Source organism: Candidatus Magasanikbacteria bacterium (assembly GCA_021648085.1).
GTDB lineage: Bacteria > Patescibacteriota > Patescibacteriia > Magasanikbacterales > UBA922 > JAKITS01.
This window is the reverse complement of the sequence record JAKITS010000001.1, coordinates 57672-115342: the sequence shown is the minus strand read 5'-3', so window position 1 is coordinate 115342 and position 57671 is coordinate 57672. Positions and strand designations below refer to the sequence as shown.

At 33.8% G+C, this 57671-nt stretch carries 46 protein-coding genes, 3 tRNA genes, 1 other RNA gene and 2 pseudogenes (2 of these 52 cut by a window edge); 12 read left to right on the top strand and 40 right to left on the bottom strand.

Annotated elements, in window-relative coordinates; genetic code table 11:
- The 10 genes from L3J07_00525 to L3J07_00480 form a co-directional block, all read right to left on the bottom strand.
- Positions 1 to 1183 carry the 5' portion of an O-antigen ligase family protein gene (locus L3J07_00525; GenBank protein MCF6276311.1) on the bottom strand. It extends 251 nt beyond the left edge of the window, so only the first 1183 of its 1434 coding nucleotides appear in the window; the start codon lies at positions 1181 to 1183; its stop codon lies beyond the left edge, outside the window.
- 434 nt (positions 1184 to 1617) lie between these two features.
- Entirely contained in the window at positions 1618 to 2799 is a 1182-nt protein-coding gene (locus L3J07_00520; GenBank protein ID MCF6276310.1) for an MSCRAMM family adhesin SdrC, read from the bottom strand.
- 472 nt (positions 2800 to 3271) lie between these two features.
- Positions 3272 to 4633 (bottom strand): thrombospondin type 3 repeat-containing protein, encoded by a 1362-nt coding sequence (locus L3J07_00515; GenBank protein ID MCF6276309.1) that lies wholly within the window; start codon positions 4631 to 4633, stop codon positions 3272 to 3274.
- Positions 4634 to 4783: 150 nt separating this feature from the next.
- Positions 4784 to 5731, bottom strand: a complete 948-nt coding sequence (locus L3J07_00510; protein MCF6276308.1) for a hypothetical protein — start codon at positions 5729 to 5731, stop codon at positions 4784 to 4786.
- 439 nt (positions 5732 to 6170) lie between these two features.
- Positions 6171 to 6686: a hypothetical protein gene (locus tag L3J07_00505; protein MCF6276307.1), complete on the bottom strand. Its 516-nt coding sequence runs from the start codon at positions 6684 to 6686 to the stop codon at positions 6171 to 6173.
- 719 nt (positions 6687 to 7405) lie between these two features.
- Complete coding sequence (locus L3J07_00500; GenBank protein MCF6276306.1) at positions 7406 to 8926, bottom strand: hypothetical protein; 1521 nt, start codon at positions 8924 to 8926, stop codon at positions 7406 to 7408.
- Between the two features lie 623 nt (positions 8927 to 9549).
- Complete coding sequence (locus L3J07_00495) at positions 9550 to 10158, bottom strand: hypothetical protein (protein ID MCF6276305.1); 609 nt, start codon at positions 10156 to 10158, stop codon at positions 9550 to 9552.
- 61 nt (positions 10159 to 10219) lie between these two features.
- Positions 10220 to 11281, bottom strand: a complete 1062-nt coding sequence (locus tag L3J07_00490; protein MCF6276304.1) for a hypothetical protein — start codon at positions 11279 to 11281, stop codon at positions 10220 to 10222.
- A gap of 28 nt (positions 11282 to 11309) precedes the next feature.
- A complete protein-coding gene (locus tag L3J07_00485) occupies positions 11310 to 12071 on the bottom strand; it encodes a hypothetical protein (GenBank protein MCF6276303.1) in 762 nt (253 codons plus the stop codon).
- Positions 12068 to 12505: a hypothetical protein gene (locus L3J07_00480; protein ID MCF6276302.1), complete on the bottom strand. Its 438-nt coding sequence runs from the start codon at positions 12503 to 12505 to the stop codon at positions 12068 to 12070. Before L3J07_00480 ends, L3J07_00485 begins: the two co-directional genes overlap by 4 nt.
- A gap of 102 nt (positions 12506 to 12607) precedes the next feature.
- Here L3J07_00480 and smpB point away from each other — a divergent pair, with 102 nt between their 5' ends.
- The 6 genes from smpB to L3J07_00450 all read left to right on the top strand — a co-directional run bounded on the left by smpB (position 12608) and on the right by L3J07_00450 (position 15137).
- Complete coding sequence (smpB, locus tag L3J07_00475; protein ID MCF6276301.1) at positions 12608 to 13057, top strand: SsrA-binding protein SmpB; 450 nt, start codon at positions 12608 to 12610, stop codon at positions 13055 to 13057.
- 5 nt (positions 13058 to 13062) lie between these two features.
- Positions 13063 to 13461, top strand: a transfer-messenger RNA (tmRNA) gene (gene ssrA / locus L3J07_00470).
- 107 nt (positions 13462 to 13568) lie between these two features.
- Positions 13569 to 14117, top strand: coding sequence for a translation initiation factor IF-3 (gene infC / locus L3J07_00465; protein MCF6276300.1), 549 nt, complete (start codon positions 13569 to 13571; stop codon positions 14115 to 14117).
- A gap of 46 nt (positions 14118 to 14163) precedes the next feature.
- On the top strand, positions 14164 to 14376 hold the full coding sequence (locus L3J07_00460) for a hypothetical protein (protein MCF6276299.1): 213 nt from the start codon (positions 14164 to 14166) through the stop codon (positions 14374 to 14376).
- 6 nt (positions 14377 to 14382) lie between these two features.
- The gene (rplT, locus tag L3J07_00455; protein MCF6276298.1) at positions 14383 to 14727 is read left to right on the top strand and encodes a 50S ribosomal protein L20; all 345 of its coding nucleotides are present in this window, start codon (positions 14383 to 14385) and stop codon (positions 14725 to 14727) included.
- 336 nt (positions 14728 to 15063) lie between these two features.
- Positions 15064 to 15137, top strand: a tRNA-Asp gene (locus L3J07_00450).
- 221 nt (positions 15138 to 15358) lie between these two features.
- On the opposite strand, the gene L3J07_00445 is transcribed toward L3J07_00450, so the two are convergent.
- From L3J07_00445 to L3J07_00425, 5 genes are all read right to left on the bottom strand, one after another.
- The gene (locus L3J07_00445) at positions 15359 to 15676 is read right to left on the bottom strand and encodes a hypothetical protein (protein MCF6276297.1); all 318 of its coding nucleotides are present in this window, start codon (positions 15674 to 15676) and stop codon (positions 15359 to 15361) included.
- Positions 15677 to 15767: 91 nt separating this feature from the next.
- Entirely contained in the window at positions 15768 to 16949 is a 1182-nt protein-coding gene (locus L3J07_00440; GenBank protein ID MCF6276296.1) for an MFS transporter, read from the bottom strand.
- A 401-nt stretch (positions 16950 to 17350) separates the two neighbouring features.
- A complete protein-coding gene (locus L3J07_00435; GenBank protein MCF6276295.1) occupies positions 17351 to 17956 on the bottom strand; it encodes a hypothetical protein in 606 nt (201 codons plus the stop codon).
- 77 nt (positions 17957 to 18033) lie between these two features.
- The gene (locus L3J07_00430) at positions 18034 to 18762 is read right to left on the bottom strand and encodes a hypothetical protein (protein ID MCF6276294.1); all 729 of its coding nucleotides are present in this window, start codon (positions 18760 to 18762) and stop codon (positions 18034 to 18036) included.
- The gene (locus L3J07_00425) at positions 18743 to 19315 is read right to left on the bottom strand and encodes an RNA polymerase sigma factor (GenBank protein MCF6276293.1); all 573 of its coding nucleotides are present in this window, start codon (positions 19313 to 19315) and stop codon (positions 18743 to 18745) included. Before L3J07_00425 ends, L3J07_00430 begins: the two co-directional genes overlap by 20 nt.
- 182 nt (positions 19316 to 19497) lie before the next feature.
- On the opposite strand from L3J07_00425, the gene L3J07_00420 reads away from it, so the two are divergent.
- On the top strand, positions 19498 to 20424 hold the full coding sequence (locus tag L3J07_00420; protein ID MCF6276292.1) for a hypothetical protein: 927 nt from the start codon (positions 19498 to 19500) through the stop codon (positions 20422 to 20424).
- A 749-nt stretch (positions 20425 to 21173) separates the two neighbouring features.
- Here the strand turns inward: L3J07_00420 and ppsA are convergent.
- The 24 genes and pseudogenes from ppsA to L3J07_00300 all read right to left on the bottom strand — a co-directional run bounded on the left by ppsA (position 21174) and on the right by L3J07_00300 (position 52923).
- Positions 21174 to 23567, bottom strand: a pseudogene (gene ppsA / locus L3J07_00415) (phosphoenolpyruvate synthase).
- Positions 23568 to 23573: 6 nt separating this feature from the next.
- Positions 23574 to 25016: a pyruvate kinase gene (gene pyk, locus L3J07_00410; protein ID MCF6276291.1), complete on the bottom strand. Its 1443-nt coding sequence runs from the start codon at positions 25014 to 25016 to the stop codon at positions 23574 to 23576.
- A 5-nt stretch (positions 25017 to 25021) separates the two neighbouring features.
- A complete protein-coding gene (locus L3J07_00405; GenBank protein MCF6276290.1) occupies positions 25022 to 25324 on the bottom strand; it encodes a hypothetical protein in 303 nt (100 codons plus the stop codon).
- Positions 25325 to 25333: 9 nt separating this feature from the next.
- Positions 25334 to 25801, bottom strand: a complete 468-nt coding sequence (gene nrdR, locus L3J07_00400) for a transcriptional regulator NrdR (GenBank protein MCF6276289.1) — start codon at positions 25799 to 25801, stop codon at positions 25334 to 25336.
- 366 nt (positions 25802 to 26167) lie between these two features.
- Positions 26168 to 27118 (bottom strand): annotated as a pseudogene (gene ftsZ, locus L3J07_00395) (cell division protein FtsZ).
- A gap of 159 nt (positions 27119 to 27277) precedes the next feature.
- Positions 27278 to 28537 carry a cell division protein FtsA gene (gene ftsA, locus L3J07_00390; GenBank protein ID MCF6276288.1) on the bottom strand — a complete coding sequence of 420 codons (1260 nt, stop codon included), beginning with the start codon at positions 28535 to 28537 and terminating at the stop codon, positions 27278 to 27280.
- 32 nt (positions 28538 to 28569) lie between these two features.
- Positions 28570 to 28938 (bottom strand): diacylglycerol kinase, encoded by a 369-nt coding sequence (locus tag L3J07_00385; protein MCF6276287.1) that lies wholly within the window; start codon positions 28936 to 28938, stop codon positions 28570 to 28572.
- Positions 28935 to 29363 carry an rRNA maturation RNase YbeY gene (ybeY, locus tag L3J07_00380; GenBank protein ID MCF6276286.1) on the bottom strand — a complete coding sequence of 143 codons (429 nt, stop codon included), beginning with the start codon at positions 29361 to 29363 and terminating at the stop codon, positions 28935 to 28937. Before ybeY ends, L3J07_00385 begins: the two co-directional genes overlap by 4 nt.
- Entirely contained in the window at positions 29360 to 30550 is a 1191-nt protein-coding gene (locus L3J07_00375) for a hypothetical protein (protein ID MCF6276285.1), read from the bottom strand. Before L3J07_00375 ends, ybeY begins: the two co-directional genes overlap by 4 nt.
- Before the next feature lie 15 nt (positions 30551 to 30565).
- Positions 30566 to 31429 (bottom strand): thrombospondin type 3 repeat-containing protein, encoded by an 864-nt coding sequence (locus tag L3J07_00370; GenBank protein MCF6276284.1) that lies wholly within the window; start codon positions 31427 to 31429, stop codon positions 30566 to 30568.
- Between the two features lie 77 nt (positions 31430 to 31506).
- Positions 31507 to 31881, bottom strand: a complete 375-nt coding sequence (locus tag L3J07_00365) for a thrombospondin type 3 repeat-containing protein (GenBank protein MCF6276283.1) — start codon at positions 31879 to 31881, stop codon at positions 31507 to 31509.
- A gap of 47 nt (positions 31882 to 31928) precedes the next feature.
- Complete coding sequence (locus L3J07_00360) at positions 31929 to 42116, bottom strand: hypothetical protein (GenBank protein MCF6276282.1); 10188 nt, start codon at positions 42114 to 42116, stop codon at positions 31929 to 31931.
- Positions 42117 to 42118: 2 nt separating this feature from the next.
- On the bottom strand, positions 42119 to 44110 hold the full coding sequence (locus tag L3J07_00355; protein MCF6276281.1) for a hypothetical protein: 1992 nt from the start codon (positions 44108 to 44110) through the stop codon (positions 42119 to 42121).
- 98 nt (positions 44111 to 44208) lie between these two features.
- Positions 44209 to 44655: a GatB/YqeY domain-containing protein gene (locus L3J07_00350; GenBank protein MCF6276280.1), complete on the bottom strand. Its 447-nt coding sequence runs from the start codon at positions 44653 to 44655 to the stop codon at positions 44209 to 44211.
- A 7-nt stretch (positions 44656 to 44662) separates the two neighbouring features.
- Positions 44663 to 44863, bottom strand: coding sequence for a hypothetical protein (locus tag L3J07_00345; GenBank protein MCF6276279.1), 201 nt, complete (start codon positions 44861 to 44863; stop codon positions 44663 to 44665).
- Between the two features lie 260 nt (positions 44864 to 45123).
- The gene (gene hisS / locus L3J07_00340; GenBank protein MCF6276278.1) at positions 45124 to 46518 is read right to left on the bottom strand and encodes a histidine--tRNA ligase; all 1395 of its coding nucleotides are present in this window, start codon (positions 46516 to 46518) and stop codon (positions 45124 to 45126) included.
- A 22-nt stretch (positions 46519 to 46540) separates the two neighbouring features.
- Complete coding sequence (gene lepB / locus L3J07_00335; GenBank protein MCF6276277.1) at positions 46541 to 47200, bottom strand: signal peptidase I; 660 nt, start codon at positions 47198 to 47200, stop codon at positions 46541 to 46543.
- Between the two features lie 143 nt (positions 47201 to 47343).
- Positions 47344 to 47913 (bottom strand): hypothetical protein, encoded by a 570-nt coding sequence (locus L3J07_00330; protein MCF6276276.1) that lies wholly within the window; start codon positions 47911 to 47913, stop codon positions 47344 to 47346.
- A gap of 114 nt (positions 47914 to 48027) precedes the next feature.
- Complete coding sequence (locus L3J07_00325) at positions 48028 to 48432, bottom strand: hypothetical protein (GenBank protein MCF6276275.1); 405 nt, start codon at positions 48430 to 48432, stop codon at positions 48028 to 48030.
- 79 nt (positions 48433 to 48511) lie between these two features.
- Positions 48512 to 48585, bottom strand: a tRNA-Ile gene (locus L3J07_00320).
- Between the two features lie 27 nt (positions 48586 to 48612).
- Positions 48613 to 48686, bottom strand: a tRNA-Val gene (locus L3J07_00315).
- 98 nt (positions 48687 to 48784) lie between these two features.
- Positions 48785 to 49159, bottom strand: a complete 375-nt coding sequence (locus L3J07_00310) for a KH domain-containing protein (protein MCF6276274.1) — start codon at positions 49157 to 49159, stop codon at positions 48785 to 48787.
- 97 nt (positions 49160 to 49256) lie between these two features.
- Positions 49257 to 49877, bottom strand: a complete 621-nt coding sequence (rpsP, locus tag L3J07_00305) for a 30S ribosomal protein S16 (protein MCF6276273.1) — start codon at positions 49875 to 49877, stop codon at positions 49257 to 49259.
- A gap of 67 nt (positions 49878 to 49944) precedes the next feature.
- A complete protein-coding gene (locus L3J07_00300; GenBank protein ID MCF6276272.1) occupies positions 49945 to 52923 on the bottom strand; it encodes a chromosome segregation protein SMC in 2979 nt (992 codons plus the stop codon).
- Between the two features lie 114 nt (positions 52924 to 53037).
- Here L3J07_00300 and L3J07_00295 point away from each other — a divergent pair, with 114 nt between their 5' ends.
- The 5 genes from L3J07_00295 to L3J07_00275 all read left to right on the top strand — a co-directional run bounded on the left by L3J07_00295 (position 53038) and on the right by L3J07_00275 (position 57402).
- Positions 53038 to 53997, top strand: coding sequence for a bifunctional oligoribonuclease/PAP phosphatase NrnA (locus L3J07_00295; GenBank protein MCF6276271.1), 960 nt, complete (start codon positions 53038 to 53040; stop codon positions 53995 to 53997).
- A 405-nt stretch (positions 53998 to 54402) separates the two neighbouring features.
- Positions 54403 to 54972, top strand: coding sequence for an ATP-dependent Clp endopeptidase proteolytic subunit ClpP (gene clpP / locus L3J07_00290; GenBank protein MCF6276270.1), 570 nt, complete (start codon positions 54403 to 54405; stop codon positions 54970 to 54972).
- Between the two features lie 310 nt (positions 54973 to 55282).
- Entirely contained in the window at positions 55283 to 55972 is a 690-nt protein-coding gene (locus tag L3J07_00285) for a hypothetical protein (GenBank protein ID MCF6276269.1), read from the top strand.
- A gap of 119 nt (positions 55973 to 56091) precedes the next feature.
- The gene (locus L3J07_00280; GenBank protein ID MCF6276268.1) at positions 56092 to 56715 is read left to right on the top strand and encodes a hypothetical protein; all 624 of its coding nucleotides are present in this window, start codon (positions 56092 to 56094) and stop codon (positions 56713 to 56715) included.
- 90 nt (positions 56716 to 56805) lie between these two features.
- Positions 56806 to 57402 (top strand): hypothetical protein, encoded by a 597-nt coding sequence (locus L3J07_00275; GenBank protein MCF6276267.1) that lies wholly within the window; start codon positions 56806 to 56808, stop codon positions 57400 to 57402.
- Between the two features lie 40 nt (positions 57403 to 57442).
- Here L3J07_00275 and L3J07_00270 read toward each other — a convergent pair whose 3' ends face one another.
- Positions 57443 to 57671, bottom strand: partial view of a VanW family protein gene (locus L3J07_00270; protein MCF6276266.1) — the 3' portion only. 1706 nt of this gene lie beyond the right edge of the window; the window shows 229 of its 1935 coding nt (coding positions 1707-1935); the start codon falls outside the window, past its right edge — the gene reads right to left on this strand; the stop codon is at positions 57443 to 57445.

The window sequence follows — 57671 nt, the reverse complement described above, 5'->3', positions numbered from 1 at the left end:
AAATCTTTTGTAAAAATCCATGAGAGTCCAGTGGACTACCATACTCAAAAACCAAAATTTTAGTATCCGCTAAAACATACTGAAACATCCCTGGGCCATAACCAACCCAAGGGCTACGAAATGTGTAAAATATTGCAACATTTGTTGCTTCGGCGCGAGCTGTGGTAGAACTCTCAACAATAGAAGACTTAAACAAAAATACTCCCATATAAGCCACAGTAATTCCTAGTACTAAAATAGTTAATGTTTTTAATAATAATGCTTTCTTACTTACAAGTCTATCTTTTGTAAACCAAGCCAATACAAGCAACTCAACTCCCAAAGAAATCCATGCTGCGCGAGAAAGTGTAAGCATTATTGTGATAAGCATTAAAAATGAAACAATACCCAACAAAAACTTCTTTGATTTTGACTTATCTACAAGATAGAAAAATACCGCAATAGGAAAAATAACAACCAAAGGTTCTGCCAAAAGATTATGATTGAAGCCAAGCGGAGCAAACCCACCAAAAGCATAAGGAACAACACGAATCCATTCTGCAGTATCAACCATAAATAAAGAAGATAGACCAAACAAAGAGATTAAAAAGCCAACAAACACCCAGATATTTAAAATTTTATAAATAAGCTTTCGGCTGTGGATAAGCTGATATGGTAAAAATACAAAAGCCAAATATACAAACACCATAGGTCGAACAAGATATTTTATACCTATACTAAAAAAATTATTATAAATAAAAAATATAGAAATCAAACTTGTAAGAATAAAACCTCCGTACCACAAAATCCCTGGAAATTTATCTTTAATTTTTCTTCCTTTTAGTTTTATAATTTTGAAAGACCATGCCACAAGAAAACTAAACAATAAAAATAAAGCTAAAAAATCTACAACAGGTGCATTTAACTGGTTTAAAAATGGAAAAGAATCTACCCAATGATATTGTGAAAAATTGATACTCCAGCCTTGAAAAAACGCAAAAAAAGCCAACAAATAAATACCAATATCTAAACGAACCACAAAAAGTCCTATTAACACACTAGCCACAATTGCAACAACCACAATAGGAGAGAAAACCAAAAGTAGAGTAAAAGGTATAAATAGTAAAATAAAAACAAGAAAAACAGCAAAGAAATTTACCTTGCCTTTTTTATATAAAAAATCTAAGAAATTTGGCGATTTCATTGTAATTTTTTAGTATGTTTATTATACCATAAATAATCATAATAAGCGTTATATTGATCATAGTAAAACGGAGTTAAAAATAAAAGTTCAGGTCATATTGAGCGGAGTGAAGCGGAGTCAAAATATCTCGTGATTGTATCATTAGAACTTTGAATATTTGCGTTCTAGTTGTTTTTATCTCGAGATCCTTCGGCTGTCGCTCAGGATGATGTGATAGAAAGGTGATATATTCCCGAGATCCTTCGGCTTCGCTCAGGATGACGTGTGGGATTTTTATCATCCCCAACTTGATTGGGGATCCAGATTTTGTATCACTGTTCTATTTTGAAGACTCTGGATTCCCGATTAGCGCGGGAATAACAAAACAGAATCTTTAAAAATATTGAATAGTAAAACAAAAAAACCGCCTTAGTTAAGCTAAAGCGGTTATAAAATTAACCATAAATATCGCAAGCATCTCCAATTCCATTCCCATTTGAATCAAACTGAAACGGATTGTCCGTAAATGGGCAGTTGTCACAAATATCACCAAATTCATCACCATCTGAATTTTTTTGTGATTGATTGTGCAACCAAGTACAATTATCAAATTCATTCAAAAAGCCATCGTTGTCTGCGTCTGGATCACAGGCATTTCCTAGCCCATCCAAATCTGCATCGTATTGACTCACATTTACAATGTTCAAGCAATTATCACAAATATCACCGACGCCATCCCCATCATAATCAGATTGATCTATATTCATATCCCAAATACAGTTGTCTTCTGTATTCAAAAAACCATCATTGTCAAAGTCTATATCACAAGCATCTCCAAAACCATCATAATCAAAATCTTCTTGTTCTGGATTTTGTATTCTTGGGCAATTATCATAAAAATCAAACAAACCGTCATCATCTATATCAGAACAATGGTCTCCAATATTATCATTGTTAAAATCTTCTTGATTTTCATTTTCAACTCGTGGACAATTATCTTGTTCGTTTTTTATTTCATCACCATCAATATCTTTATCACACTCGTCCACAATTCCATCTTCATCTGTGTCATAATCCTGAATCAAATTGTAAACTTCTCTGCAGCTATCATTTCTGTCTAACCAACCGTCACCATCAGAATCTTGACAAGCGTCACCGATACCGTCATCATTCCAATCGGCTTGGCTAAAATTTGCAACAAACGGACAATTATCATTAGCTCCTAAAAGCCAATCTTGGTCTACATCCATACCACAAACAAAGCTCACAGAAATTCCTTGCTCTTCACAAGTCAAAAAACACATATCTGGATTAAATTCACTTATACTTCTTGTACATTCTGTGGAAATTCCATCTATTCCAGGCTGACCCATTGGTCCTTCATCACCTTTTTCGCCTTTTATGTTATAAGTTTCATCCCCACAAACTAATACAACTTCTCCAGCAGAATCAAGATCGAAAATACAAACAACTTCACCCTCATCTTCAAACGGAATTACAAAAGTTTCATCTCCACATACAACTTCTGGTTCTTTTGTTTCTTTGTTTTGAGTTATCTGGCACTGTGCCTCCAGATCAAAACTACCACAACCAACTATCAAAAAAATAAGACCGAGCAAGCCAATGATTTTCCGCATTTTCACCTCTTAAAATGCTTCTTTGTAAAGAACATAAACTGTGATTATATTCGCATATTTTAGATAAAAAGTCAAGTCTTAAAGAAGTGAAAAGTTTTTATTCCCGTCGTATTGAGCGGAGTGAAACGGAGTTAAAAATAAAAGTTCACGTCGTATTGAGCGGAGTGAAACGGAGTCGAAATATCTCGGGAATGTATCATTAGAACTTTGAATATTTTATGTTCTAGTGTTTTTATTTCGAGATCCTTCGGCTTCGCTCAGGATGACGTGTGGGATTTTTGTCATCCCCAAATCTAGGGTTTAAATAATAGTGTAATTTATTATAGTTTATATATTTTTATATAAAATAATTCTGGTTTGTAAACTCTGGATTCCCGATCTGGGTCGGGAATGACAGAATAGAAAATTTTTGTATTTTGTATAAAAAAAGGGCGTAGAATTAAATCTACGCCCTAGGCACACCTTAAGAAACTTACTGACCAGGTGTACAAAGCCAGTTTAGATAACCATCCGGAGAGCACTCAACGGTGCACCCAAAGTCCTCTGGCAAACTGCCAAGGAACATTGAGGTGTCAACCGTGGGGTTGGCACACCATGTGCCGTCCCACTCTCCACCAACTCCCCAAGCGGGATTGGCAGCTGGAATTGTCTGAACATTGAAAGCAAACGCTTCCGAGTTCAGATCCCAACTTACGGTAGTGCCAAGGTTTCCCCAAACACCTACCGGCCAACCTGCGCGAGCAGAATTGGTGTCCGGAGCACCAACGATTCCACTAAACTCCCATTCAGCGGAAACGGTCAAAGTGACCATGTTGGTGGTGGTAGGAGGAACAACAGTATTCGCTGTGCATTCTCCGGTAGAGGTTTCACAATACTCACCGTCTTCACAGTCAGTATCACTATAACACTCTTCCGCGTCGCAAGCGTCGCCAATACCGTCGGTGTCGGTGTCGAGTTGGTCGGCGTTTGCATTCCGTTGACAGTTGTCAACATCGTCCATAACGCCATCATTGTCGGAGTCGTCGCAGACATCACCTTGTCCGTCGCCATTCCAATCAGCTTGATTGGTGTTGGCGACTTTCCAGCAATTGTCTACACTGTCGAGAATCGTGTCACCGTCAAAATCATTTTGACTGGGAGTGACCGAAGTCTCGCAAGCATCGCCAATACCGTCGTTGTCGGTATCGAGCTGGTTGGCATTGGCGATGTAAGGACAGTTGTCCAAAGCATCGCTCACACCGTCACCATCTGCGTCGGACGCCATGTCCGGGCAATACAACAAAGTCGTACCACCATCACAGTTTGAGTACAAACAATTGTCTGCACCCATCTCGGCGACACAACCAGCTGGTGTGCAGATCTCTCCACCTTCCATTGGTTCGACATAGTCGGCGCCGTCGGAACACAGAATCACTACACAGTCGGGATTCACATCGGAACCCTCGACCCAACAGGTCATCGGCGGGGCATCCTGGCCATCATTACCATCGTACAACGGAACTGAAGTCCCATCGTCACAGACGATCATGACGCCCGATTTGGAGCCGGGTGCGGTAGTGTCCTCGACGTGGCATCCTGTCCCATCGAGACCATCTTTTCCGTTTACACCAACAGTACCGTCGGTACCATTGGTGATCTCTACCGTGCTAATTTCACCTGCGCCATCGACGCAAGTGAGGACAGCACCAGATCCACTATTTTCGGACGACGTGACGGAACATCCGCCCGCTTGTCCCATTGAGCCCGGTCCGGACTCGAATCCGCATCCAACCATGGATGCGGAACAAAGTGTGGAAGCCAAGAACGTGATTAAAATACTCTTTGCGAGTTTCATCTGTTTTCCTCCTTAGGAAACGTTTTTTTGAATGAACTTTTAGGGAGAATTCCCTTTCACTGTTTACTTTTGTAAGTACTCAGTGAAAGGGGGCGGACACAGATGCAAAAGCAACTGTGTCCGCCAAAAATATTCGGTTTTTTCAAACTTTTAGAATGGAGTAATCTCCATTCTAAGGAGAGCACCGCCAGTAAAGGCGATATCTCCCCCAGAAACTGTCCTTACACCACCAGCCCCAATAAAAGGAGATACGGAAATGTGAGCCCAGTTGCCATATGACAACCTGGCTTCTACACCACCTCCTGCGGTGAAGGACTCAAAACCTACAGCACCAGTCCCAGCATTGAATCCGGCCAACAATTTTGGCCCGATCCTCATTTGCCAATTCCCATCCTCTTGGACAAGAGTTAGTAAGGACATGTAAATGCCATAAGTGAAACCACCTTTCTTTTCGGAGCCAGCGAAACCTCCAATGGAAGCTAGCCAGTCCCCGTCGAATCCGAGCGGGAAGTCGATTCTTGCGCTTGCACCAAAATAAATACCATCTAAACTTGCAAGAACCAAACCGCCAAATGCGACTTGAATTGAACGCTTATCAAAAGCTTTTTCAAGCTTCTTGATGTCCTCCTCATTCTCGGTTATTCTACGCTCGAGCCCATCAATCATCATCGTCAACAGGTCAAACTGATTGCGAAGATTCGCTTCCAATTCTTCCATCGAGAGCATAATACCCTCGTTGATGATGGCGATGATCTCCTCGCGGTTCGGAAGATCCTCCTCCTCGCGAAGCTCTTTGATGAACTTTTCAAGAGCGGAGACCCGCTCTGAAAGATCTGCCCCAGACTCTTTCAGACGGCGGAGCTCATTGAAAACTTTCTTCTCAAGCTTTCGATGAGCTCTTTTTAGTGCTTTTGAATTACATTGAGAGGTCAATTTGACCTCCTTCTGCAAACAAGTTTTTTTGACGGAGCTATTAGAACTCTGACAACTCACCTTTTCAGCGGAGAAGCAGTATTTCCAGGCTTCATCCGCTGACGCCGTTGACGTCAGGAAAAATGTTATGGTCAAGAACACGAATAGAATAGACAAATTTTTCATTGCTTCCTCCTATGAAAGCTTTTGAAAGTTTCTATGTTAGTAAACTGAATTTAAATGAACTTTCCTCACCAGAATTAGTGAAGATTATTCAAAAATCCTTTACTAGAATTCCTAAATAATTCTCACTCTTTTAATGTTTATACTCTGTGATACTTTCTCGAGATCCTTCGGCTTCGCTCAGGATGACGTGTTGCAAAATATTTCTTTAAGATAATTTCTATTTTTTTGGATGATGCAACTATTTTACGTCATATTGAGCGGAGTGAAACGGAGTCGAAATATCTCGCAACCAATTCACTTTAACTCAAAATTTTAATAATAATTTTCACTTTTTAAATAATATAAGATAATAGCATACTTTCTAACTTTTGTCAAGTGTAAAAAGTATTTTACAGCCAGATTTGTGAGAAATCACAAATCTGGCTGTTTTCATTCCTCCTTATCTATAAAAAACACTAGAGACTCGAATCTGACAATCGACGACATCGTCGTCGATTTTAATCTGCAAATTCCTACAGCAAAGCATGCCGTAGAATTCTGCATCTTCGCCAGAACAAAGTCTCTTTGCCTCCTGTGCGACTTTCACGCACCAGTCCTCATCTCCGGGATTTGTATAATCCGGAAGATATGAGCATACCCCGTTCACCACAATAGGTGTTGGAGGTAATAAAATTGGAGTTGGGATTGAAGTTGTTGCCACTACCACTGGTGGCGGCGGTGACGACTCTTTCTCTACGAACTCATCGTCCGAGGAGAAAATACTCGCCAATCCCCAAATCACGAGAACACTTGCCCAAATGGCAAGCGCTCCCCAAATCCAATTTATTGTCTTTTTCTCCTTGAGAGGTGTCTCCACCTCCCTCTCTTCTTCTTGTTCTTCTTGTTCTTCTTGTTCTTTTTGTTCTTGTTCTTCTTGTTCTTCTTGTTCTTTTTTTTCTTTTTTTTCTTCGGACATTGTTTTCTCCTTCACGCTTTAAAAACGTGAAAAAAAGAAGGAAAGGAAAGGAATGAAATAATATGGAATGAACTTCTTCACCAGAATTAGTGAAGATTGTTTAAAAAATATTTTTATATTTTCTAAACAATTCTCACTTTTTTCTTTTATACTCTGTGATTCTGTTTCGAGATCCTTCGACTTCGCTCAGGATGACGTGTGTGGTTTTTAATGTTTGTACTTTGTGATTCTGTTTCGAGATCCTTCGACTTCGCTCAGGATGACGTGTGTGGTTTTTAATGTTTGTACTCTGTGATTCTGTTTCGAGATCCTTCGACTTCGCTCAGGATGACGTGTGTGGTTTTTAATGTTTGTACTCTGTGATTCTGTTTCGAGATCCTTCGACTTCGCTCAGGATGACGTGTGTGATTTTTAATGTTTATACTCTGTGATTCTGTTTCGAGATCCTTCGGCTTCGCTCAGGATGACGTGTGAAAAAGTGATATTGTCTCGAGATCCATTCGACTTTACTTTGTTCCGCTCAGGATGACATGACTATTTTACGTCATATTGAGCGCAGTGAAACGGAGTCGAAATATCTCGCAAATGTTTCACTTTTCTATTTAAAAATCAATATATAACTATACCACATTTTTATACTTTTGTCAAGTCTAAAATGTAGTTTACGACCGATTGTGGATATATTTCTATATTCACAATCGGTCGATTTTACTCACCTCCTAAAAGTTTTCCACTCTAATTTGACAATCTGTCACATCTTTTCCAGAAAGAATCTGGAGATTTCTGCAACAGAGCATACCTTCGAACTCACCAACTTCGTCCGATCCAGCTCTACTCATAATAGCCACACAATCATCCTCACCGCGAGGATTTGTGTAGTCTAGTGCGAGAATTTCGTCTGTGGACATATCAAAATATCCACCACCCGAAGGTTCATCAGAGACTTCGAACTCAATGTCCAAATCATCATCTGAATCTGTTTCCTCGGTTTCGGCGACGGAACCCTCTTTAGCAAGTTGAGTGCGTACAGTAAGCCAAGTAGTTTCAGAAATCGCACCGAGAACATCGACTGCGAACAGTTCAACATCTTCGGCGAGTCCACCAACTTCTCCTTGTATATTTTCATATGCTTCGGAATAGTCAACTTCTTCTTTGACTTCAACAACGACTTCCTCTTTCGAAGAATCATCACCGATTGTTGTTGTCACCACATCAAGAGCTCCTGTAGTACTTCCCAATCCAATAGGAGAGGTAGTTGGAGATGCGCTCGTAGCGGAAGAAACTAACTCTTCTGCTAGATCTTCTGCCTTTTCGCGATTCTCCTCAGCAAGTGACAAAGCCTTTTCCGACTCCAAGTTTCTCTTTTCCTCCTCTGTCCATTTCTCCTCTTCCGAAGAAGAATCTGAAGTGGGAGGAAAGAGTTTTTCGGAACTTATCGACTTTTCGGCGGTCTGCTCCTCTGTCGAGAGGTTTGGAGCTTTGGCTATGTCCAAAGTCAAAAACACCAGTGAAAGAATTACCGCCACAATAGCGATAATCCCAAACCCCAAAATGCTTGAGCTGTTTCGGTCGAACCACGATGGATCTTCATCGACCCATGTATCTCCAAGACGATTTTCACCATCTTTTTGAACAGCTTTGAAGCCTTTTGGTGGAGTGTCACCACCTTTGAAAAACTCTTCCTCTTGTGCAGACTCCGACAACTCCGTGACAGGAGCTGTTAAAGTATTCCCATCCATAGGAACAGCCTTGAGTTTGGATGTTCCATCCTCCCTCAAGATCTCCTGCACCCCACCCAAATCCTTTCGGATTCTGGGAGTATTCCCATGAGGAAGTCCAATTGGAGTTCCTATCGGGATTTTTTTGGAGGAAAAAACCTCTACTTTTTGGTGAGCTCCAGCTGCCTGTTTTTTGGTGGTAGACTTCTCAGCCTCCACCACTACTGCAGGTTTCCACTCCTCGTCATCCCCACTTTTGGAGAAAGCTTGAAGTGAGTCTTCTGGAGACTCCTCACCTGTTTTCCCTAGAGCTCCGAGGAGGTTTTGAATCTCCTCTTCTTGGTCTCGGCTGGGAATGACTGTGAAAGAAACATCTTCTTCCACAACTGCATTTACAAGTGTCGTCTCCGCCAAAGCGTCGACAACATCTTCTGCCTCCCCTTCATTGAAAAGGAGGTCAGCCCCACCAACTTCAAGTTCCAAAATTTCCGAACCGTGATTATTGTCATTGTCCTTGCTCATTTTTTCCTCCTCAGGAATTGTGAGTATTATTATGGTTTGTAAAAAACACGAACACTATTTTGAGCTTTCACCCAAAGCAGTTCTTCATCAGAATTGATGAAGATGATTTAAAAAATATTTTTATATTTTCTAAATTATTCTCACCTTATTTTTAATAAAACATTACAAGTCATATTGAACATAACCGAAATATCTTGAGATTATATTACCAGAATTATGAATATTTAAAGTATTGTGATTTTATTACGAGATCCATTCGACTTCATTCCGCCCTGCTTCATTCCGCTCAGGATGACGTGAAGGAAAGGTGATACTTTCTCGAGATCCTTCGGCTTCGCTCAGGATGACGTGAATATTTTCTGTTATTTTTAGTTTGACCAAAAATCCACACCTTTCTTTCGTTGTTCATTTAATAAAGACTCCTAGATTCCTAGTCAAGCCAGAAATGACAAAAAAGAACTTTTAACTTTTTACTTCACAAACTTATAAGTTTTAAAGACGATAGATAAAAATACCATAAAAATATAGTTTTGTCAAGTTTATTTAGCTAATTTTAGCTAAAAATAAAAAATAAGCCAATTTTTTGGCTTATTTTAGCACAGAATTTTTATTAAATTTATTTTTTATCTAAACTTTCTAACAAGAATTAACCCCATAAATATAGTTCCGAATACAAAACCTGCAAAAGCATTCAATGGTAAATTTGGCCTAACGGGAAATTTTGTAGCCACTGGATTGTTGATAACCTTTATAACCACATCTCCACCAACATATTCCCAACCTTTAAAAACTAAAGTATCTACAACTGCTTTTGATAATTTTTCTGCTATTTCTGAATTTTGATGGAACGCAGAAACATTCAAAACACCAGTGCCATAAACTACAGAAGCTGAAGTGGATTTATTCCATAACTTTCTTTTTTCCCTTGTGTCCAATTCCTGAAGGTTCAACTCATTGAAAACTTCAATATCTTGCTCTATAACCTTGTTCAAAAAATCTTCTGTCTTCATGATTTGAATTAAATTCTCCCCTATTCGCTCTGCAGACTTTACCACAGTATAAGGATCCACACCAAGTCTGGACTGAGAAATAATAAGAACTTGAGCGTCTGCGCGATATTCTAACGGAGAAACAAGCAGACTAATAGTAAGAACAATTGCAGTACCAATAATACCCGCTGTTAAAAGCAGTTTATATCTTTTTATTAAAATTTTGACAGGTCTTGAATACATAAAAATATTATACCATAAAAGAATTCCGATTCCCATTCTGTCATCTCGAACAATTTGTCTTCTATTTTAATAGCACTTCAATTTCACCTCCATTTCTCAAAATAGTAAAAGAGCTTCCAACACTAGTCTGTAAAACTTGTCTTGCTAAATTAAACTTATCCACAGGTTGACCAGAAACTTTTGTAATTAAGTCCCCAACTTTAAAATTTTGATTAGATACGATTCCAATATCTGAAACATAAAAACTATCTATTTTTTTCCATTTTGTCTTATCAAAAACCTCTTCCACAATAAATCCAGAGATATCTAAATTATTTTCCCTAAGACTTCCTTTGGAAAGTAAGCTCAACAACTGAACTTCAACCTGCCAACCTTCTACCAATCCGGCTAAACCTACAAACCCTAAAAACTCACCACCATCTGTAAACAAAACAGAATTAACAGAAAAATCTGAATCTTTTAAGAATCTATACTGCAACTCCAAAATAGAAAAGTTTTTATTTTCTATTATTTTATACTTATCTCCTAAAAGTATTTTTTTTGAACCATCTCTTTTGTACAAAACAGCAGATTTTATGTGATCCAAATCTGCCAAATTCATAAAAGAAACAACTCTAAAACCATTTCCTTCGTAATTTAAATAGAGAATTCCTGTATTTTTATCAAAAACTGAATTTTCTATTTTATGACTTTCTCCTTGGTAATCTATAGCATCCCAAAAAATCTCCTCTCCAGAGACATAATCTGGCTTATATATAGCACTCCAGCCATCTGAGCTAATTATAATACTGTCTGCAATAAAAGCATCTTCTTTGTAAAATTCCATTCCGATCATTTGTCTAGAGTCATAAATAGATACAGTTCTCTGTTTGGTTTGTTGCAACATATTCGGGTTGATGTTTTGCATATCTTTGCCCAAACTATCCACAAACAAAACCTTATCTAAAATAATAGGAGGAGAAAGCCACGCAATAACAGAAAGAGATGTCGCAACAGCGCTAAGACCTGACAACAATAAAATCACGAAAAGCATTAGGAAGAAACCTACTCTATTGTGAGTTTTCATAGGTATTTGAAGGTCTTGCGGTAGGTGAGGTGGTTTATATTTTGAATTATTATTCATTTTATTTTAAATTTAAAAATATTTTTTTCTAAACCCAGCGGGTTATAAATAGTAGAATTAAAAATAACACTCCATTTACAGAAAGAAATACTACTTGTTTATTCCAAAGCACTCCCTGTGCCGAAAGATGAAAACGAACAAGAAGCTGGATAATATACCAAATCCAAGATACAAAAAAAGCTGATACAAAAAAACCAAAAGGTAGAAGATGAAAAACCCAAACTAGTTCGATAATTAACAAAACAATAATTAAAGCCCAAAGTATCAAGTGTTTTGGGTGAATTGGATAATAAAGATACCAAACTATCGTAGAAATACCACCAAAAACCAAACCAATAAAAATAGTAATTGCCCAAAATGGCAAACCTGGGAAAAACATACTTAAAGCAAAAGATAATGCTAAAAATGAATAAGCATTGAAAACCCAAATCATAACCATAACTCTGCGGAGTGATTTTTGAGAGACAGTTGAAAAAACTTTTTTGGATGTAAAAGCATGTGTAAGAATAAACATTACAAAACCTATAAAAAAGACAAGGAACAATCTAATAGAATCTACCTCCATAAGACTTATAAAACTAAACGATGCGAAAAAAGTAGTAATAGATAAAAAAGAATAATGAAATGAATTTTCTATATTTTTTCTTATCTGTTTATACACAAAAATCAAAATCGTATTCCAAACAATAAAAACAAATAAAACAAACCAAACATTTGGATAGACTTGGATTGCATACATACTCAAACTACTCCAAATTCCCATAAAAAATGGCAATATTTTTCTTATCATAACTCCATATTTAAAATTTCTTTCAATCTTATTCGTAATTCATTTACCTCAACCTTCTCTTCTTCCAAAGCTTTAAATTCTAAAAACCTCTTTAAGTGTAAATCTCTTAGCTCGTTTGGTACCGAAACACTCAGAAATATATACTCTGCATCTACCATTAATTCTTCTTTATTTTTACTTAGCTCTTGAATTCTTACTTTTAGATTATTAATTTCTTTTATATAATTATCCTTAATCTCTCTTTCACTAAGCATATTTACGACTTTCTCTGGAATTGTAGTGATTGTATTTTCTATATTATTTTCTCTTTCTGTAGAGGTATAAATCCAAAAAAATACAAGGGAAGCCACAGCACAAACTATAGCTAGAATAAATACAGCCAAAACTAACACAGACCATTTAATTGTTTCTTTTTCCTTGTCTCTCCAAAACATAAAATAAGTTGAAAAAAATTATAAAGTAAACTATTCTATTATAGACTATAATTTAACTATGGTAAAATAGAATCAAACAGACTATACTGTAAATAAAGAAATATGCCAACATACGCAACAAACAAAAAAGCAAGGTTTAATTTTGAAATCCTAGAAGAAATCGAGGCTGGTTTAGTATTGTCTGGACAAGAAGTAAAATCTATCAGAAATGGTGGCGCAAAACTTCAAGGTTCTCACTTATCTTTTATCAAAACTGATGCTTTTGTTTCTAGTATGCGTATTTCTCCATACAAATTTGCTGGCAAATTAGATGAGTATGACCCAAACCAACAAAGAAAGCTATTGCTATCAAAAAAAGAAATTGAATACTTAAGAGGAAAATCACAGGAAAAAGGCTTGACAATAGTGCCCATTTCATTGTATAATAAGGGTCGTTTCATTAAAATTAAACTAGGCTTAGCCAAAGGAAAGAAAAATTATGATAAACGAGAGACTATTAAAAAAAGAGATGCTGATCGAGAGATGGGTAGGATAATAAAAAATAGTCTTTAATTTAAGGGGGTGACAGGCTTCGATAGACGGCCAAGTTGTATATACGGGCATGTTGAGGGTGTTTTATACCTCATAAATCCATAAAACAATCTACAAACGCAAAAGTAGTATCAAGAGTGAAGAATGTATTTGCTAACGCATTTACTACTCCTTCATTCGCATCTGTTTTGGCTTAATTGCCGAAACCATCGCAACTGTGATTCTCGATAGCAATCATGCGGTGTAAACTTAATCGAGTGTAGAAACATATTTTACTTGTAGATATGTTTTGAAATTGCATACAAGCACGCTATAATTGCTTTTGTTATTCTATTAAATTATAGTTCAAAACAAAAATAACTAAACATGTAGAACGCTTATGCAACCCGCTCTAGACCTGGGTTCGACTCCCAGCATCTCCACAAAAGAAAGCAAACTAGACAAAGTAAGTAATGCCGATTAAGTAAAAAAGGAAACATAGGCTACCTACTAAATACTTTTAAAAAATTAAGAAACGTATTATAAAAACAGGATGAGAATTTCTAGAAAAAAAAGACCGGATAAACCAGTCTTACCACATTTTAAAATAAATAGTTTTATCACCGCACCAGAAGTGCGTCTTCTTGATGAAGACAAAAAATATATTGGCATTTTAAAATTAAGTGAAGCTTTGGAAAAAGCAAGAGAAGCAGATGTAGATTTGGTAGAGGTAAATCCAAAATCAGATCCGCCTGTTGCACAGTTGATGGACTTTAAACATTTTAAATATCAAAAAGAAAAAGAAGCACGAAAACAAAAAATAAGATCTCGTGCTGGTGAACTAAAAGGGATACGCCTATCTATTAGAATTGGTAAACACGATATGGAAATTCGCAAGAAACAGGCACAAAAATTTCTAGATCGTGGTGATAAGGTAAAAGTTGATGTGATACTAAAAGGTGCTGAAAAAGGGAAGGCCCATTTAGCCTTTGAAATATTGAAAAAGTTTTTTGCAGAACTATCTGAGACTGTTGATATAAAGTTTGAACAGCAACCACAAAAACAAAGACATGTTGTAAGTGCAATAATCAATAAAAAATAAAGCCTAAACTTGACTTAATAAGAATAATCTGATATAACTTGTGCATATGGGAAAATTAAAAACACACAAAGCAACAGCAAAACGCTTTGTAATCAAAAAATCTAAAAAAGGAACAAAGATCATAAGCCGTACTGGCGGACAAGATCATTTTAACGCTCGCGAGCGTGGAAATACAAAAAGAAATAAGAGAAAAGATAATTCTATCTCTAGTGGTACAGTGCATAAAACAATTTTGAATGCAGTACCATATAAGAAATAAACTAATATGTCAAGAGTAAAAAGAGGAACACAACATGTAAAAAGAAGAAAAAGCATTCTAAAAAGAGTGAAAGGTTTTAAATACGGAAGAAAAAAGTTACTGAAACTTGCAAAAACAGCTGATACAAAAGCTGGAGCTTATGCTTACCGCGACAGAAGAAACAAAAAAAGAGAAATGCGTAGATTGTGGACAATTCGTATAAACGCAGCTTTAAAAGAGTTTGATATGAGTTATAGCAAATTCATTGGAGCAATGAAGACTAAAAATATCTTGATAGATAGAAAAGTGCTTTCTGAAATAGCAGACAAAAAACCAGAAGTGTTCAAAAGCATTGTGGAAGCTACAAAGTAATCTCTATTAAAAGTTTATTTAGCATCTTGAAAAAGACCTTTGCAGTGTTCGGTAATGGCAGGGATACCCCCTCCTTCATTCCCTTGTTTGTTGTCGAACACTTCGAAGGTCTTTTTTATTGAGATATGTTGACAATAGATTGTTAATTTGATAAAATTATCTTGTTAATAGTAATAGGTACAGTTCACAATTGCTTTTAGTTAGAATTCAATAAAATTTAAGCGAAAACAATTTTTTATTAATAAACTTTATATTTATAAGGTGTTTAAGAAAAAATAGTTTGCAGCTAAATTTTATAAATTATGGGCTAAAATGAATTATGAACTGTACCCATATGGATCGGTAGTTCAATTGGTTAGAGCACCGCCCTGTCACGGCGGAAGTTGCGGGTTCGAGTCCCGTCCGGTCCGCGAAATAAAAAATAGTCTAAATGACTATTTTTTGTTTTGTGGGACGGAAGCGAGCAAAAGTCTTTGCTCGTGTTGGGACGAGAAGGGATATTTTACGATAGTAAAATATCACAGGGAGAGCCTGAGCGTCCGGTCCGCGAAATAAAAAATAGTCTAAATTTTAGACTTCTTTATTAAATAAATTTAAAAAGAGATGTATAAAATTACACCTCTTAAAAAAACTATCCACCTTCTTTGGGTTTTTTACTCTTTTCATGTAAATCATCCCACCATTCCTGTCCTCTTCGTTCAATTATAAATTCTTTGAACCAACTTGGGTTTTTGTGAGCTGATTTACAATTTTTAGAATGATGGTCACGACAAAGAGGAACTCCGTTTGGTATATATCGTTTAACAAGATAATTTCGTCTTGTTATAACATGATGAATTTCTATATTCTTTAAAGAACCACAGACTACACATCTTTTACCATACTTTTCCTTAACCTCACCTTTCCAAGATGTACTGACTTTTACAATTCCCTTTCTTAATCTACTCATTTTTCACCACTTTGCAAAGTTAGGTAGAACTTATTTTAATATATCATTACAAGAGAATAACACCAAATATAAAACAAAAAAAACACCATAATTAAACGGTGTTTTTATTTTTATCCCAAAGGTAATAAAAGAACAATAAAATGAACGCACTTAATCCTGCAATAACCCAAACTGTGCGAATAGAGAAAAATACTGTCAGATAACCAAATACAAACAAACCAACAGCACCACCCAAACTTCTTATCATATTAAACAATGATACTACAGTTGCACGCTGTTTAGATTCTGCATTTTCATGAATTAGAGCAAACTTAATAGGCACAAACAAACCCCTACACAATTCATGTGCTAAAAAAACAATTATCATAATATAAAGATCTTGAAAAAGAGCAGTAAAAATAACAAGTAAAGAGCCATATAATATAACCATTTTGAGTAATCTAATCTTTCCGCCAAGTTTTTTACTTAAACCAACCAATGTTGACCCAATAAGTGCGCTAACCATAAGTGCTATAAATAGTAAACTTAAACTAAACATACTATCACCGAGTAAAGGAGAAAATAGCGGTTGCCATTGCATATTTGGAGCTTGAATTATAAAAACTAAAATTAAATCTAAAATAATTACAGCTTTCAATAATTTACTTGCTTTTATTTGTTTGTAACCTTTTTTTGTTATTTGCAAGCAAGTATTCTTTGTTTCACTTTTATACATTACAGTTTCTTTCATTAGAAAGTAAGATAAAAGTAATGTAATAAGATTGAACAAAGCAGACAAAAACCAAAGTATATTTAACCCCAAAATATCCGCTAGCAAACCTCCAAATAGTACACCAGAAATAATTGCAATATGTATTGTTGATGCAGATTTAGACATTAACGATTTTAAATCATTACCATATCCAAGTTTTTCTAACTCATCCACAACCCAAGCCTCAAAAGACCCACTCGCACAAGTAGATCCAATTGCCAACAATATCTCTGCAATTATAAATCCAGTCATCGAATCAAAAAGCCCATAGAGTAAACACCCAAGAAACATAAATACAGATGAAACAAGAAATGAATTTTTTCTACCATATAAATCTGCAACTGCTCCAGTTGGCACTTCGAATAAAAATACACTGATTGCGTATACAATATTTACTATATTTACCTCAAATAAACTTAAACCATGCCTTTGCAAAAAGATAACATAGGTACTGAAAACTATTGCAATTCCAAAATGTGAAATAAATAATAAAAATAGATAAACTCTTATAATTCGTTTCATTTTCCACTCCTTTTTGTTGGACTATTTCATAAAGAACCAAGACAAATCAAAAAGCGTTATGACTTGTCTTGTCATAACGCTTTTTCTTGAAGAATTGTGTAAATTAATTAATCTAGAAATTCCAAAGCATTATAACAAGGCAAGCCAAAAATAGCAGGCATAAACCTACATACAATTGCATACTGCATTGTCATATAATATCTTTTTTCTAAATTCATATAATTTTAATTATATTTTTACACTATCACACTTACTAAAAAGTGTCAAATATCTGTGCATATTTTTATTTAATGAACTTTGCAGAATTTTGTTTTTATGATTAGTTTTTTTCTTTTTAAAATAAAACAATTTAATACAAAAAAAAGACCTATAATTAGGTCTTTTTTTTGTATTAAATTGTTTTATTTTTGAACTTGTCTATGCATAGATTTGTGAAGATTTCTTATTCCTCTTTCCAAACCTAATTCATCTGCAATCTTTTTAGCTCCTTCTCTATCTCCAGAAATAGCAAGCTCTTTCATTTCTAGAAACTTATCAAATTTTTCTTCTGTGATTTTTTCTAGCATTTGAGTTCTGTCATTTTCTTCTAGATGAGTTTTTAAAGCGTCATAATCTCTTGATTCGATTATTTGTCTCATTTCTTCGTGTTGCAATCCAAATCTTTTTGCTTTATTGAAATTTTTTCTAAACTTTTTCAATTTCAACTCTTCTCTAATTTCTCTAGCGCCATCCTTATCACCAGATTCCGCAAGTTCTCTCATTTCCAAGAATTTATTGAATTTTTCTTCTGTGATTTTTTCTAGCATTTGAGTTCTGTCATTTTCTTCTAGATGAGTTTTAAAAGCGTCATAATCTTTTGATTCGATTATTTGCTTAATTTCCTCACGATTTTCTGGAAAAATATTTGATTGGTTGTTTCCGCCAAAATGAGCACTCGCAGTAGATACACCTAAAATTGTAATAATTCCAGCAACAACACCTCCCAAAACAATAGTTTTTCTATTCATATTTATTATTTAGTAAATTATACAGCCAATTTGTACGCACATTTTAGCCTTTCTACTTACTAATACGCAGAAAAAAACTATTTTCTTTCACTTTGTTGAATTAGTGTTGACCTTCTTAGACCTCTTATTCTCACAGAATCCGCCTTAAATAAACTTTTAGATAATTCTTTGCCAACAATCCCTACCACATTTCCAGTCTTCAACTCTTGAATACTGTAAATTTTAGCGTCTTTTGTATCTACAATCCATTTTTCCTTGTTAATATCCAAAAGTAAAAAACCATTTGGAAGTATTTTTTCTATACGACCACCAAGTAGCCCACGCTCTGGATACTGCCAGACTTTTTGCCTGTGTTGCACCATCACCTCATAAAAAGGAACTTTTTGACTAAATAAATTTTCCATTTTGCCACCAACTTTTGCAAAATAAAATACTCCACCCAAAACTAAAGTTGCTAAAAAATATACCAACACAACCATTCCAAAACTATGACGATAGCCAAACTTTGTATGTTTGTAATTTAAATATGTAATAAAAATAAACAAAGTAAAAATAACAAACCAAAAGTATGGAACTACCAAAAAGAAAAACTTAAAAAACCCGTCGCCAATTTGTTTGTAAATACTCCACTCCTGAGTTGTGAGTATGAAAATAATCACAGAAACAGCAACTGCTCCAAGAATCATCGTAAGTCCACCAAAAATCCACAAAATAGAATTTTTAAGCAGAAAACTAGACTTTGAAATAGGTTTTAAGTCTTCTTCTTTAATTTTATCTAAAACTTTTTTACTGAGATTTTCCTTCATATTTTAAAAATTCATTTTTAAATTTAGTTTTTGCCCTATTTATTAAAGTTCCAACAGTTCCTGTTGGTTTTTTCAAAATATCTGAAATTTCCTTATAATCTTTATCCTCTAAAAATTTAAGAACCAAAACTTCACTATACTTCTTATCCATTTTTTGTAAAACTTCTAAAACTTTTTCCTTCAAAAAACCATCGTCCACTTCTTTTGATAAATTAAATTTATCAATAAGTAAAATTAGATCATTTTCTTCAAAATAAAATAAAGGACGCACCTTGTTTTTTCTAAACTGACTAATAGTTTGATTGTGGGTAATTCTATAAATCCAAGATGAAAATTTTAGTTTTGTATCAAAATTATTCAAATTAAAATAAGCTTTTACAAAAACTTCTTGTAAAACATCTTCAGCATCCTCTCTGTTAAAACTAGAAATACGCATAACATAAGAAATCAACCTGCCCTCGTACTTTTCCATTAGACACAAAAAATAGTCCTGTTTTTGCAGGGATAATTTTACCAATTCTTCGTCTGTTTTATTTTTACAAAAATCCTGCATAAACAGTTATTTTTACACTTATTAATACGCATTAAACCATACTTTTCTTTCATTTTCAAGTTAAGATACATATTTTATTGTAATATGATCATTTTCTCTGCTATTATGAATAGGTAAGTTCTTTACAATAATACTACTTTTGAACCAAACTCAAAAATAGTATAAAAAAATAGGAGAAAAAAGTGAAGAATATAGAAAAAATGCTTAGTTTATTTTCAAAAGAATTGGCCAAAAAATATCCAAATCCCATATTACTATTATCTCACAAAAATTTATTTAGGACTTTTCATCATAGATTTGACCATAAAGTTTTAAATTTTTTCTTAAATTTTCTCCAAAAAAGAGGAATGACTAAAGAATCTATGCATTTGTGTGAAGTTTTAGGTTTCCACTATCCAAAAGAAATGACACAGTATTTGTTTTCTTATTTGTTTTTAGATGAAAAAATAATAGAAGACCTTGAAGAAATGATTAAAACAGGTGAATTGGTAGTATGTCCAAATTCTTCCACATACACAAAAGATTCTTACAAAATTTGGATTCGACTAAGATCTGAAGGTGCATCTTATATTATTAGATCACTAAAAGAACAATTATTCCATAGAATTAGCAAGCTGTTTTTTGTAAATCAAAATGGAAAGACAAAAAGCTTCTTTTTAATGTTAAATAGTAATATTCCTTTACCAAATTTAAGAGAGCTTTCTGCGCCAAACTGTGATTTAAGCATCTATGGAATTAAGTGCATTTTAAGACAAACTTCTTTAAATAATTTGGATTTGAGAAATAATTTAATAAACGACAAAGCTTTAGAAAAAATTAGAGAGTTATCAGAATTATTTTTCTTGGATTTGTCAGAAAATCAAATTACTTTTAGAGGTTTAATTAGTTTACTATCTTTGTCAAAACTTAAACAGTTAGGCATTAGAAAAAATAAATTTAGTGATGCGATTATAGATACTATTTCAAAAATGAAATATCTTGAATGTTTAGATGTTTCTGAAAACCCACTTAGTAGAAATGGTATTCTAGAATTAAAACAAAAACTTCCAAACTGCAGAATAGTTTTAACCCCAGTTTTACGAATTGTTAGAACCAAAAACCACCAATAGACTGGTGGTTTTTATTTTTACTATAAGTCTCCTGCATCGCAGACTTCCCAGTCGCCCGGAACACTACAGGGCGTTGGAAAAAATTCACAACTATCCCCGCCACTTTCTCTTGCGTATGTAACCATTTGTATACAAATTCGCTTCTCACGCACATCCCAATGACTTGTGTCGTTGTCTGGCAGAGTACTTTCACTCACAAAAGACATAGATTTTAAGATTTCATCAAAAAGTTTTGTAGTTCCGTTTATCTCCAAAATATCCCCATCTGCAGTCTCCACTTCAACTATAAAAAGTGTGTTTGTAGTATTGTAAAAAACCTCTTGGTATTTTTTAGCATCCAACTTTCCAACTTTTATATCCTCCTTTTTTAGATCTTCCACCGGGTGAGACACAAGCTGAGTAAAAATACTTATATACTCATCATTTTCTATATCTTTTATAGTCAAACCACCACTCCAGTGTTCCACCTTCCAACCTACAGGATAAGAAAGTGTAAAATTAGCAAAACCACCCTCTTCCAAAACCACTCGTTTTGCAGAATTTTCCTCTTCAAATCTTTTTGTAAGTTGCTCTTCTGTTTTTTCACGAATTTGAGCTGGAGTAATATCATTATTACTGGTCTCAAAAGTAAAACCATCTGTATTTCTAATACTATCACACCCAGCACCTACCCCAACAAGCAAACTTGCAACCAAACCAAACATTCCTATAAAACTTAGATATTTTTTATTTGTTTTCTTTCCTGTTTTTCCAAGTGTCCTTTCCAAACTTGCAATTCTCTTTTTTGTTTGCAAAACAGTATCTGGGTTTAGTGAAATACTATCTACCCCTTCTCTAACAAGAAAATCTGCGAATTTTGGATAATCACTAGGAGCTTGACCACAAATTCCTATTTTCTTTTTATTTTTATGTGCAATTTTTATTACTGAACGAATTAGAGATTTTACAGCCTTATTATTTTCATCGTAAATATCACTCAAAAGTGCTGAATCTCTACTCACACCAAGTGTAAGCTGTGTAAGATCGTTTGTTCCAATACTAAATCCGTCGAAAATTTTAGCGAACTCTTCCGCTAAAATTACATTTGATGGAATTTCGCACATTACATAAACCTGCAAACCATTTTCCCCTTGTTTCAAGCCAAATTCTGCCATTGTTTTTATAACTTTCTCACCTTCTTCTGGGGTTCTACAAAAAGGAACCATAACTATCACATTTGTAAGCCCCCACTCATTTCTAACTCTTTTTATAGCTTCACATTCCAAACGAAAAGCTTTTTTATATTCTTTGGAGTAATACCTACTAGCACCACGCCAACCAATCATTGGGTTTTCTTCTTCTGGCTCAAATTCTGCACCACCTATTAAAGAAGAATATTCATTACTTTTGAAATCACTAAGTCTGAGTATTACATCGTTGTCATAACTAGAGACAGCAATTTTTGCGACACCTTCTGCAAGTTTATCCACAAAATAATCTGCTTTATTTTTATATCCAACAGTTATATCTTCTATTATCTTTTTTGCTTTTTTATCTTTTAATTTATTGAAATTTAGTAGTGCAAGTGGGTGGATTTTAATAGTACTCGCTATAATAAACTCTTCGCGAGCAAGCCCAACACCATCGTTTGGTAAAAAAGATAAAGCAAATGCATTGGTAGGATCTCCCACATTCAACATTACTTTTGTTTTTGTTTTTGGAATTTTATCTATTTTTGTCTTTTTTACCTCAAAAGAAAGAATACCTTTGTATATTTGTCCTTTATCTCCATCCACACAACTAACAGTCACTTTACTTCCGGTTTTTAATTTTTTTCTCGCATTTGTAGCGCCCACAATACATGGCACACCCATTTCTCTTGACACTATAGCTGCATGACTTGTCTTTCCTCCTTGCTCTGTAATAATTGCAGACGCAATTCTCATAATAGGCTCCCAATCTGGATCTGTAATTCTTGTAACTAAAACCTCACCTTCTTTGAATTTGTGGATTTCTTTTGGACTGCTTATTACTCGAACCTTTCCAACACCTATTTTTTGACCAATCGCAACACCAGTCAAAATTACATTACCTTTATTTTTTAACTTATAATCTTCAACAACATTTTTATTTTCTCTTGTTTTTACAGTCTCTGGCCTAGCTTGAACTATATATAATTCTCCGGTATTACCATCTTTTGCCCACTCTATGTCTTGAGGTTTTTTATAAAAATCCTCTATAATCATTGCCCATTTTGTAAGCTTTACAACATCTTCATCTGAAATTGCATATTTAGATTTTTGTGTTTTTGAAACCTTTTTTTGTTTTGTGCCAGAACCATTCTTATAAACCAAACGAACCTCTTTACTCCCCAAATTTCGCTCTATTATTGATTTTTTACCTTTTTTTATACCATCTTTAAAAATATAATACCTGTCTGGATTTACCCTACCTTTTACAATATACTCACCCAAACCATAAGATGCATTTAACAGCACAACCTTGTCAAAACCAGATTCTGTATCCAAAGTAAACATAACTCCACTTGCACCATCTGAAGAATTTACCATTATTTGTATTGAGACAGACAAAGAAATACTTAAATGATCGAAACCTTTTGTCTCACGATAAGAAATAGCCCTATTTGTAAACAAAGAAGTTATACACTTTCTCACAGCATTCAAAACATCTTTTTCACCTCTTATGTTTAAATAGGTTTCTTGCTGACCAGCAAAACTTGCATCTGGCAAATCTTCTGCAGTGGCACTAGACCTTACAGCTACAGCTACATTCTTACTTTTTGCATATTTATTCAATTTTTTGTAAGCCAGTAAAATCTCCTGCTTAATATCTTTTGGAATTTTTGCCTTCATTAACATTGATCGCACCTTTCTACCTGTTTCATTCAATTTTTTTACATCTTTTATGTTTAAAGTTTTAAAAATATTTTTAAATTCTTTATCTAAATTGTTTTCTTTTAAAATTGTTCTGTAAGCTTTTGATGTTAAGGCAAAACCATAAGGAATACTCACACCTTTTTTTTCTAAACTATTATACATCTCCCCTAGTGATGCGTTTTTTCCACCAACCAAAGGGATATCGCCTATACGAATCTCATTGAACCAAAGTATGTTTTTTTGTTTTTTACCTAGTTTAGGTGTCATACAAAATTATTTAATTTCTTTTAATTCTAATAAATTTATGTTTCCAGCCTTCCCTACAGGTTCTCCTGCTACAACAACAATTTTATCTCTTTTTTTGATTATTTTATTTTTCTTTAGATAGGATACTGAGCGCTCTACCAACTCTTCTATAGAAGAACATTCTAACAAAATAAAAGGTAAAACACCCCACGACAAATTTAACTGACGCCTCACTCTTTTAGAGCTTGATCCTACAGCTATTGGTAATTCTGGCCTATACTTACTTATAAGCCTACCTGTATCACCAGAAATTGAAGCCGCCAAAATTAACTTACTGTCTGTATCTTCTGCTATAACCCTAGAAAGTTTTGTTATAATCTCATCCACATTTCCATGTTTTTTTATTGAACGCATCGCCATACCCAAAGTATCATAATCTGAAGCTTCTGTTTCGCTTATTATTTTAGACATAACCCTTACAGTGTGGACTGGGTATTTTCCCGTTGCTGTTTCATTTGAAAGCATTACAGCGTCTGTGTGATCTATTACAGCATTTGCCACATCTGAAACCTCTGCTCTTGTTGGTCTTGGATTATCCTGCATAGAATCCAGCATCTGAGTTGCAACGATAACAGGCTTAGAGTATTTAAGTGAAATGTCTATCAATTTTTTTTGTACCAGAGGTACTCGCTCCGCTGGAATTTCCATTCCAAGATCTCCTCTTGCAACCATAATACCATCCACAACCTCCATTATCTCTTCTATATTATCAACAGCCTCATGTCTTTCTATTTTTGCAATAATACGAATATCATTATCATTTTTAATTTTTAATTTTTTTTCGTATTCTTTAATTAAAAATCTTAAATCTATTATGTCTTTTGCCTCTGTCACAAAAGAAAGTGCTATATAATCTACATTATTCTCCACTCCAAACAAAGCATCCTCTTTATCTTTTTTTGTAAGTGCAGAAATTTTTAATTTTGAGTCTGGAACATTCAAACCTTTGTTTGAACTTATTATACCACTTACTACAACTTTAGTCTTTATTTTTGTTTTAACAACCTGCATTATTTTTACCTCTATCTTACCATCTGCTAGTAAAATTCTTTCACCTTTTTTTAAATGTTTGTGCAAATCTTTATAAGTAATTGGTACTACTTTATTTTTATACTCTTTTATAGATGTATCAAAAATAACCTCTTGACCTTTTTTAATTTCAACACCTTCTTTTGGTAAAATACCGAGTCTTATCTTTGGTCCTTGCAGATCTTGTATAATAGCAATAGGCTCACCAGTTTTTTTAGCCACTTCTCTTATATTTTTTATAAGTTGCTTGTGGTTTTCGTGTGTGCCGTGAGAAAAATTTAATCTAGCAACATTCATTCCAACTTTTACCATTTTTTTTAAAATACTTTTCTTTTCACATGCCGGACCTATTGTGCAAACTATTTTCGTTCTTTTGTTCATAAAAATTACTGTTTCAGATATTTTAACAATTCGGAAACATCTGGAAAATTAGAAGTTTGAGAAATAATAGCATTGTAATCTTCTAAAAATTTGGCTATATACGCCGGAAGGAAAATTGCTGCCAAAATAAAAGGAACTACGATTAACGCTAAGCGGATGTAATTACTTATTAACATCCATTTAAACTTTTTTAGAAGTTTTTTATTTTGAATCTCAATTCTTTTGGAAATTTCCAAATTTGCTTCCAAAAGTTTTTTTGTGTCTGAATTTACAGACAATCCTTTTATATTTTTCTTCTCCTTTGACATAGTTTTAAATTATTTTCTTTTTCTTTTTTTTGGACTAAGTGCATTTACAGTATCCTGAAAACCTTCTACATCCTCAAATGACCTATAAACAGACGCAAACCTAACATAAGCAACCTTATCAAATTTTTTCAAATGTTTCATTACAATCTCACCAATGTCTTTGCTTAATATCTCCCTTTTCTTTCTTTTTTGTATTGACCTTTCTATTGAATGGACCATTCTATCCAATTTTTCTTGGGTGTACGGACGCTTACTTAAAGACACTAAAAGACCTTTTTCTAGTTTATTTCGCAAATATGCCTCTCTCTTTCCATCACCTTTTATAACAACAAGATCTAGAAGTTCTGTCTCTTCTTTTGTGGAAAAACGATAGGAACATTTCTCACACTCTCGCCTTCTTTTTACAGCCATTCCATCTTGTATAATTCTAGAATCTACAACCCTAGTTTCTTTTGAAGAGCAGACTGGACAATGCATAAAATATTTATAAAACTCTTTAATAAACTACATTCCCATTTTTTTTCTAATAAATGTGGGAATTTCCAAATCGTCCGCACCACTAAAATTTACTTTTGGTGTTTTTTCACCCTTTTCTTCTTCTACATCTAAAGATGGGTTTTGGGAATTGTTCAAAACACTTACCTTATCCAGGCTCTTGCTCATAAAACTAGAGTTTAGTACGCTATCATCTACCTTTTTATTTGTATAATTTTCACGCTGAATTTCATCTTTTTTTTCTTCTTCTCTATTTTTTCTAAATATTGATGTTGGGTAAAAAGTTTTTGCAGATTTTAAAGGAGATGTAAGTTTTTCAATTTCTTTTTTTTCACCGCGCCGTCTTGGACCTTCAAAACCTGTAGCTATTACCGTAACACGAACATCATCTCCCATTTCCTCGTCTATTACTGCTCCAAAAATAACCTTACAGCCATCATCAGCAGAGTTTGTTATTATGTTTGCGGCCTCTGAAACCTCTTGCATTCCAAGATTTGAACTTCCTGTCACAGTAAACAAAACACCTCTTGCACCGTCAATTGATAACTCCAACAAAGGACTAGAGATAGCAGAGTTTGCAGCATCAAGAAGTCTTGTCTCTCCACTTCCAACACCTATACCCATAAGTGCAGAACCCTGATCTTTCATAATAGATTCTATGTCTGCAAAATCAACATTTACCAAACCTGGAATAGTAATTAATTCTGAAATTCCCTGCACACCTTGACGCAAAACATCGTCTATTTTTCTAAAAGAATCCACTAAAGATGTATTTTTTTCAATTATTTGTAAGACCCTCTCGTTTGGAATTGTAATGATTGTATCAACACTTTCAGATAACTCTCTATACGCTTTTTCTGCAATTGCACTTCTTTGTGGTCCTTCGAAAGCAAAAGGTTTTGTAACAACAGCCACTACCAAAGCTCCAGTTTCACGAGCCAAACCTGCTATTACAGGACTTGCGCCAGAACCTGTTCCACCACCCAAACCACAGGTAACAAAAATCATATCAGAACCTTTTAAAAGATCTTGAATTTCTTTTTGTGATTCTTCAGCAGCTTTTCGCCCAACTTCTGGATTCATTCCAGCGCCAAGACCTCTTGTAATAGTCTTACCGATATGTATTTTATGAGTTGCTCCATTGTGATGCAATGCCTGAATATCAGTATTCATTGCAATAAATTCAACTCCACGAATACCCTCTTTTATCATTCTATCTATTGCGGAGCCACCTGCTCCACCAACTCCTATAACTTTTATTTTTGCGAATGTTTCCACATCTGGTTTTACTTGAGGCATAATCCTTCTCTTTATTCTAAATAAACTTCCTAACACGATAACACTAACAAAATAATGTTATCTTCTGTATATAGAGTACTTTAACTAAAAAATAAAAACAATAGTGTTTTTAAGAGTACACACTCTTAAAAACACTAGTATTTCTACTAAGTGAACTAACTAAGGAATAAATGAATTAAAAATTTTCCTCACTACTTGCCAAACTTTTACAGGTGCTATAAGTTTATTACTACTTTTTAGCCCAGAGTTCTGTATAACAGAACCCCACTTTACCAACCCAATCGCCGTACTAAAAGCCAAATCATTTGCCTCTTCTGGTGCGCTTTGAATTCCTATTGGATACCCCAAAGTAGCAGGCAATCTTAGCTCTTCTTTTGTGAGCTCTATCAATCCGTTTATTTTTGCACCGCCTCCAGTTAGAATTGCCCCAGCAGGGAGTAGTCCACTCCTGTCAATCTTCATAAGCTCCTGATCTACTTTTTCTAAAATCTCACTCACTCTTGTGCCGACTATCTCTGCTATTAGCCTTAGTGTTACCTCCTCGTGCTCTTTACTACCAAGATTAAATAGATCTATAGTTTCATATTCAGATATAGACTCAGGAACACAATTACCCCATTCTATTTTTACTTTTTCTGCAACATCTATAGAAGTTTTAAGAACCAAAGCAAGGTCATTTGTAATATACTCTGAACCTATAGGGATTACAGCTGTATGAAGTATGTCGCCACCTTCATACACAATTATACTTGTAGTTGCTCCGCCTATATTTATAACAATAGATCCGAGTTCTTTTTGTTTTTGCGTGGTAACGACTTCACCGGTTGCCAAAACAGAAAGCACAATATCTTCTATGTCTAAGCCAGCCCTATACACAGCCCTTTTAAGATTATTTATGTGGGAGGTAACACCATGTATTATTTGTGCACTCACTTCCATTCTTATTCCAGTCATACCTGTAGGATCTTTTATACCTGTTTGTCCGTCTACTGTAAAATTGCGCGGTAATACATGTAATAACTCATAGTTTGCAGGTATTACCATGTTTTGAGATGCTTCTATTGCTCTCCTAATATCCTCACTGGAAATTTCACCGTCTGACTTTGCAACAGCTATAACACCAGCACTATCTTGCGATAAAATATCAAATCCAGCCATACCAACCCAAGCATGTGTTACAGGAACACCAATAAGGCGTTCTATTTTTTCCAAAACATCTGAAATAGAAGAAACTGTCTCTTCTATACTTGAGACAGTGCCTTTGTGTACACCTTCTGATGGAATCTCTACTACACCCACCAACTGCAATTCACGATCACCATTCTTATTTGTCATCTGCTGAGCTACAGCTATTCTAATAGCTGTAGAACCTATATCCAACCCTGTGATCAGTTCTATTTTATTTCTATTCTTTCGCATATATAAGACAATATAATCAATTTATTATATCACTAATTTATCCAGAAATCCAAAACATACGGTAAAAAAATTATAAACCCAATTATTCCAGAACTGACCGCAGAAAATAATACCATTGCGGCTAATATATCTTTTACTATTTTTACCTGCTCGTGCAAACGTGGTTTTACAATATCTGCAAACTTCTCTACAGCACTATTTAGAATTTCCAAAATTAAAACTAATGTTATCAGAAGTAAAATCACAATAACCTCTGTACGCTTTATCTTAAAAATAAAAAGTAAAGCTAGAATAAAAATAGATACTATAATTTGAATTCTAAAATTTTGCTCATTTTTAAAAACATAAATAATACCCCTTCCAGCATTTCTAAAACTTGTAAAAATTTTTTTTACGCTCATACCATTTTCTTTAAAATATTTTCTTGAATACCAAACATTATTTTTTCATCTTTTTTTGTAATATGGTCATACCCAGCAAGATGCAATACACCATGAATTACCATTCTCAAGCATTCTTCTTTGTAGCTTATATTTTGCTTTTTTGCTTGTTTTTCTACAAAAGGTACACAAATAAAGATATCTCCAAAATCACTATTTTCACCAATACCAAATCCTTCTTGAGCTGAAAAAGATAAAACATCTGTAGGTCTATTTTTCTTTCTATATCGTTTATTTAAACTATTCATCTTTTTTCTCCCTATAAAACTAATGCTTATGTCTTTATTTTTTACACCAATTTTTGATAAAGTTTTTTTCACAGCACTTAAAACAACTTTTTGTTTTATTCCAGTATTTTTAACTGTTTTATATATACTCACACTCATAGTTCACCTTCTCCAAATCCAACCAAAGGCTGTTTTGTAATATCTATATCTACAGAATTACCATATCTAAAACTTTGCAACAACATCTCAACTATATGTCTATACTTTATATTACCTTCTGTATTTTGATGATACACAACCGTAAAAACCGTCTCGTCTTGTATAAAATAGGCCACAAGATTGTCCGCTCTTCTATAACCATCCTGTTCAAAACGATTTATAAATTCTGATAAATCTGTAAATTTCTGATCTACTGCTTTTTCACTAAACCAATTCAAAAATGTTTGTGTTTTATCTTTTTTAAATGCTCTAATTTCTATATATTCACCAGTTGCACTACTTATTAATATCTGGTTTGCATCAATGTCCACACTTGCAACCTCCCAAACAACTGGATAATAAATTCTATACTTCCATATTGGATTTACATATTCACGGACAAGTCCAGAATCTATAATTCGAACAGGCGCAAACCCTTTTGGATTGTATAGATTTACAAGCTCTTGCCCATCGTAATAACTATCTTGATCCGAATCCCAAATACTACTATCTGTAGAGAAAACCTCTTCTTCTAAATCTGTCATATTATCTTGGTCCAGATCTTCTGTATTTTTAAAGTTGATTGAAGGGAACTCTAAAGCAGGCTCTTGCAAAGAAGCCGGCTCTTCTACAACCTCTTCCGTGGTAGTGGTAGTAGTGATGGTAGTCGTTGAGACTATAACATCTACCACTGTTTCTGTAGGAATTTGTACAGGAATTTTTATATCCGTATTTTCTTGTAGTATACCTTCTTCTTGAACATCACTGAAATACCCAGCTTGATTTAAATAATACCAAGAAATAAGCACAATTGTGACAGTAGTTCCAACTGCTATCAAAATTATCCATAAAATAGACAATTTCTTTTTTGGTGTTTTTACTTTTATAGATCTCAAGATAGGTTTATTTTGTTTTTTCTGTTCTTCTACTTTTTTTGGTTGTATCAACTCTGGTTGTTTTGGCTTATCTACCATTTCTGTTTTATTTTCTTTTACCATTTTGATTTGTGTCTTTTTAAATTCTACTTTTGGCTCTGTTCCACCATAAAAAACATCTGGAATTGTATTAAAATCCATTTCTACTTTTTTATCTACAACATCTTTTTGTGATAAATTATCTGTATTTTTTTGTTCTTTTTTGTCGAACATAATTTAAATAATTTCTTACTTTGTTGATGTATTACTAGAATCCAGATTTGTCACATCAAATAATTTCCCAGGTCCAGTAGGGCTAAAACCAGCTGTAACCTCTGCTCCGTCTAAATAACCATCTCCGTCTGTATCCGCATCCAGTGGATTGGTCTTCCAAATTGTTACTTCATCATAATCACTTAAAGCATCGCCGTCAGTATCCCAATTGTTTGGGTCTGTTCCTATATCAGACTCTCTAATGTCATCCAAACCGTCTCCATCTGAATCTACTGCGCCGCCAAACAATAACTCATCATCTAAAACATCTTCTGGCAATACATCTTCAATAACAACCTCCTCCACAACTTCCGGCTCTACAACTTCATCAACAAATGGACTTTTCTCTTCTGTACCCGCCATAAAAGTAGCATAAAGCCACCACGCACCACCTAACAATACAATTAAAGCAACTACAACTATAGAACCAATCATAATTGCCTTTGCCATACCTGGTTCTTTCACCTCATATTTTTGTAGTTCCTTTTTAAGATCACCACTTTGTGTTGGCGGTGTTTGCATTTCTACTTTTTTTGTATGATCAATTGGTTGCAATCCACTTTCATCTGGTTTTAATTCATTCTCTACAGGATTAATTTCAGTTTCTTTTGGTTTTTCCTCTGAAACACCTTCTGCTTTTGCACGCAAAACTCCAACATTTAATGCTGTTTCTTGTGTTTCTTTTTCAACCTCTGGTTCTGGCATTTTTTCCGGTTCTTGTAATACTTCTTGTTCACTTTTCACATCTTCATCTGATCCTGCAAAAATATCTTCTGGTTCACTTGTTGGCAAATTTGGTGGTAATTTATTATTATTGTCTGTTGGTTTATCATCAAACATATTTTTATATTATGAATTTTTTGGTAAGCTTAATTTTATTACGAAACTTTTAAATTTCTTATTTTTAATAATTATATTTAAAAAGTACCTTCACCGTTTGGGTTAAAACCTTTTATAACCTCATAACCATCTGCAAAACCATCTCCGTCTGTGTCTGGATTTAGCGGATCTGTTCCTAGAATTTCTATTTCAGTTTTATCACTAAGTCCATCCCCATCTGTATCAAACTCCTTATTACTTGTTCCAAGCTTTTCCTCTTCTACATCTAAAATTCCATCCATATCCAAATCATCTGGAAATTGATTTACTTTTTTTGTTATTTGTTCTTGTGTATTATCTATTTTTTTTTGAGAATTATTCTTCTCTTTTGAATTAGAAAACAACAACAAAGCAGTTATCAATATTCCTGCTGTTACAAATATAACCAAACCTACTATCAGAATTCTCTTCATAGTTTTATTAACTTAATTATACCATATGTAGACCTCAACATAAATTATTAAAAATTAGGAACAACCTCATCCCAAGTTGATTCTATACTTCCGTTTGTTCCTATTGCTTGAATTTCATATTTTGAACCTTCTGAGGTTGAAACCCTCTTAATATTAAATACACTCCAATATCTTGCCACATTATTACTGCTTTTTTGTGATTGGTTAATTTTGAAAGTGTGAGTAGGTTTAAAAACCGAAACCCTAGGAACCTGTCCACTGTGATGAGTGTACACCTCTACTTCCAAATTACTATTCTGAAATGATGCTATTGGTGAACCTTCCAAAGAACCACTTACAGCTTGCACAACAAAAGAATAGTCTGCATTATCATTATAAGTATCTATAGTAAAAGACTGTGTATAAGTTCTAGCCATACTTCCTTCTGGGTGTACATAGATTCTTTTATTGTAAGCACAAGCTGTATTTTCTGGCCACCAATATTTGCTAAACTCATTAAAGTTAGGTAAACTTCTACCTTCTATTGGAAAATTACTCACTAAACCTATCTGATTACATATTTTTCTGTCTGCAGCAGCGTCTGTAAATGTAGTAGCCCCGTTCAACTCTCCTGCTGGATTTAGAAAATTACTTTGAACAATTCCACTAAACGAAACATTTGAGCGAGCTTCCTTATCTGTCCATTTTACAACTACTCTAAATACTTCTAGTGGCACAGCTGGAGAATATACTATTTCATTGTTTATTTCAGCAGTTCCGTCTACTGGATAATCATAAAGATCCCCACGAGTTAAATCTGTATAACTATCCTCAAAACCTTCTTCTGAACCATTTACAGCATTAAATATAGCTTTATTACTGAAATAAACGCCATATTCTCCGCTACATAAATCATTACCTTCTATTGTGTGTTCTTTATAAGGTGCATAAGTACCAGTTCCACTTTCAACCATCATATAGTTTTGCTGTGTTGGATCTTTATATATACTACTTTCCATTGTAAGCCTTGTAAATCCAAAATAAGGATTTTGAATAAAACCTGCAGGTGGTTCTGGCCTCACCAAAACTAAAGTCTCTTCAAAACCCCAACGATCCACACTGTTTTTGTCCAAAGGCTCCACATTTCCTATCATTGGATTTAGGATTGCGATTTTTGGAACAGATAGTAATCCTGAAGTATCTAGTACACATTTGGCACAATTGTCTGAAAGTGCATTACAACTATTACACGAATAAGCGCCTTGGTCTTCACATTCAAGTGTTAATATTTGACCAGAAGAAGTTCTTTTGACTACTTTATTATTATTTAAATCACAAGCCTCATAAACAGGTTCGGATAAGCAAATATTCCCAGTATCTGAACAATCACTAAAATCATTAAATTTAAAATCAACAGTCTCATTTCCACAATACGCGACAGGGTCCACTGTCAAAATATTTTCACAATCTAGTGAACAGTAACTACAAGATTCTCCATAAGATGGACTACATTTAATTCCATTATCCTCTCCCAAATCACAAGTTTCTGTACCATCTTCTTCTACCACACCATCTCCACAACTTGGTGCAGAGCTTGCTTGACTTGTGGTAGCTAAAAGATTAATTTCACAAAAATTATCACAACTGTCATCGTCTATTGAATTTCCATCATCGCAAGCTTCGTAATCACCTTGCACAATTCCATCTCCGCAATAATCTCCAAAATCCTGACAATCCCAAGCGCAAGTATTATCTTTATTAAAACTGTATGTTGGATCACTTGATGCAATACAAGTTCCATAAATTTTATCGAATTTATCACAACTGTTGTCATAACAAAACACTTGCGTTCCATTCTGATAATTTGAAAGTTGGACATTACCATTACTATCTATTGAGGAACACACAGGCTTTAGAACATTAGAAACATATTCATATCCACAACTACCAAAATTTCTAACCTCACCACAATCCAAATCATCAGAACAGCTTATGTTTTTATCTTTGCTACAATATCCAGATAAACCCAAATTATTTATATCACAAACTTCATTTGCACCATCTTTTTGACCATTTCCACAATACTGATCACTAACTCCATCACAAGTTAAATTACAACTTCCATACTCTCCATTTTTTACACCATCATCACAATTTTCTCCAATTTCGACCCTTCCGTTTCCACAGTCTGTAAAAGAAGTACAACTTCCATATTTAATTGTACACTTATCTGTACACTGAGCTGGCGCCAATTCTCCTACATTATTACAAGATCCAATTATTGGATTACTTGTAGAAATACTACACTCCACAGGTTTTGTACCCCTTGTCCCACTTCCAGCATTTCTAAATTCTATATCTAAATCCCGTAAAGAAAGACATTTTATTCCATCTAAGTTTTTATATATAAATTCACCAATTAAAGACTCTTCAGCAAAACTATCATTTTGAACATTGTACAATCCAAGTACACCAGATCCGCCTGCTGTTAAATTTTTAAAATAATTTTCCTTAGACTTACAATCAGAAGATGTTTGGCAACTAATTCCATATAATTTACTTTCATCATTTTTATGTGCTAAAATGTCGTATGGTAAATCTTTTGCTACTCCACCGAAACAAACAGAACCAGTATCTGAAAAAATACTCTTTTTTGATCGCTCAACATCAACATTCAAATATAAACCACAATCTGCTGAATTTATACAAGAAATAGATTGGTTCAAATAACTATCTGCACAAAAACCAGATTGTTGTGATCCAACCACACCTTGATTTGTGTAATTTATAGAATTTGGAGGGTCGCACTGTTCACCAACATTTACTACACCATCTCCACACACACCAGAAGATGGGTTATATATGTCGCCCGGTGTACACCACCTGTCTATTTTAATTTTTGAAGTGTCCAAAAATCCTGAAACTACAGATGAGGATAAATCAAAATATTCAAAAGGGATGTGAAGCGTGTAATCACTAGTTATACTGTCAAAAGAATATTCGTACACACTAGTTTTTTCTGGACAAACATATTCAGAAACATCTGCAGCCCAACAAGTCTGTGGATCCAAATCACCACAATCGGACCACTTGTTTACTGGATCTAACGGCGCTCCACCAATTAGATTACTTAAGTTTCCCCAAGATGACCATTTGGAAACTGTGTAGTTTGGAATAAAAGATCCAGAAGCTAATTTTGGATAAGAATTATTTTCTAATTTATAAAAATCTAATTTTTCTTGAGTATTCCTTAAGTCTGTTAGACGCGTCCAATCTCTTTTGAATTTTGTCTGTGCATTTGCGCAAACCCCTCCAGAATCTGCAACATCTAAACATTCGAAGTCTGTGCTACACTCTACTGTTTCTTGTATATTTGGTGTGTTAAAATCCCCATCTTGTGAGCAACTATTAAACTCACTTATATTTATATTCATTTTAAGTGAGTCCATCAACATATCAAAAACTTCACGGGTGTTTGATTGCGCACTTCCATTTAAACTGAATAAGTAAATATTATTATAAATATCTCCATTTGAACCTTGATTTAGTGCGTTTATATAAATACTATTATTATCTGACAACGCATCATAACCTGCAACTGTTATTTGATCCATTCCAATGTCTGATCCAAATTTTTCTATATACCATTCACGGGCAGTAAGCCTGAGCGGATTCATAAAAATTTGAACACCAATTACATCATCATTTTTTTCATTGAAAAAGAAGAATTTTTTTAAAGTATCCTCAGACAAACTTTTATCACCAACTTGAACTAAATTACCAGAAACTACATCAAATTCATTTACAAGAACAATAGGTTTTAGGAACGGAAGATCGTCTGCTTTATTATCAGAAGATCCACTATCCGCACAATAAGACATACTGAAATTAAAGTACTCAAATACTCCACCTATTCTAACTTTTGGAATTGTAGAGCCATCAAAAACTCCCCGCTCAAAACCACTTATATTTCCCAAAGATCCAAAAGATATACCTTCTTCAAAAGGAAAATATTCGTATTGTGGCCAAGGATTCTCACAAAATAAAGCAAACAATTTTGTAATTCCGGTAAAATACTCTCCAAACTGACTATTGTTTTGATCTGCGTCGTGAGTAATTACAGCATTTGCACTTGCAAGAACACTTCCTTCTAAATCTTTAGAAGCTATTATATTTATAGAACTAGTTGAAGCAGAAATATCAAAAATTGCATTATTTAATGGTGCCCAATGCCATTCCCAATCATACACATTTTCAATTGGCACAATTCTTTGTTTTGAAGTACTCTGAGCTAATGCAAAAAAAGTGCTAGTTGTGTTTGGTTTTACAAATAATTTTGCACTCGGTCTTACAAAAACGCTGTCTATCTTACAAACCTCGTCTCCAGTTTTAAAAATCCATGAATCATCCAAAGTACCACTTAAACTATCTGGACTAGATATTCCAACACCTTCAGAATTTTCAATTTCATTTTTCAAAACTACAGCATAAACAGTATCTACATCCAAAAGCTTTGTTAAAGAAATAGAAATATCTGTGGAAAGTATATTTCCATCAACATCTTCCTCATACAAGACATCTGTTCTAAAATTTGCAGATCCCACACACCAAACCTCTACATCTGAATCACTAAACATACTTGCAAAAACTTCCAAACCAACAGCTTTTGTAAAAAATCTTTTTATAACCTTCCAAACCCTTGTCCAAATTCCATCTTTTACTTCTTGCAAAGTAAGTAAATTTCTCACCTGTTCTGTCACATTATCCTCTCCACTTACAGAACAATCATATCCACCCGGATAACCTTTTGCTAATAATATATTTTCACTTACAGAAGACTTGCTTATCTCTTCATCAAAATGAACCTCTATAAAAGAATTCAAACAAACTGGTGCACTAGAATTTCCAATCCCAGAACCATCCACAGGATACTCACTTACTCTTTGAGGTCTGGTATAACAACAAGAGTTCGTAGCAACACCATCAATAGCATTAGGGCAGTCGTTAAATCTATTATTTATTAGCTCTTCAAATTTTGTATATCCGCACTGTAATGAATATAAAGATTCTCCATATTCTGATGATATATCAACAGGATTTCCATTTATATCTTTTGTTTTTGTAGCTCTAGCTCTTATTTGTGTATCTTGAGAATTTGTATCTGGATTTACAACACCATCTCCAATAGCTGTTACAATTTGCAATGGATTTTGACCAAAAGGTACGGTAGATGATAATTCACATAAACTATCTTCCCCTAACCCTACAATTCCATCGTTACACAGACTAGGTGTTGAATAGTCGAGAGATGAGCCAGAATTTAGACACTCTGGCGTGCAACCTTCCTCTATCTTTGGATCACAGCTTATTGAGGTTGGCATGTTTGGTTCATCACAAGCATTTGAAACTAAACAAGAAGTAGAGCAAACATCTGAAGCATTTGAAACTGTAACATTTCCAACACCCACAAACGCAACAGTAGTACTAGCAATGATTTCACAAGCTTCTCCATTTTCCAATAATCCGTTTCCACAAATACTTACAGAAGATAAACACTCTGCAGACTGCCCTACCAAAGTTGTGTCTGGTAATTCGTTTGTTTTATTTTGCTCACACCAATAACTTGAGATAGGCGTTCCCAAATTCAAACACTTATTTGAACATCTATCTTGCGTTAGCGGATCTTTAATATCACAACTTTCGCCAAATGTTACAGAACCACTTCCACACCAAGAAATATTTAGCGCTGTTGATTTTGGCTCTACTTTTGAAGAACCTTTCCACAAACAATTATCATTACAAGCCTCGGCTGTTAGAGCATCGTCTGTATCACATTGCTCACCTTTTGCCGATTCTATCCTCCCATCTCCACAAGTTGGTGCTACAGACCCAACTCTTTTACAACTTAAACTACAGCTAACCCCTAATACTTCTTCTGGGTCATCCAACTCACAGTCTTCCCCACTCTCCAATATCCCATTTCCACACAAAGCAGTTACATTTTGAGTATCTGAACTCACAACACTTCCTGCCAACAAACAAGAGGTTGTGCAAAATGGTTTTGACTTTCCAAAAGTTTCAAAAGAGGAGATACTAGCTATTTGAGTATCCACGACCTCCCAACCCCATGCAAAATTCCAAGGATTTAATCTTTGTCCAGCAGAACTACACTCATTTGCTAAACTCATTGGAGTTGCTTTATATTCTTTTCTATCTCCTATTAAACGCGATATATATTTTGTTGGGGCAACCAAAACATCCTCAATCCCACAAAGTGTACTGTCATTTTTTGTTCTAAACTTCCAAGAAAAAGCTTCCACTGTTTTACCATAAGTAAGAGGATTTTCTTTTTCTATAGCATGAATTCCTGGAAAAACCTCTACAAAATACCAAGTGTTTGGCTGTAGATTTCCAACAGGAAATACATTTAAATTATTTTTTTTCAGAGTTTCAAACTGTATTGGGATGGTTGATGTGATACTACAAAATTCATCTATACACTCACTTATCCTAAAATTTGAAACAAATTCAGCAACATTCATATCTCTGTTGAATTTGACACCAACACCACTATTTACACAAGATTCTGCACAGTTTGGCCAATACGATTCTACTTTTGGATCTGCTAAATCTATAATTAAACTACTTACAGGAGAGATAGGTGAATTACTTGAAATTGCAAAAATATTCACATCTCCTGGTGCTGTATTTTCTATAGCATTTACAATTGCTCTAGTATCTACAAAACCATCTCCAACACTTATCTCAACAGTTGCCTTATTATCATCTTGACTCTTCCAGTCCCAGCCGAAACCATCAACATCTAAAACCGTGCACTCTTGATCTCCTTTTCCAAATATATGGTAGAACAGTGAAGTTTCACTTTCTTTTGAAAATCTTCTGTCCAAAACAGGACCTAGTATTTTTGTTGTATGAGTACCTGGCATTATACCTGCAGAAGTTAAGGTACATAAACCTTCTCCTGTTTTAAATTCAAAACAATAAGAAGTTCCGTCTCCACAAGATTTTGTTTTTAAAAGGTTTTCATTTACTGTCTGATCTATACCCAAAATACTCCTAATTTCTTGAGATTGCAAACCACTTCCAAGTTCAACCCTATACCAAGTGTTTGGTGTTAAATCCCCATTACTATTAGTTAAGTTTAAAACAAATCCTTCAGACCGCAGACCAGCAGAAAAATCTGCAGACACATCAATAAAAATATCCTCATCTTCACACTGTGGCAAACTATCTTCTCCACAAGTAATAACTCTAATATTTCCTGAAAGTGAGCTATCACTCATTCCCACACTAAACAAAACTGTTGGCAAAGCATTTAAACAAGTATTTGCTCCCTGCTTTCTATTTATCCAGGGACTTGGAGATGGTACTCCGGAACCGCTTGATTCTGGGCACTGTTCGACCACAAAAGGTATATTTGGCAGGAGACCACTCGTAAATCTCCAAGCATAGCCAGCATCTCTTGTCTCTCCTGCACAAATAAATTCATTTGGTTTTATTGTTCCAGCGTCTGGCCCAACAGAACAACACTGATACCCAACAGGAGCACCAACATCACGACAATCTGAAACCTCGTAATTTACAGCATTACTAACAACACCATCGATAGAGCTGATGGCAATTGGACCTGTTTTCATTGAATATCCTTCTATCGTACTCGGGATATAACTCACAATATGAGTATCCGGATCTATTTGATTTACATCATTCCCTGTTGCGTTCAACCAAGTATTAAGATCGTCTTCTGTTGCGGTTTTAGACCAAAAATATACTGTTGGGTCTGTAGAAAAGTTAATCCCAAAAAATTCTAAACCCTGATGTCCAACAGGCAGTGGTGCTGGCCCGGCCTGTGGAATCATCTTACAAATGCTAGGACTAGGGTCTCCCTCAACAACAGAAACAAAAGCTGATCCATCTGTACGAAGTCCAAAATCATTTTGTAAAACCAAATAGTACACACCAAATTGTGTGTTATCTGGAATTTTTATAATAACCTGATTAGAGCTCCAAGTATCTCCACAAAAATTTGGTAAAGAAACTTCCACCTGAATACAACCTTCTGCCAAAATATCTGTACAAGTAGCACCAGAATTTGGAGATATATAAACAATTCCTGTTGTTTCACCAAAACCAGTTCCAGAAAGCGTAACAAAACTTCCTACTGTTATATTTTCTGGGTTTACAAGTGAAATTGAAGGTATTAAATTTTTATCAATTGGCAAAACAGTAAAAGGAACTGTATTACTTCTTTCTCCACCAACCTCAACCTGAACAGAGACCTTACCAGCATTTGTATTTAGCGGTATTTTACTTGTAATTTCCAAATCTCCCCATATTAATGTTGGTAATTCTACACCACCAAACTCAAATTTATTTCCAGTTTTATCGTCTGTGAAGTTTTTTCCTATTACAGCAAAACCAGCATCTGGTTTTGCTGAATTAGAACCCAAAACAGATTCAACGGCACAAATACTAGGTCTTTTTATTTCGTTTTTTGTAAACAAACCATTGTTTGGTCCAGATATGGAACCATGACTATCGACAGTAGAATCACTAAGCCCTGTACCGTCTCCAAGAGTAATACGAATTGCACTTTCTGAACCTATTGGCAAAACTGAATCATCTGGGACCTGGACTACAATCCAATCGTTTTTCCATGTAGTTAAACTCCTACAAATAGCAATACCGGCTTTAACCCACACATCTAAGTCGTTTATCTCGCCATCCCCATTGGAATCTGTACCAAACTCAACAAGACCTTCCTTATCTCCAAAAAACTGTCCTGCAATTGTAATCCAGTTTCCAGATCCACCATCCCAAGCATCAATATCTGTAATCATTGGCCAAGCAACACACTCGTTGTTTACACATTTTTGAGAGGCACACTGCCAATCTTCATCACAAAAACTACCAGAAGAAAGTGAGCAAGAACCACCAGTATCAACACCTGTTTCATCTCCATCTTGAACACCATTAGTACAGCTCTCTGCTAGAGCTATAAAGCTTAAAATACTTACACTACTATTATGATCTATATCGTAAATTGTGACAGAAACATCAAATCTATCTAGTGAATTTATATCAGCCCCCAATATAATAGGATAATCTATAACAAATTCCCCAGAAGATCCGTCCAGTGGATTTGGACCCTCAAAAGACTCTACTATAACTTTTCCTGTGTCTATATTTTTTATGTTTATATTTACAAAACCAATTCCAGTATTATCTATCATTGCAACTCTAAGTGAATGTGCATCTCCAATTGTAATATTTTGATTTTCTGCATTTGAACCATCTATTGTCATACTTGTGACAGTTGGTCTTGTGTGGTCTATGTTCTCAACATCCACAGAAAAATCTGCTGAAACAGGGTACTCCTGCCCATTTATATTTTTTGTTAATTCTCTACCTGTTGTGTCTTTTATATCTGGATTAATTTTTATAGTAAAATCACCCAACTCTAAACAAGTTTCATTTGGTGGAACAGTCCCATCGCACAAAGGTGTGGTAGCTCTAAATGTTGCCTCCACCACCTGTCTAGATTGAGAAAGTTTTATAGATAAAGGCTGAGAAATACCATCTTTTTCAACTGAAAATATAGAATCTACATTTGTATTTGATGCTAAAGATTTACTAAATACTGCTCTTATAACAATATTATTCATTCCTGTTGCTCCGTTTGGTGTAGAAGGTGTTATGCTTTTTACAAAAAAGAAGTCTGCTGAATTACAAAAAGATGGAAATTTTGTGCAAGCTGAATTTGAATTTGAAAAACATTCACTTGGATGGTTTATAGCATATTCTGTATTTGAACAATTATTTGAAGACAGCCCAACACTACCCGAGCCTGTTGCATCTGAAAGGCTCGACAAGACAAACTGTGTAATTGCAAAAGAAGACATAACTATCACCAAACCAATAACCCCATTTATAATTATTTTCTTTGCCTGCCCAAGTTTATCTTCACTTCCGCCAGCAGTCATATATACAAAACCTCCGTATAAAACAATAGACACAGCCAAAACACCCAACAAACCTAAGAGTGTTCTTATTATTTTTGCAATTGTAACACGAATATCTTGCGTTCCAAGCTCGGTAACTTGACCGACCTCCACCAAACCAAAAGTATCTGCCTGCTGTGCAAAAACAGCAGTTATATCCGAAACAAAAAATAAAGAAACTACAACTAGTGTAAAAAATATTGATAGGAAAAATTTTGACTTAAACAATCTCATAATTAATCTATTTGACTAACACTTTCTAAAAATGAAATACAATCATCTAAGTTTGGCTGTGTAAGCCCTTCTGGATCTGCAGTTTGCACACATCCGGTGTCTGTATCAGCTTGTAAATTTACAGGTGTACAATTTGAATCTTCTACCACATTACCATCTTTATCTTCTTTGTAAACACAAGTTGGTGAGGTGTTTTTATCTCCACTCGGTCCTTTTCCAGGATAAACACAATTTTGGTTTATACTTTTAATATCACTGGAAACAGACGAGAAATAATGAAGCGGTAAACCGTTTGGTCCAAACTCTCTATGTTTTATAATCATATTTGTTTTTTGAATTCCATTTGAATCTGCCACAACCTTAGACCCTATATTAAACCAAATATCCGCCATTCCACCCTCGTTTGCTGGATACTCCTGTATTTCAGCCTGTTTTAAAGATGATGACCACATAATCATACTGAAACCAACTTCAATTGGCTCTGACCCTCTTACATTTTCCTGGTCAATTCCTGGAAAAATATTTTCTATATATGGAGATGTTCTGTCTATTTCATTTATTACACCAAATTCCCAAAAATAATTATCGGGTACTTTTTCTGAAATATCCAAAATTATAGGATTTTCTATTACTGGTTTTCCGTCTGAAACACCATCAGCATTACCATCTAATGCATTTCCAGATATATCCATAACACCCGTAAAAGGAATAGCCTCGGAATTTTTCTCTGAAATTAACTCCGCAGTTCGAACCAAAACTTCATAAGGAACTGTACAATTTAAATCTGTGTCAGGACATTCTACAGGAAGACAGTACATAACATCTCCACAGCTATTTTGTCCACAAGCTTCGGTTGACACAAATTCTACTGTTTTGTAACCATTTGTAATTCTCCATTCTCCAGAAACAGCAGTATCTCCAAAAATAATATTTGTAAAACCAGAACCTGAAATACCTTGTAAAGATGTGGGATCCATTGGCTCGTTGAAGTTTATTTGTAAAATTGTATTTCTAGAAACATCCAAATTCATAGTAGGAAAAACAGATGTTACTTTTGGCGGATCAAAATCTAAAAGTGTCCCCACCTCAAACTCCCAAAAATAATGCCCATCTCTGTCATTATCAAACACACTTGTTCCTGTATCTATTTTAAGTATTTTTTCTGTAAGATCTACTGTATACCATACATTTTCATTTGGATTTCCTAATAATTCAAGAGGTTTTATTGTAAAAGTAAGAATATTTCCATCTGTTTCTGTGACTATTACCGCAGAATCTATGAGAGAATCCGCGTCGTCGTTAGAATAAATCTTTACAGCATCTTTATTTAAAACATCGCACTGAGTATTCCAGTCAAAAACTGCTAAATCTGGTGTCACACAATCTCCAAAAACCCCATTTCCATTTGAGTCTATCGCAATGCTTGAAGGGTCTATAGATTCATTGAAAGTGACAGAAATTTTTGTATTTCTACTTACATCTCTTTGATCTCTATCTGGAAAATGATCTGATATAATTTTTCCAAAAGATCCACTACCTGCAAACACTTGAATACCTGGCGCTCTTGCTGTTCCACCAAGCCCTGCCAATCCTCCTGTAGCTTTTTGGAGTGAAGATAATACAAACTGAGTAATAGCAAACGAAGATAAGATAATAACCAACCCAATAACAGCGTTTACAAGTATTTTCTTTCCAGTTGCAACTTTTTCCTCGTTGCCGGCAGAGGTCATAATAGTAAAACCCCCGTAAATAATAATACTCAAAGCAATAATACCCAAAAGTCCTAAAAATACACGTATTATTTTAGCAATTGTTATGCGAATATCTTGTGTTGCAAGCTCTGTGACACTGTCAACACTCTCCAATCCAAAAGTATCACCTTGCGCGTAAACTTCTGTGGTACCACTAAAAGAAAAAATTGAAAACAAAAAAACCACTGCAATCATAATATAAAAGACTGCAGTAGCTTTTTTGACTAATTTTTTGTTTCTCATCCAGACAAGCATGGGAAATTATTTTAGATTTTTACTATGGGGTTGTTTTCAAATACTATTTCAACGAAACAATGTTTGAAAACAACCCCATTTTGAATTTATTTAGACTTCAAGCGTTTGTCAACCAACTGACGCACAAGTGCGCCGTCTGCTTTTCCTTTTACATGTTGCATTACCACCCCCATCAAAACTCCGAAGTTTAGATCACTATCACTGTTTTCACTTACAACCTTATCTACTATTTTTTCAACCTCTTCTTTGCTCAAATGTTCTGGTAAATACTTTTTAAGTAATTCTATTTCTATTTCAGCATTTTCTGACAGATCTTCCCTACCAGCTTTTCTGAAATCTTGTAATGCATCCTGAGATTGTTTTACAAGACGCTTTGCAGCAGCTTGGACTTCTTCATCAGTTAGATTGCGCTTTTTTTCTATTTCTTCATTCTTTATCGCAGACCACAAATTACGCAATGTACTAAGTAGTACCTTATTGCGCTCCAACATTGCTGTTTTTTGTGATTCTATTATTTGTTCTCTTAAAGACATAATAATTCTACCTTCTTCTTTTTCTAAAACTCTCTTCTTCTGGCATTCTACCTATTTTACGCAAATAGGTTATTTTGTCTGCTTTGTGTGCTTTTTTTACAGCCTGATTTTTCTTAAGATTTTTACTTTTTTTAGGGTCAAAATATTTTACCTTCCTCGCCTGCAAAAGTTTACCTGACTGTTTCCAGTTTCTCTTCACACGACGCATAAATGCCTCAAATGATTCACTTTTTCTTCTTTTAATTTCTGACAGATTAATTCACCTCCCGTATTGGGTTAAATTTAAGTTATTTTTAGAATGAATACAACATCTTTTTCACAGACACAGTACACACCCTTAGACCAACTCTAAAATAATACAATTTATTATAGAATTAACCTATCTAAATTATATACAAAAAATACTAATAAGTCAACCTATTTTTAGACTTTTTCCACAGGTTGACTAAAAAAACATAAAATAACCAATTAAACCAACTGACTAAGTATTCTTTTTAGTCTTGTTTTTAACTTTTTCTGATCTATAATTTCTTGAATTCCAGATTCCATATCTCTAATTATAATAGTAGAATCTTGCACCTCTCTTTGACCCAAAATAAGAGTATAAGGAGTTTGCATTTTATCTGCTATTTCTAATTGAGCTTTTAGTGCAGATTTAGCTAGATTGTGCCCAACAAAAATCCCATCTTTTCTCAACTCTTTTATAATTCCTAGTGCCCTTCTTTTTGCCTGAATTCCAAGTTGTGCAAAAAATATTTTAATTTCACTCTCCTCTTCAGCTTCGCCGTTTTTTATTTTTTCTTTCAATTTGTTTGCAACTCTTTCCAACCCTATCCCAAAACCACAAGCTGTAGCAGGTTGCCCTCCTAAATGTTCCACTAATTTGTCATACCTACCACCAGCCGCAAGAGCACTTTGTGAACCATTGTCTTCTTTGTCGTTTTCAACAGGAAAAAGCTCAAAAACAGTATCTGTGTAATAATCTAGTCCACGAACAAGTTTATAATCTAACTTGTAAGGTAAGCCTAGCTCATCTAGATACTCCAAAACAGACATAAAAAACTCTTTTGACTTATCACCAAGCCAATCTACAATATGTGGTGCTTCTTCTATTACACTTTTACAACCTTTCATTTTGCAATCCAAAACTCTAAGTGGATTTTTATTTATTCTGCGTTTACAATCGACACAAAGATAACTACGCTTTGAACGCAAATAACTAACCAATTCTACTAAATATCTCTCTCTGTCATTCAAAGTACCAATACTATTTAAATGAATACTTACATCTATTCCTAAATCTTTTATAAAATTGTAAGCAACAGAGATAATCTCTGCATCCATTGCTGGATTGTGATTGTCTCCTATCACTTCACAACCAAACTGATGAAATTCACGATATCTATTCGCTTGAGGTTTCTCCCTTCTAAACATTGGTCCCTCGTACCAAACTTTCACAGGTTGAGTTAGTGTATGAAGTCCATTTTCAATATACGCACGCACTACAGAGGCTGTAGCTTCTGGGCGTAAAGCAGTCTTACCAAAACTATCAACACCATCAAAAACATACATTTCCTTTTCTACAATGTCAGTTCCTTTTCCCACAGAACGAACAAAAAGATTTGCACTCTCTAACAATGGTGTCTCTATGTAAGAATATCCATAAGCTTTTACCATTTCCGCCCTCTTACTTCTCATTTTTTTCCAAATATTATCATCTTGAGGTAGAATATCTCTCATTCCTTTTACCCTAGAAAAAGTGGGAATCTTTTTTACTTCCATCTCTTCTACAGCTTTTTTTGTTGTAGATTTTACTGCTTTTTTTGGAGCTGGTTTTTTTGTTTGCTTACTTTTCTGTACCATATTATTTTATTCGATTATTTTTTTAAAAATTGTATTTTGGGGTATTGAACAAGGAAACCCTACTAAAAGGCCAACCTCTTACCCACGCCTTTCCTACTATTGTATCTTCTGAAATTGGTCCAAAACGCCTTGAGTCAAAACTTTCATCTCTGTTGTCTCCCATTACAAAATACTGATCTTCTGCCAAAGTGACAGAATATGTACCAGGCGTTTCTTCTATTATATAACTCTCGTCTACTACAACGCCGGCAGGATTATCTTTGTTATACACAATTATTTTACTATTTTCTACTTTTACCCTCTCTCCAGGAAGACCAATTATTCTTTTTAGATAAAAATCTTCATTATCTAGCGGAGCTTTAAAAACTATTACCTCTCCTCTTTCTGGCTCCCCAAAACGATAACTTATTTCGTCTATAATTAGATAATCTCTTTCATGAAAATTTGGCTCCATTGACTGACCTTTTACATAAAAAGGTTTAAACAAGAAATAACGGACAACTCCGATAGTTATTCCAGCCAACAGCGCAATTTTTATTAATTCCAAAAAGAAACTACCTATTTTCCTAAATATGCTTTTTTCTTGTGTTAGATCTAATTCATCTTCTAAGGTTTCATCTTCGTTTTTTTCACCGTCTTCTTCGACTTCAGACTTTTCCAATTTTTCACTTTTTTTAGTCATCTTTTTAAATTAAGTCTTTTTCTTATACTTATGAGAGGATTATAGCGTAAAAAGAGAAAAAAAACAAATCAATTAAGTAAAGAAGATTTAAAAAAAACAAAAAAACCACTTTAAAAAGTGGTTTTTTTGTTTAGATATTAATCTTATTGAAGGAGTTGCAATACTTTCCCTTGAAATGGACCGTAATATTTTACTATGTTAGGATCTCCATTCAATTCTAAATAAAACACCATTGTATCATCTAAATTACCGTTTTCATTCCAATCAGGTTCGACCAAAACAAAAACGCTATGAGCCACACCATCCAAACCAATATTAATATCAACACCACTTCCAAATTTTGCCCTAATAAGACCAGACGGTCTGCTTGTTTTATAATCATCCATTATAAGAACATATTCGTCTGTAGTATTAAATTCTGGTAAATTTTGCTGTGTTGTTTTTATTTGTTTTTGTAATAAATCACCGCTATTTTCTGTTTGGATGATAACCTGTTTTGTTTCCAATATATCTTTTATTTCCTCTATTTTAGATTGTAATTCTTGATTTTGTGTTTGCATTCTTTTTTCTATATTTTTTATATTTATACTTTGTAAAAAATATACTCCAATCCCAACAATTAAAGCTGTAAATATAATAGATACCACTAAAATCCAAACATTTTTAGAATTATCTTGCATATTATGTGTTTCATTTTGCATTTCTTCATTCATATTTTTTAATAATTATATATATAATATGGAATATTATATTATTTTGTAAATTAATACTTTTATTATAACACAAAAAATCACTTTTTGAAACGATTTTTTATTTAAATATTAATCTTATTGAAGTAATTGTAATACTTTCCCTTGGAATGGGCCATAGTAAGTGGTTTTATCTGAGTCCAAACAGACATCTTCTTGTGCACAAGCTGGCGGTTCGCGTTCTTCCAAATAAAATATTTTTACATCTTCCATATTTCCAGTGTCCCAGTTTTGCTCAGTCAATACAAAAACACTATGAGAAATTATACTTGAACCAACATCAATATCATTTCCATTGCCAAATTTTGCTCTTTCAAAATTGTTAGGCTTTTCTGTTTCATATTTATTCATTTCCAAAACATATTTACCAATATCATCACTTTTAAAATTTAATGGATTTTTTTGTGCTTGCCACAAATAAATACCTCCACAAACAATTAGCAAACCTACAAAAAATGCAATAATAATTTTTTTATTTTTCATATTTTTTATTATAATGAATATTTTATATTATACATTAAAAAAATAAAAAAACCATCTATAAAAAATGATTTTAAATTTGTGGGCAATCCAGGAATCGAACCTGGGACCTCAGCATTATCAGTGCTGCGCTCTAACCAACTGAGCTAATTGCCCTTTTGTAGGACTGTTTCAAAATATCTGTGGGTCCGAGAGGAATCGAACCTCTGACCTCTTGCATGTCGAGCAAGCGCTCTAACCAACTGAGCTACGAACCCTTTACTCAAATACTATAACATTTTACATAAAAAATACAAAAAAGTCAAGTGTAAAACAAAAACTGCCAATTTGGGCAGTTTTTGTTTTTAATTCTTTTTTAGATGTTCAAGTCTTCTACAGCACTTGTATCTATTTCCTCCTCTACAGCTGGAGCTTTTGGAACTTCAACTCTTGGGGATTCGACTCTTTCGGGTCTATTAGTCCTCTCAACTCTTGGTGGACGACCGCCTTCTGGTTCGTTAATCTTTAAGTTTACAATTGCATTTGCTTTTGCTCCAACAATTTTTAATAAAGTACGAATAGAACGAGCTGTATTTCCTTGACGCCCAATCACATAACCCATATCACTAGGATTTACAGTTAGTGTAATAAGGACACCTCTTTCATCAATTTCTCTTGTTGTAGAAACATCTTCTGGATTATTTACAATGTTTCTTACAATCATTTCAACAAACTCTTGATCTTTTTCCATATTTTAAACTTACGGATTAATTAAATTAGATTATGCTTTTAAACAACATCTAAATTATATCATTTATTTTAAAAGAAGGTCAATACAATTATAAATTTTACTTACTCTTTTCGACTTCTTTATCCACAGTTTCAGTTTTAACTCCTTCTGTTTTCACATCTTCTTCTGGAGTTTCAACTTTTTCTTCTTTTATAACTTCTTCTGTTTTAGGTGTTTCAGCTTTATCCTCAACAGCAGGAGTTTTTTCGATTTCTTCTGTTTTTATCTCTTCTTCTTTCGGAGTTTCCTCAGTTTTTGCTTTTTCTGCTTCTACTTTTTTTGCTTCAGCTTTTTCAGTTTCTGCAGCAATTTTTTTAGCTTCTTTTTCTTCTAAAGCTTTTGCTTTTGCATCAGCTTCTTTTTTAATTTTTTCTGTATTTGAAGCATCAATTTTCCCTTGTCTTTTATTTGTAATTGTTACAGACTTCTTTTTATCACCTTTTATAACACCTTCTTTTACAAGTAGATTGAATACTGTATTTGAAGGTTGTGCACCAACAGAAATCCAATATTTTATTCTATCTACTTTTAAAACAATTTTACTTGGTTTTACTAGTGGATTGTAGTGCCCTAAAATTTCCAAACTTCCAGCTTGTGTATCTTTGTGTTTCTCAGAAACAATTACACGGTAAACCGGTTGTTTCTTTTTTCCTCTTCTTTGTAGTCTTATTGCTAACATAACTTAATATATCTATTTAATTGTGACGGTAAATATGCGATTATTGTATACGAAATCACACAAAAAGTCAAGTCTTTGCGTGATTTTCCAGGTTTACAGATACTAGACTACTTACACCATCTCCACCCATTGTGACTCCATAAAGTAAGTCCGAAGCGTTCATTGTTGCTCTATTGTGAGTAATAAGTATACATTGCGCGCGAGATGCAAGGTCTTCTAAAATTTCTGTAAACCGTATAGAATTTGACTCATCTAATGCTGCCTCTACTTCGTCCAACACGACAAAAGGTGATGGGTTTGCACGCAAAATTGCACAAATTAGAGCAATGGAGGTCATCGTTCTCTCTCCGCCAGACAAAGATTCTATATGTTTAATCTTTTTTCCAGGAGGACAAGCTGTAATCTCAATTCCTTGTAAAACCCTTTTTCCTTTATTTTCAGAAGCCTCTTCGTCTAATTCATTATCTTTCTCTCGTCCATATATTTCAATTAATTCTGCCCCTCCACCATTGAAAAGTAATTTGAAATACCTAGAAAACTCTTTTTTAATATGTGTAAAAACTTTTTTTCTTTTTTGCTTCATCAAAATATCTAATTCTGTGATTAATCTATTTAGATCATTTACAGCATTTTTTAAATCCTTCAACTTACCACTCAAATGTCCATATTTTTCAGAAACTTCTTCATATTCCTGAATAACAGATTCGTCTATTCCACCAATTAACCCTAAATTATATTTTATTTTTTGTATTTTATCTTGAAAACCTTCAAACTCATCAGAAGAAATATACTCCACACCTCTTTTTAAAATAGTGTGTATGTCTTCATTTGTCTCAACTTTTATCTCATGTTCCAAATCTTCTTGTTTTGTCTCTCTTCTCGCCATTTCTACATCAAAATTATTTTTATTTGAAGCCAAAGTATTTAATTCAGACTGTTTTTTTTGCATTTCGTCTTGCAAATAAAAGATTTTTTTCTTTTTATCTTCTTCATCTTGATTAAACCGCTCAATTTTATTACGAGCAACACTTAGAGTTTCTTCTAGTTCAATTAGTTTTCTGTCGTATTCATCTTTTTGAGATTGAATACCTTCCACTATATCTCCATAATCACTTGATCCGGAAGTATTCATTAATAGTTCCTGCTCCAAACTAGCCAGTTCTCTTGAGTTATCTTTTTTATTTTTATTTAGGCTTTCTAAATTGTTTTCAGAAATTTGTTTTTGTGTATTTAATTCTGACAATGTATTTTTTTCTCTTAAATAGTTAGACTGTACTTTGTTTAATAATTGATGGAGTCTTTCATAACTTATTCCACTTTCTGTTATATTACTATTTTGATTCAAAAAACTAAACATACCTCCTTTTCTACTTCTATAACCTCCACGCATACTCCCACCTCTATCCAAAACATCGCCTTCCAAAGTCACCATTCTTATTTTTCCAATTCCAACTTTTTTAGCTGCACTAATGTCTTCTACGATCAAAGTACTACCAAAAACATAAGAAAAAATATCTTCATACTTATCTTCAAATTGAACAAGCTCAACAGCAAAACCATGAACTCCATCGTAATCCAAATAATCGTACTGATCTTCATAAATACGACGAGGATTTATTTTGTTTAAAGGTAAAAATGTTGCTGTTCCAAGTCTTTCACTTCTTAGATGTTCTATACATTTTTTTGCAGTTATATCACTTTCTACAACCACAGAAGATAAGTTTCCACCAGCAGCAATATCCAATGCTAAAGCATATTTCAAATCTGCTTCTGCCAGATTTGACACGGCTCCGTAAACCTTTCCAAAGCTATCTTTATTATTCAAAATATTTAGAACAGCAGGTGAACCATACTTATGTCCATAACTATTATTTTGATTTCCGGCAGACTTACTAATTTTTTCCTGCAATAATTTTATTTCTTCTTCTTTTTTTTCTACATCTTTTTGTTTTTCATTGAAGTCTGCAACTGTTTTGTTCACTGAATTTTCCAATTTTTCTACAGATATTTTATACTCATTTTGTTGGATTTTTAGTTGATCAATTTTTGTCCTCAACCAACCAATCTGTTGTTCACCTGCTTTTCCATACTCAACCTGAAGTCTTCCAGAAAGTACAGACCTGTCTTGTTCTAACTCACTTTTTTCTCTAAATAATTTTTGGTATTCATTTTGTAGACTATCAAAATTTGTTGTTCTGCTTTGCTCTCTTGCCAATTCTGCCAAATCATTTTGAACCATTACTAAACTATTTTCCAAAATTTTATATTCTTTATTTACACAGTCCAACCTAACTCTTAATTCATCTATTTTTTTCTTATTTTTACCCCAAAGACTACCATAATAACTATTTTGAGCCTCTTTCAATTTTATCTCTAAACTTTGTCTTTTCTCCAATTTTTTTACTTGTCGCTCCAAACTTCTAAGGCGTGGGGAAACTTCTGTAAGTAAAAGTTCTGCTTGATTTATATTTTCTGTAGTTCTTTTTAGTCTTAAACTTGCCTGATGTCGTCGTATTTGAAATTCTTTTATTCCAGACGCTTCGTCAAAAAACATTTTTCGCTCCGCTGGAGTTTGAAACAAAAACCTATCTATCACGCCTTGTCCTATAATTCCATAAGAATTATTTCCAAATTGAGCTTTTGCTAATAAAATTTGAAAATCTATAAGACGCACTTTTTTACCGTTTATTAAATATTCATTTTCGCCAGATCTATAAAGTTTTCTAGAAATTATAACTTCATCATAATCAACTGGAATTTTGTGATCTTTGTTTTCAAAAACCAAACTAACACTTGCCATTCCAAGCTGTCCTCTTAGATTTGAACCAGAAAAAATAATGTCGTGACTTTTTTTACCACGAAGTTGTTTCAAACTTTGTTCACCCAAAACCCAGCGAATAGCATCTGAAACATTACTCTTTCCACTTCCGTTTGGTCCAACAATTGAAGTAATTACAAACTTCCCGTCTTTTGGTGCTGGAAATTCAAAAACTGTTTTTTTTGCAAAGGATTTAAATCCATTCAATTCAATTCGTTTTAAATACATAAATGCTAAAAAGTTTTATTACAATGTCACACTTGACATTTTATCAAATTAGTTATAGAATTACTAACTTTTATAAAAAGGTTATCCACAGTAAATAAAAAGATGGAAAGAATAATGAGACAAATTTATAAAAAAGTTTTACAATCTGAGAATATTTTGTTGGTTCCCCACCAAAATCCAGATGCAGATGCTTTGGGTTCTGTGACAGCATTTATGGAATTTTTAGATTCTCTTGATAAAAAATATCGAGGTTTTTCTGCTACAGAAATTCCACCAAAATTATTTTTTATTCCAAACTCTGAAAAGTGTACTTTTAATAAAAAAATACTAAAAGAAAATTTTGACTTAATAATTATTTTTGATACTGGCAGTCCAGATTATGCAGGTCTAGAAAAGTATTTAAAAGAAACAGAAAGTTTTGTAATAAATATAGACCACCACCCAACCAATACTTTTTTTGGAGATTTGAACCTTGTAAACACAGAGTCTTGTTCAACCACTGAATTACTTTTTAACTTTTTTAAAGTAAATAATATAAAAATAAATTGTAAAATGGCTTCGTCTTTGCTGGCTGGAATTATTACAGATACAGATAGATTTCAAAACTCAAACACAACATCTGATTCTATAAAAATAACAAGCGAACTTTTGGAGCTTGGCGCAAACTTATCACAAATTAAAAAAAATCTTTACACAAATAAAACTATAAATTCCTTGAAAATTTGGGGAACTATTTTGTCACGCCTTACAAAAAAAGATGAGTATAGTTTTGCTTATACATATCTAAAAAAAACAGATTTAGTTGAAACTGGCGCAACACCAGAAGATGTTGAAAATGTAGGAAATTTTATGAATTCAATTAGCGATGCAAAAATTCGCCTAATATTGAAAGAAGCTGATGACGGCTTTGTAAAAGGAAGTTTTCGTGGTTCAAACGACGAAAATGTGGATGTTGCAAAATATGCAAAAAAACTTGGTGGCGGCGGACACAAAAAAGCTGCTGGCTTTAAAATAAAAGGGACTGTTGAGGAAGTATTGAAGAAAGTTTTTAATTTTCTTAAAGAAGAAAATTAAAAACGATGTATCGCTTACACTTGATGGATCATCTTCGCTCGATTTGATATATCAAAAAGCTTTGCTTTTTTTGATTAATCACTTTGCTTGGATTCGAAATGAAAAAAAACCACACACACCTTCCTGAGCAAAGCCGAAGGATCTCGAGACAAAATAACCAGAACATTAAATATTCACAATTCTAATGATACTCTCCCGAGATATTTCGACTTCGTTTCACTCCGCTCAATATGACGTGCATTGGTTTTTCTTTTTTACCCCTTTTGTACTTAACCTGCTTAATCTACTTAATTGTTAGTCTACTATCTTGCTTGTCTTCACAAAATACAAAATCTTTGCTATGCTCTAAGCAATAGTAAAATTATTAATTTATATATGGAAGTAAAAAATATAAACTCACAAATTTTGATACCTACAGTTATTGAAAAAACAAATTTTGGTGAAAGATCTTATGATATTTATTCTCGTCTTTTAAAAGATAGGATTATTTTCCTTGGGACTGGAATAAATGATGTTGTGGCAAATTCTATAATTGCTCAACTTTTGTTTTTGGAAAATGAAGACTCAGAAAAAGATATAAAGATCTATATAAATTCTCCAGGCGGATCTGTGACAGCTGGAATGGCGATTTATGACACAATGCAATACATAAAGTCAGATGTTTCTACAATTTGTGTTGGAATGGCTGCGAGTATGGCTTCTGTACTTTTGGCTTCTGGTGCAAAAGGGAAAAGATTTTGTCTACCAAACGGTGAAGTGATGATCCATCAAGTAATGGGCGGAACGGAAGGACAAGCGAGTGACATTAAAATTCATGCCGAAAGAATTTTGAAAATAAAAGATAAACTAAATGAAATCTTATCAAAACATACAGGAAAAGTAGTGAAAACAGTTGAAAAAGACACCGACCGAGACTACTTTATGAGCGCAAAAGAAGCAGTAGCGTATGGAATTGTTGATAAGATTATTGAATAAAAAAATAAAAAAATCACTTGAAACAAGTGATTTTTTTATTGCTGTATCCAAGAAGATGTAGTCGTGAAATCCGCGAGCCGGAGCCAGCGTAACCCAGTGCCACATCCTCATGCTTGTCGTGGATACAGATGACAACAAACCTTTGATAAGATTTTTTACCATCTATCTCCAACTCATACTTACGAAGTAGAATATTAGCATACATATTGTAATCTGTCAAGTAAAAATGTGTAAAATTGTACTTTTTTGTGAAATATGATACAAAACAATAGGTATAAAAATAAAAAAACTCGCAAAAAAGGAGTGGGAAATGCAAACAGTTCTTTACAAGATGTTTTTAACTTTATTATTTTCACTATTTATTTTAGGGTGTTCCGAGTTTGGTTCTATTACAATTGCGGAGCGAACCATAGACATAGAAAAAATATGTAAAACAGGAACTGTATTACAAATATACTCGAGCTTACAAGATGTAAAAATTTATTCTTGTGTTGTAAAAACAAAAGAATGCTCTGCTGGAGAAATAAATACAGCTAGGTCAACATGCAAAAGAGAGGGGTTGTATAAGTCTGTTTATAATAACGGGAGAATAAGAACTTTATCAAACTACAAAAATGATAAACTTCATGGCAAATTTGAGATGTATACAGAAAATGGTTTTTTGCACTGGCAAGCATTTTATATAAATGGAGTTCATACCAGATCTGAAAGAATATGGGATATAAATACAAAAATTCTTGTTTATTATGGCGAATACTCAAACGGGAAAAGACATGGTGAGTTTAGAATAACTGATGCAAAAGGGAGGTTGGAAAATCAATCTTTTTGGAATAATGGAAAATTAAAGCAAGAAAATATATTTCGATATTTAAACAAAATACAAATGGTGTATCTTGTCCGAAAAGATTATTATTATTTTTTGGATATTCCAATAACGATGGTAGAGCAAACAATATTTGAAAATGGCAAAGAGGTTAAGGTAAGTCTGTTTGTTGAATAAAGACGGTTTTGATACTGTCTTTTTTTTCTGTCAAATTGCTTTTTTGTATAAAATGTGGGACTATAAATTTATCCATAAAAAGATTGTTATGATTACAATCTAAAACATAGGAAAGGGAAATGGAAAAACAAATTAGTGTTCTTTTTATATTGGTAGTTTTCATATTCACTACTTTTGGGTGTAATAAAACAGTTATAAAAGATGATACTCAAACCATTGCAGATAAAAAAGACGGACAAAAAATAAACTGCTCAAAAGATACAGTATATTTGGTAGACAAGACATCTATTGAAAATACTACTATTTATTCGTGTATAAACGAACTGGGTAGGATTGAGGGTAAGCTTGTAGCTTTTTATACTGATACACAGAAAATAAAAGCACTCGCAGAATTTAGGAAAAATCTTAAAGTTGGTAAATGGGTTAAATGGAGTAAAACAGGAGAAATCATTTCAATTGAAAACTTTAATGACAGAGGACAACCTCACGGATATGCAATCGCTTGGATAAATATTGGTGCAGATAAACACTGTGTAATACTTGAATTATCAAAAGGGGTTCCTGTAAATTTAGCTTACGAATATAAAAATGAAAGAATTCTAAAAATTCTAAAAGTCAAAAGTCCAGGACGAAATGGAGTTGAAATTCAAGCCCCTAATATGACAGAGTATGAAATAGACTTTCTAAACGAACTATACAAAGAAATAATATCAAAAGAAACAGAAGATCTTCCTATTCCATAAAAACAAGCAGTACAATTTTGTACTGCTTTTTTGATTTTTTATCTTTAATATGTAAAAATACATAGACCCATCCAAACATAGGAGGAAAAAATGGGAAAACAAATTAGTGTTCTTTTAATAATCTTTTGTTTATTTTTAGTTGGGTGCAATAAAAAAGAAGATACAAAAGAAAAAACAGACATAGAAATTTTTGAACAAATACAAATTTTTGACTGTCCCAAAAATACCACTTATACAGAAGTTTCTGGTGAAGAGTTTACAACTGAATATTATTGCTTAGATGAAAATTCTAAAAAAATAGGCCCCTTCCAAAAATATAGCGATGAAACAGGCTCTATAATTACTGTTGGAGAGTTCCTAAAAGACAAACCTTTTGGAAAGTGGGCACAGTGGGATAAAAATGGAAATCTACTAGTTATAGGTATGTTCAACGAAAACAGCGAGGCAGACGGTTTTGCTGCTATGTGGGAACCAGACGGAACATACGCTGTAATGTATTTTGAAAATGGAAAAATACCTGATAATATTTTTATTTTTAACGCAAAAGGAAAGTTAGATAAAATTTTTATTACAAATATAGAAACAAATATAACAAGAAGTCAGTTAGACAAAGATTTTATACTAAAAATAGAAGAAGAAACAAAAGAAGATCTTGCTAAAATATTAGATGGACTGCCAAAACCTTAAACAAAAGCGGTGCAAAATGTACCGCTTTTTATTTTTATTATTATTCAACGGGTAGGGTTTCTAATGAAGCATCTGGGTCTACACCAACCAAACATATTTGTGGCAGAGGTCTATAATAACTCTCGTAGACAATCTCTTCTTTTTCCTGTCCAGGAAGCTGTCTAGAGTATGTAAAATATGATTCTGCACCAGTATAAGAGTGTTGACATTTTTTTACTCCTGGTGCAAGTTTTGTAGTTTCAATATTTTTTGTAGGTCCGTGAGGAATC

Coding starts and splice junctions, on each gene's coding strand:
- L3J07_00520 (MCF6276310.1), bottom strand. CDS start 2,799: ATGCGGAAAATCATTGGCTTGCTCGGTCTTATTTTTTTGATAGTTGGT.
- L3J07_00515 (MCF6276309.1), bottom strand. CDS start 4,633: ATGAAACTCGCAAAGAGTATTTTAATCACGTTCTTGGCTTCCACACTT.
- L3J07_00510 (MCF6276308.1), bottom strand. CDS start 5,731: ATGAAAAATTTGTCTATTCTATTCGTGTTCTTGACCATAACATTTTTC.
- L3J07_00505 (MCF6276307.1), bottom strand. CDS start 6,686: ATGTCCGAAGAAAAAAAAGAAAAAAAAGAACAAGAAGAACAAGAAGAA.
- L3J07_00500 (MCF6276306.1), bottom strand. CDS start 8,926: ATGAGCAAGGACAATGACAATAATCACGGTTCGGAAATTTTGGAACTT.
- L3J07_00495 (MCF6276305.1), bottom strand. CDS start 10,158: ATGTATTCAAGACCTGTCAAAATTTTAATAAAAAGATATAAACTGCTT.
- L3J07_00490 (MCF6276304.1), bottom strand. CDS start 11,281: ATGAATAATAATTCAAAATATAAACCACCTCACCTACCGCAAGACCTT.
- L3J07_00485 (MCF6276303.1), bottom strand. CDS start 12,071: ATGATAAGAAAAATATTGCCATTTTTTATGGGAATTTGGAGTAGTTTG.
- L3J07_00480 (MCF6276302.1), bottom strand. CDS start 12,505: ATGTTTTGGAGAGACAAGGAAAAAGAAACAATTAAATGGTCTGTGTTA.
- smpB (MCF6276301.1), top strand. CDS start 12,608: ATGCCAACATACGCAACAAACAAAAAAGCAAGGTTTAATTTTGAAATC.
- infC (MCF6276300.1), top strand. CDS start 13,569: ATGAGAATTTCTAGAAAAAAAAGACCGGATAAACCAGTCTTACCACAT.
- L3J07_00460 (MCF6276299.1), top strand. CDS start 14,164: ATGGGAAAATTAAAAACACACAAAGCAACAGCAAAACGCTTTGTAATC.
- rplT (MCF6276298.1), top strand. CDS start 14,383: ATGTCAAGAGTAAAAAGAGGAACACAACATGTAAAAAGAAGAAAAAGC.
- L3J07_00445 (MCF6276297.1), bottom strand. CDS start 15,676: ATGAGTAGATTAAGAAAGGGAATTGTAAAAGTCAGTACATCTTGGAAA.
- L3J07_00440 (MCF6276296.1), bottom strand. CDS start 16,949: ATGAAACGAATTATAAGAGTTTATCTATTTTTATTATTTATTTCACAT.
- L3J07_00435 (MCF6276295.1), bottom strand. CDS start 17,956: ATGAATAGAAAAACTATTGTTTTGGGAGGTGTTGTTGCTGGAATTATT.
- L3J07_00430 (MCF6276294.1), bottom strand. CDS start 18,762: ATGAAGGAAAATCTCAGTAAAAAAGTTTTAGATAAAATTAAAGAAGAA.
- L3J07_00425 (MCF6276293.1), bottom strand. CDS start 19,315: ATGCAGGATTTTTGTAAAAATAAAACAGACGAAGAATTGGTAAAATTA.
- pyk (MCF6276291.1), bottom strand. CDS start 25,016: ATGAACAAAAGAACGAAAATAGTTTGCACAATAGGTCCGGCATGTGAA.
- L3J07_00405 (MCF6276290.1), bottom strand. CDS start 25,324: ATGTCAAAGGAGAAGAAAAATATAAAAGGATTGTCTGTAAATTCAGAC.
- nrdR (MCF6276289.1), bottom strand. CDS start 25,801: ATGCATTGTCCAGTCTGCTCTTCAAAAGAAACTAGGGTTGTAGATTCT.
- ftsA (MCF6276288.1), bottom strand. CDS start 28,537: ATGCGAAAGAATAGAAATAAAATAGAACTGATCACAGGGTTGGATATA.
- L3J07_00385 (MCF6276287.1), bottom strand. CDS start 28,938: ATGAGCGTAAAAAAAATTTTTACAAGTTTTAGAAATGCTGGAAGGGGT.
- ybeY (MCF6276286.1), bottom strand. CDS start 29,363: ATGAGTGTGAGTATATATAAAACAGTTAAAAATACTGGAATAAAACAA.
- L3J07_00375 (MCF6276285.1), bottom strand. CDS start 30,550: ATGTTCGACAAAAAAGAACAAAAAAATACAGATAATTTATCACAAAAA.
- L3J07_00370 (MCF6276284.1), bottom strand. CDS start 31,429: ATGTTTGATGATAAACCAACAGACAATAATAATAAATTACCACCAAAT.
- L3J07_00365 (MCF6276283.1), bottom strand. CDS start 31,881: ATGAAGAGAATTCTGATAGTAGGTTTGGTTATATTTGTAACAGCAGGA.
- L3J07_00360 (MCF6276282.1), bottom strand. CDS start 42,116: ATGAGATTGTTTAAGTCAAAATTTTTCCTATCAATATTTTTTACACTA.
- L3J07_00355 (MCF6276281.1), bottom strand. CDS start 44,110: ATGAGAAACAAAAAATTAGTCAAAAAAGCTACTGCAGTCTTTTATATT.
- L3J07_00350 (MCF6276280.1), bottom strand. CDS start 44,655: ATGTCTTTAAGAGAACAAATAATAGAATCACAAAAAACAGCAATGTTG.
- L3J07_00345 (MCF6276279.1), bottom strand. CDS start 44,863: ATGCGTCGTGTGAAGAGAAACTGGAAACAGTCAGGTAAACTTTTGCAG.
- hisS (MCF6276278.1), bottom strand. CDS start 46,518: ATGGTACAGAAAAGTAAGCAAACAAAAAAACCAGCTCCAAAAAAAGCA.
- lepB (MCF6276277.1), bottom strand. CDS start 47,200: ATGACTAAAAAAAGTGAAAAATTGGAAAAGTCTGAAGTCGAAGAAGAC.
- L3J07_00330 (MCF6276276.1), bottom strand. CDS start 47,913: ATGAATGAAGAAATGCAAAATGAAACACATAATATGCAAGATAATTCT.
- L3J07_00325 (MCF6276275.1), bottom strand. CDS start 48,432: ATGAAAAATAAAAAAATTATTATTGCATTTTTTGTAGGTTTGCTAATT.
- L3J07_00310 (MCF6276274.1), bottom strand. CDS start 49,159: ATGGAAAAAGATCAAGAGTTTGTTGAAATGATTGTAAGAAACATTGTA.
- rpsP (MCF6276273.1), bottom strand. CDS start 49,877: ATGTTAGCAATAAGACTACAAAGAAGAGGAAAAAAGAAACAACCGGTT.
- L3J07_00300 (MCF6276272.1), bottom strand. CDS start 52,923: ATGTATTTAAAACGAATTGAATTGAATGGATTTAAATCCTTTGCAAAA.
- L3J07_00295 (MCF6276271.1), top strand. CDS start 53,038: ATGAGACAAATTTATAAAAAAGTTTTACAATCTGAGAATATTTTGTTG.
- L3J07_00285 (MCF6276269.1), top strand. CDS start 55,283: ATGCAAACAGTTCTTTACAAGATGTTTTTAACTTTATTATTTTCACTA.
- L3J07_00280 (MCF6276268.1), top strand. CDS start 56,092: ATGGAAAAACAAATTAGTGTTCTTTTTATATTGGTAGTTTTCATATTC.
- L3J07_00275 (MCF6276267.1), top strand. CDS start 56,806: ATGGGAAAACAAATTAGTGTTCTTTTAATAATCTTTTGTTTATTTTTA.